The sequence below is a fragment of the Cryobacterium sp. TMT2-17-1 genome, from assembly GCF_004402765.1.
Taxonomy (GTDB): Bacteria; Actinomycetota; Actinomycetes; order Actinomycetales; family Microbacteriaceae; genus Cryobacterium; species Cryobacterium sandaracinum.
The window spans coordinates 1-57671 of the sequence record NZ_SOGC01000028.1; the positions used below are offsets into that span (position 1 = coordinate 1).

Consider the following 57671-nt stretch of genomic DNA (forward strand, 5'->3'; position numbering starts at 1 on the left):
CTCGTCGACGAACTAGAATCCAGCTAACCAACCAGTGTTGCGACGACCGCTGGAATTCGCCCTAGAACTCGCCTGGCAGAAGTGGCCCTGTTTTCAGTCGGCGTTAACATGCCTCCGTCTATAGGTGCCTACGCTACTGAACAAGGCCGCTGAGCTCGCCGCAGACACCGGCGCGGGTGTGTCAGCTCTCGCCGAAATCCTCAAGATAGGTCCTGCTCAGGTGCGTGATCTACTGGGTGAAGTCGACCAACGCCCAATGCTCCGGCTTGTCGGTGACGAGTCGGCGGGCGGCGCTCATACCTGAATCTCAGCCACTGTCGTGAGCGAGCGTGAGTTTGAACACGATGGTGTCCGATCCAAATCCTCTGGAGCAACCCGTTGCACCCTCGGGCGGTTGGGTATGGAACGGATAGCACCCTCATCGCCCTTCGGGGAGATGGGGGTACCCTTAGTTCACTCGAACGCGGACGCGGCGGCCACCGAGTGCCGCGCCCTGCTGGCGGATCTCGAGGCCAAGCGCTGGTGCACGCGTAGTGTGTCCGACATGGACGACGACCTGGGTGTGCCGAACTGCGAACGCTGCTTGGTTCCCATGGCGATTGAGGGCACAGATGAAGGCCCCTACTGGTGCTGCCCGGAGTGCCGCATCGTTCGACTCGCTTGACGACCCTCTCCCTGACGGCGCGCCCTCGGGCATGGGCTCGGACCGCTGCATCGAGGAATTCGCGGATAGCGACTTTGATCTGGGCCTTGTGCACGAGAGACGAATCCAGCGCTGTTCAGCAACCGGTATCAAGTGGATGAGAATGAGCGTGTGACCGCCCCTCTTAGAACCGACCTTTGGTCGGTGACTCTGCCCGCTGTGCACGCTGCGCGGGCACGAGCACACCAATATCTAAAGACTGGAAAGTATGTACCTCGCAGGGACGTAATCACGTCAGAGACAAATAGTCACGGCTGGTCGACTGCCACGCGCCGAGAGCACATCGGGATTTCGAAGTCGGCACCGGTCAACTGGGGCTACATGTTTGGTGTCAGCGTTGGGACGTTTGCCCAGATCGCTTTGGACGAGGTGCCCGAGTTGATCAGTGCCTGCAATGTCGTTAGCGAAATAGCGATGTCCGACGTGAAATTCGAGCAGAGCATCAGCTTGTTGGCGAGCGGTGAGCAAGACTCGGTCAAACGCATAGAGCAGGTCAAATTCGAATACGTGCGATTTGTGATGCACCTCATAGCCCGGGCCGAAGCAACGGGCGCTGAGTCGGACGAGGACCTACTATCGGTCTACCTCGCTCTAGAAAGGGCGCGATTCGCTGACGAACTAATTGGCGACCTGATCGTGCCTATTGCTCTAACCGCTCTGGAAACCAACGAAACATTTCAGATCACGGAGGACATCTGGATCGAGCCAATCGACGCTGATATGCAACGAGCACGTGCTGAGCCGATCCTTTCGGGAGACCGCGTATCTGCACTCGTCGTCGCGGCGGCGACGCACGCAGTAGTAGTCAGGAACGTCAAGTTCGATAATCGGGACTACTTCGACAGGCGTTTCAGACGCAACGAGATCGACCTAAACAGGGTAGACCGGGTGATTCAGTGTCTGCATATTGCGACAGCACGAGACACAGGGTACGCGCAGGCCTATGTGAGGCCCGTGGACTGGGCCGACGAGTGGGAGCACGATCTGCCGGCGATTTGGAAGATCGCGAAATACCACCGCTACCCAGACGAGTTTGACGCGGGTGGATGGAACGAAGACAAGGTCGCTGTCAGTCAGGCGCTCTTGGACGAAATTCCTGTGATGTTCACGGCTTTGGAGAGTTCTCCTGCAAACGTGCAGCTAGCTGCGCGAAGAGCCATGCGCGCTGTCCTGCGAGATGACGACGAGGACAAGACACTCGACGCCACGATTGGCATGGAGGCCTTACTGCTCAGCAATAATGATCGCGAGGAAATGACGCACCGGATGGCGCAACGCGCTGCCGCGGCATTAACGGCGGACTACCCGCCGCAGATCGTCTATGGACTGGTCAAGAAGGTCTATGAGCATCGGTCGAAGATCGTGCACGGGCGAGTCCGAAAGACCAGCATGATCAGGATCGAAGAGGTGCCGTACCCAGCTCAGGACATCGCCGCACTACTGCTTCGTCTGCTTCTGGGAAACTTGCTGCGTTCCGAGAATCCCTGGACACCGGAGCAGCTCGATTTGAAGCTCCTGCAAGCGCTGAACCATACCGCCCCCACTGCGCTCGACTCCGCAGTTACAGAATAGGAACGAATTGGGCAAAGCCAGCCGGAACAAGCGCGAACGCAGTCTGGAGCGCGCTGTGAGCGCCATCACCGAGTCTCGAGTCCCTATCGACCTTCTCCGCCGCGCGGTGGAGGAGATCGGGCAGTTGTATGGGACGATCCAGGACTGCGCTGGTGCTGCGGCCCTCCTTCAAGAGACCGGGAGGTTGCTCGGATACGAGCTCACGGCACGGCCTGTTTCACTGCTCGCGACTCACGCTGCATCAAGGACCCAAATCGTTATGGGTCGGCGAGCGACTGAGCGAGTAGTGGAGGCTGGCCCCATCGAGATCGAAGATCATCTACATGGAGGCAGGGACACCGGTCACATGGTCGTGACATGCGACGATCCACCGATGCTCATGGATGCCAATCTCTTCGGTCAACTGGCGCCCCACGGGATCAAGGTTCGGCCCTTATGCCTTGACGTCTCGAGCGCTCATCCGAAAGACGGAATGTGGCTCACTGAGCACGACGGCCTGAACATGGTTTACATCAGCGACGACACTGATCAAGGTTTGGTGCCTAGGTTCCAAGTGAATCTGCAGGAGTGCAAGCCGTACGCACGACGCCTGGCAGGCGCCCTGCGGGCGAGCGAAGGGGTCCGGTAAGCGAAGGTGACTCAGCGGCGGCGGCACACGAACCGGAGCACGGAATTGTGCCAGCCGCCCTGTCAGTGACGGACCCTCGGGCCGCGAGGTGAATGCTGTTGTCGGCCAGGTACGAAGGCTGCAGGTTGGACGGTACGGCCTTGGCGACGAGATCGGGCGTTTGACGGTATCCGGAACAGCTTCGCCACCGTTGCCGCGCGCGTTGTTTCAAGGCCCGTCAAGTTGCGCGGCTCCGAACGGCAAACCAGCGCGCACTGGTGGATGGCTGCACGCGTGGGTCGAGAAAGTGTCCATTCCCGGGGGCCTCGCCAGTGCCCGCCGTGCGATCCGGATTCTGAACTCCTGCCTGCCGCTCCCAACGATTCAAACGGCATGAGAAGGTAAATTGCGTTTAGATACGCGACGGCCCAACGCTCGTCGCCCGCACCCCGCTTCGCAGCGGTCGAGAAGAGGCTTCGTGGACTACGAGTTCGCCCCGTCCCATGTCCAAGTCGTCGCCGCGCTCATCGACAGAGTTGCGGACGCCGGGGATGACCTTATGAAAGTTTGGGAACGTCTCTGGCTCGACGAGGAATACAAACACTTGAATGAGGAGCTGCGGGTGGAGGTCGACTTCATCTTTGCGTACGAGCTCCAAGAGAAATTCGAAAGTGCTGGTGAGGTTGAACTCGTCGAATCTCGCCTTTCCTTCACTGCCACCCGGCCTATGTCGGGAACTCCGGCAAGCGCATGGACTCTGTGGTCCGAGGTGAGTTCAACCCTGGAGAACCCAGGCATCTGTGCTCACCTTGCCGATGTCCTCCTCACCGCCCGGGTGAAGACGACCCCTGAGCACGCGGCCTCGACGATCGGCCTGTACTTGAAGGCTGTCGAGTTTGGCGATTTTTCCGCTCACCAGGCCGCGCTTTCACTTGGGCGAGCTAACAATATTGCTCGCTCTCGTGGAATGGCGGATGAAGGTCCCGTGCGCGTGGCAATGCACCGTTGGAGCGAGACTTTCGGCAACGACATAGCGACGATCGGCCCAGCGCTGAGTCTCCTGGCCGCGCTTTCGGTTCCCCCACGGGATGGAGTGTTCGCAGCCGGCGAGCGTGAGTCGGTACGCAGTCAGCTCTTTGCACTCGGAGATTCGCCAATGAGCCTCGTTGACGAGCTTGCTAAGACAATCGCGCGGCTCGCAGAGAACGCCACGGAGCTGGAAATCAGCAGGCGCTGGCACGTGAAGCAATACTTGGCGTTCGCCGACTCTGCTGAGCGGGGGATGGTGAAGATGCAATACGCGCAAACAGCAGCCGACCTCGCAAAGTCTTACGGTCTGCCCGAGCTGAAGGATGCTGCAGTGTTGATCATGCAGACCGTGGACCATGACTCGATGGGATGGAAGACCGCGGGGTTCAATCTGCCGATGTCCAAGAATTTTTTTCGGGCACATCTTCGGAGATACTGTCGTGCACGAAACTGGGAACACGGGCTGATGGTATTCCTCGCCGGAAGTTCTCCGGCGGGAGATCATGAGGCGAACGTCAGGACGGCCGAGCGTGCCGCTTCGGGCTCTATAAGAGCACTTGTCACTCGGACGGTCTACGGTTCGCATGGTCTTCCGGAGCGCACTAACGCCGATTTCATGATGGAAGAGATTGTTAGGACTGAGACAATCGCGCTCAACATCTCTTCGATCCTTCTCGCGCTCGAACTGGCGCATATTCGCGACCGTTTTTCCCCACCGCGGGCTGATCGAATTGCGAACTGGATGGTGGACAGTTTCTCGGCTGATCCGCCGCTTGCCAAGCATTTCGAGGAGGCGGTTGCGCTTCATTGGGCTGGTAAGTTTTCCGATTCGGCCCGCCTGTCCATTCCACTTATTGAAAGAGCTGCGCGTGAACTACTCCTCAGGCTCGACGAACCCCTTTATCGAACTCAGCGTGGCGAATCCCCGGGCCGGTTTCCTGCGATGGATTTCTACGTCGACGCACTCGCAAAACGGGATCTGGACCCCGACTGGGATCGAGCACTCCGAGTGACACTCCTGTCGCCTGGTATGAACCTCCGTAACCTTTCTGCTCACGGATTCACGCTGAGTTTCTCTGAATACCAATCAGCTCTGTTGCTTCGCCTCGCGGGGCTCTTCTGCGCGATGCCCATCGGTATGGATCAGTCCGGCCTCAAGTCGCCACCCACCGTGGCCCGACGGCAACTCCGACGACGCCTTGGCTGGGTGTGGTCGTGAGAGGAACCCGAGGCGACGCTGGTCTCCCGTCTTTCTGATGCGACCAGCCTCACCAGCCAAAATAGCTCACCTGCCGCCGCTCAGCCGGCTGCACCTCCTTCGGTCGAACAACCACCTCAGGCGACCGCTCACCTGGGTACTGATCGGCGTTGGCGCGGATCGTCAAACACATCCATCGCCTGAGAAGTACGTGGGGGATTGTGAACGAGCAACTCACGCCCTCCGCCTCCACATCTGAATGACGTTGTCCGCGGCCTCCACCTCGACTACAACCCGTTCCTGTTCCCGCTCCACGGCCTGGCGTGCCCGGACTTTCCCTGCCACGTCCAGCAGGTCCCACATTTGCTCGCCGGTCACCGACACTCCGCGGGCGCCGGTGCGTCGGGTGCGGCCGCGGATCAGGACGTAGTGGGTGCGGAACACGGGCCCCGATCGCAGCCTGCGCGTCGTGGAAGAACACCACATTGGAGACCGGCCCGCTGCCATCGTCGAGGGAGAGGAAGACGACGCGTTTGCCGCTTCGCATCGGGGGAGTGTGGGTGGCGCGGCGGACCCCGGCGACGAGGACCTCGCTGCCGCCCGGCAGGTTGACGAGTTCCGAGGCGGGGGTGACTCCGAGTTCTTTGAAGGCCAAGTGGCGCGAGGTCGCCGCCATCCGCGACTGTGCAGGGGAGGTGGAGCAGAGAGCCCTTGCCGACGTAGACGACGACAAGCGCACATCAACGCTCAAGTGGTTGCAATGGGCTTGGGACTACGCGGACCGCATCGACCTGCTCCAGCGACCGGTTCGTGTGCCTTCACCGCCCAAGCCGTGCTGGACGTACCCATTCCGAGCCCGGGGTTGCCAGAGGCGGGCCGATCCTGACCGCCAGGCATTCGCACCGCTGATCACCTGGTCACGAATTCAGACGACGAAGTCCGTGCTCGAGCGCATCAGTCTTCCGGCGATCGAATTAGACGGTAGCGTGACCAACACGAGGACCTCTCCGATCAAGAGCGGTAAGTCGCGTCTGGCTGAGCATGCGCGGAAGGGTTTGATGGCCGTGACTTGGGGTGCTACGTGGACATAACCTTTGGAAATCAAGTGCTGCTTGCAGCAACGACACTGATGGCCTCCCTCGGGGGCTACTTCTTGGCAGGGCGCAACGAAAGTCGCCGTGATCGGAGACAAGCCGAGCAGGATAGGGCGAGAGCTGACCGCGAGCAGTCAGCGGCATCCAATGAGCGGAAGAACCGGTTTCAGCTGGATACGCTGCTGGAGCTCCAGGATGCAGTGCAGCTAGAGGCGCGACTGACGGGGCGGGCGATGCACTTCGATCACATGCAAGCGCGGGAGTCGAATTACACCCAACTGCCAAACGACTGGTCCGACGAGATGCACTCCAATGGAGTGAACGTCAATCGCTTGGTGAGTCGCGTTCTAAGCGACGACCTTCGCGATGGAGTTTCTAGGTTCACCGCCGCCTGCTCGGCACACACCTTTCTGCCCAAGGAATTTGAAGAGCTTCGCGGCGAGGAACTTGAAGACCATTCATTCCGGAAAATGGCGGCGTTCGGTCACCAAGTAAACGACGTGATGGACATGCTTGGATCTGCAATCAGACTGGAGCTCACCCGCTAATCCATGCGCAGACTGTGCTCGTGGTAGCACGCTGGTGGATCGCACTCATCCCGGCCGCGACCGCCGTTCTCGGTGGGCTCAGAGCCATGCCCGTACCGATGAGTAACGCCCAGTTCATTGAGCAGGGAACGCGACTACTCGCGTGGCTGAGCCGTCACCTCGATGCGTGACAGGCCGCCAACGACTCACCCAGTAAGGGGAAGCCCTAGGGGAGATGCCCACCGAACGAGATCGCGGCAGTGCGGACGCGCTGGATGGCAGTTGCCCAAAGAGCTTTGTAGAGGGGCTGCGTGTGGGATTGGGGTCGCGGTCCACCATGTGGGGTGTGGCGCCTGTGCTTCTGCGCTGGTGCGCTGGTGCGTTACTCGCCCACACCTGTGCGCAACTGCTCCAACTCAGCGCGCAGCAGGGCCATCTGCTGCTCGTAGGCAGCGAGCACGTCAGTGACGCGCTGCTCGGCGTAGGAACGCTCCCTCGCTGCCTCGGCCGTGGCACTGTCGCGTTCGCTGCTGACCGTGGCCAGGTGCCCGGTCAGCACGAGCGCTTCCGCCCGGGCGCTCTCGCGCTCCGTCCGGGCCTGATCGAGCAGGTCCCGGGTGCTCGCAGCATCCGTCTCGGCCCGCTCGGCGCGTCCGATCGCGGCGGCGGCCTGCGCGATCGCGTCGCGCGCGGCTGCCAGGGCCTCGTCCTTGGCCGTTGTGGCCGCAGTGGCGAGCTCCCGGGCTTCGGTGAGCTGTGCGGTCGCGGCCGCGTTCTCGATGGTCAGAGCGGCCACCGTGTCTGTGAGGGCGGTGATCTCGGCGGTCGCCCGTACGTTGTCCTCGACCGCAGTGACCAGGTCGCTCTCGAGGGTGGCGGCACGCTGCTCGAGCGCGGCCAGGGTCGTGCGGAGCTCGTCGACCAAGGCAGCTGATTCCTCGGCTGCCGCGTCGGCTTCGGAGCGCTCGGCCTCGGCCTTGCGGGTAGCGGTCTCGGCCCGGTTGGCACGGGCGGCCGCCGTGGCGACCTGCTCGGCCGCGTCAGAGGTGACGGCTTCGATCTGTGCTTCGGCGGCGTCGGGATCCGCGATCGTCTGCAGGTCATCGACGAGGAGTACGAGCTGCTGCTGCAGGTGCTCGACCATGTCAGTGACCTGGGCCGTCCGCAAGCTGGCGCGCTGACGGGCGGCATCGATGGGGAACTTCTCGTCCTCGACCGTGCGCTCGACCCGACCGGGTTCAGCGCGGCGTGCTCGCCATGCGGCGGCCCGGTTGTGGGCGCGGTCGGTGCAATAGGCGGGAGGCCGACCAACGCCAGGCGCGGCGTCCACGGGCTCGTCGCAGCCGGGGAAACTGCAGGTGCGCACGTCTGTGACTTCGGGAGTGCTCATGGCAATATCGTATCGCTTATAACGCAATACGTGAACGAAATACGGAAAACGAATCACGAAATGGCCCGTCACGATGGCCGCGGAAGCGGCTGCGGCCGGGTGCCGAGCACTGTTGGCGGATCTCGAGGCCAAGCTCGGGTACGCGCGTAGTGTGGCCGACATGGACGACGACCTGGGCGTGCCGAACTGCGAACGATGCCTGGTGCCCATGGTGATCGAGGGCGCCGATGAGGGCCCCTACTGGTGCTGCCCAGAGTGCCGCATAGTTCGCCTCGCTTGACGACCCTCTCCCTGATGGCGCTCAGAAGATGACGGGACGATCCCGTTGCTGACGAGGCCGGGGGAGAGCTAGTTTCAACTGCATGTGCGGCAGATACGTAGTCCCCAACACAACAGACGAGTTGCTGAGCCTCTTCGACGCTTCCAACTTCAATGCGGCGGATTGGAAGCCCTCGTACAGCGTCGCCCCCACGGACTCGGCACCCATCGTGCGCGAATGGATCCCCGTGCGGGATTCTCGCGGGAGAATTGGTCGGTAGTGATCGAACTATCTCGCAGAGCACCAGATCCGCGCGGAACAGTTCGACGGGAGGAGCGGAAATCGATCGATTCCGGCGTGTGCTGCCGCGAGACGACGAAAATAGGGGTTGCAGTTGAAATCGGCAGGTCAGCATAGCAAGGGGCTCAAGTGAACATTCCGGACATCGACTTCAACCGCATCCGGTCAGTCGGCGCCGGCGGCCAGCGCGACGGATACGAACAATTCATCTGCGAGCAGGTCGCGCAAGAATCCCCAGCTGCTGGAGCAAGATTTGTTTCCCTGCACGGAGCCGGAGGCGATGGAGGCGTTGAGTGCTACTGGACCCTTCCTGACGGCGCCGAGCACGGTTGGCAGGCGAAGTACTGGACCACCCACGCCGCGGTCGATAAGTCGCAGCTCGACAATTCCGTCAAAGCCGCCCTCGCTCAGCACTCGAATCTCACTGAATACACCATCGTGATTCCTACCGATCCCACCGGGCCCACCGGCGGCAACGGGAAGTCTCTGCTGGAAAAGATTAACGACCCCGGTGGGTGGCAACAAGGCTGGCAAACGATGGCGGCCGAGCGCGGCATGAACGTCACTTTTGAGCTTGAATGGGCAACGAATACGGCCACCCGTCTGACCCGGCTGGACGCTTCCGGCGCGCAAAGGCGGTACTGGTTCGACGCCGATGTGCTCTCCCCTCAGTGGTGGAACGACCGATTGCAGGAGGCGATAGAGGCTGCCAGACCTCGATACACCCCGGAGCTAAACGTTGACGTTCCTGCCGCTCGTAGCATCGCCGCGCTCTGCTCGGACGATGAGTGGTGGCAGGTCGTCCGAGGCCAGGCGGACGAGATCACTGAGGCGACACGGCGCCTGAACCATGCGAAAGCGCTGGCGGCCAATCTGGATGCCGCCCGTAACGCGACTGACGCCGTCATCGACGCCCTCAACGCTTGGGAAAGCGCCCGCGCCAGCGTTAAGTTCCACAACCTCGGCGAGGCGCTGGAGGCAGCCTCAGCTGTGGTCAGAGAGCAGGCGGCGCTCGAAGTCGACCAGATGAACGCAAAGCATGAGAACTGGGACAGCCAAGGCTGGAGGCAATTCCAAAGCGAATACATGGTCCAATTCCCGGCCGCGGCCGTCGACGCTCTCCGTGAACTGGACGAGAAGATTTCAGACGCCATCGAGCTCCTCATCAGCCCCGTCGGAATGCTCGCCAGCACTCAGGTCGCGCTGATGACCGGACCAGCAGGCATAGGCAAGACCTATCTCGCCATCGACGCCGCTGTCCAACGTCTTCGGAAAGGTCGGCCCAGCGTCGTGCTGCACGGCCGCTGGTTCAACGATCACGACCCGCTCGCCAACCTCCGCGACGTCCTTCAGATGCCGTCCGACCTGACCAGTGACGAGACCATCGCCCTTCTGAATCAGAGTGCCCTTGCCGCGGGCGCTCCTGCACTCATCGTCATCGACGCCCTCAACGACACCCGTCCCCGGTCGGTATGGCGTGACAATCTCGACCGCCTCGTCGCCGTCGTCACAAGATACCCGCACGTGCGGCTGCTATTGACCGCCCGAACGCACTACGTCAATCAGGTCCTCCCGCCCGGCGCGACCATTGCCAAGTTCGATCACACCGGGTTCGAGGGTGTCGAATTCGAAGCGGTCAGCGAGTACGCCGCGTTCTACGAACTCGAGCCTCCGACCTCGCCGCCTATCCACGGCGAGTTCGACAACCCGCTGTATCTCCGCTTGGTCTGCGAAGCCCTGCAGTCCGATGGCCGCCTATCGCTTGACCAGGCCAACATGGGCTTGGGCGAGCTCACCAAAATGGTCCTCGACACCGCGAACTCGGTCGTCAGCGACCGCATCGATGCGTCCCCGTCCGATCACGTTGTCCACCGCGCAATGCACGCCCTCGCTGGCGCTATCGCCGATCAGGGCGGGAAGGCGCTCACCCGCTCCGTCGCGCAGGCCATTCTGAACCCGATCTGGTCGGACATCAGCGCCGAGAAGTCGTTGCTCGATGGTCTCATCGCGCAAGGTCTCGTCGAAGAAGACGCATTGCCGGGCGGCAGCCCCTACGGCACCGACATCATCGCGATCAGCTTCGAACGCATCGGCCATCATCTCATCGTCTCCGACGCACTAGCCGCCGCGAATAATGCGGAAGACGTCCGCGCTCAGCTCGCCGGTCGCCTCGGTAAGCTCATCGGGCTGGGCGCGACCGTCGACCTCGGAATCCTCGAAGCCACCTCGGTCGTCGTCGCCGAACGCTTCGGCATCGAGCTGACCGCCTTCACTCCCGAGATCAACGACTCGGTCGCCCGCGACGCTGCCGTCATCGCCGGCGCTGGGTGGCGACCCGGATCTTCCATGACCTCGGATACGGGCTCGGTCATCATCGACGCTCTTCACCACCGGGACACTTTCGACGCGGCGCTCACGATGCTGTTCAGGCTCGCAGCTCGACCCGGCCACCCACTCAACGCCGACTTTCTTCACAGGTTCTTCAGCGGGCTCAGCATGGCGACCCGAGATCAATTCCTCGCAGGATGGCTGCACACCAGTCACGACACGAGCGGAGCGGTCGACCGGCTGATCCGGTGGGGAAGTGAGAAGCCGCTCGACCAAGTTAGCGAGGAAACAACCCGACTGTGGGTCACCGCACTGCTGTGGACGACGTCTGCCACGGATCGTCGCGTTCGCGAACCGGCCACGATCGCCGCCGCCCGCCTCCTCGCTCGTCAACCTGGCCTGGCGGCAACCATGATTGAACGGTTCTGCAGTGTCGACGACGAATGGGTCGTCGAACGCGCGCTAGAAGTCGCCTACTCGGCGCTCCTAGCAAGGGGAAGTGTGCCGGACTGGGCTGCTGCCGCCAGCATCGTCTGGACCACTTTCTTCGCTTCCCCGTCGGACCTCACCCCCAACGTCGCGATCCGCGACGCCGCCCGTTCCATCCTAGAAGCGGCACACGACCGCGGAGCGCTGTCCGCCGAAGCGGCGCCCGACCGCTTCCGGCCTCCCTACAACAGCGCGTGGCCGTTGAACTGGCCCGCTGAGAACAACATCACCTCATACGACAACAACGACTACCCGAAGCTCGTACACTCCACCACAGCCGACGATTTCTTCATCTACAAGCTCACGTACGAACTCAGCGGCCGGCCAGGTGTCGATGTCGCAGCTGGCGCTCGATGGGTGGTGGCGGAGGTCATTCGGCTCGGATACCAGCCCCACCTGCACGCCAATTTCGACCGCTACGTGCTAGGAAAGTACGGGCCCGGACGCGGGAAGCCGAAGTGGATCGAACGCATCGGCAAGAAGTATCAGTGGATCGCGCTCAACCGTCTTATCGGGCACCTGTCCGACCACGCGCCGAAAAATCGAAGATCATGGGAGGCCCCGCCACCCGCCATTTCCGGGCCTGCGACTACCATCGCTCGACAGCTCGACCCTACGGTGACTGAGTTCGAACTCCCAGGCGACGGCCCCCGGGCCTGGGTGCCCTTTTACGATTGGGAAGCGATGACCGGGCGCACTGACGCTCAGTGGGTGGCCGATGACTCGGACCTGCCCTCCATCGACGTCACTTCCGCCGAAAACGACGGACACAGCTTCACCGTCCTGTCCGGCTCCTACGGCTGGGACCTCACAGATGACACCAATAAGCGCACGCATCAGGTGTGGACCAACCTCTACACCCATCTGGTGGACACCCAAGACCTTCCCGTTGCCCTCGATGAGCTCGAGGGACTCGATCTGATAAACCGCCTCAACATGTCACGGCTCCCAGGAAGCCACGACGGTTACGTCGGCGAGTACCCCTTCGGTCATCATCACGGCGCGACACTGCACGTTACAGAGCATGAGTGGACAGATCCACTCAGCGTCCCGACGCGACCGGCGGTGTGGGAGCTCCTTGGCGAGAGCGAATACGCGCCTGGGAACCTCAAGACGATCTCTTTCGACGCCCCCGCGCCGGAGTTCTTCGGCCCCGCGCCGGGTAACCTCCACTGGAACGGGCGCAACGGGTGGACTAACGCGACCGGCCGGCTCATCGCCGTTCTCCGTCACTCCGTCAATGTCGGCCAGAACGAGTTGCTCATCGATACTGGCTGGCTGCAAGAGTGGCTTAGCGCCCAGCAGAAGTCGCTGATCTGGGTCGAGAATACCGGAAAGGACGTCTATAAGGAGATGGGGTGGAGCGCCTCGAATCCGGGAGCTCTCGTTCGCTCCCAGGTGCGCGCATGGACGCCAGGAAGCAACACGCGTACTATCCCACCTGGCTGGCAGCGCATACCCGCCCGCGAGGCGTGACATAACGCTGTCAGCTTCGCTCAGCCGCCTCAAGCAGGCCTTCCGTCAGCGCATGTCCGATGACCGATCCGAAGTGCGCCGCCTGTAGATGGCCAGCCCCTATGATGTATTTCTAACAGCGGCCTGGGGAGGGTGCACATATGGGGCTTACGGCATCCGAAATCGGTCACCGGATTGGCGCATCGGCCGAGGTGGTCAATCGCCTGCTGCTCGAGAATGGGCTTACCTTCGGCGAACCGGGTGCGTACGGCATCACGGACAAGGGCGCGGCGTTCGGCGCCGCGGTTGAAAAAGGGAACGGCTACGGCGGCTGGGCCCACCGCAACTGGGCATGGAGCAGCTGGGACGAAAGTGTCATTGGCGAGCTCGGTGCGACGCCGGAGAGGATCGCCGAGGAGTCCGCCGCCCTGAAAGCTGCGAAGGCAGCAAAGCGAGCGGCGGACAAACTCGAGGCCGAGCAGTATTGGGCGGGCGTCATGGCTGAGAAGGCCGGCAAGCTCGACGAGGATACATCCGAGCGTGGTGCTGAGGAGGGGCTCACTAACGGTCAAAAGGCGCTCATCGGCGTAGCTGTGACGGTGGTCGTCGTTGTCGGCGGCGTGCTGATCTATAAAGGCGTGAAGCGGCACAAGCGCAGGCAGGCGGACCGCGCCGAGCGCAACGCAGAAACCAGTGAATAACGGCGGCGCCGCGAGCCCGCGCGCGCGACACTGCAACGCTTTCGCGCAGCGGACACCGCTCGGCCCCGTTCAATGCCGCCGATCGAACGCTGGCACTTCACCGTTCCCGAAAGCTCAATCATGAGCTCTGCACTCAACCACCGATGGCGCACTTGGGCACCCCACGGGAGCCGTTTGAGAGAATGACACTGCGACAGTTCTTCACCTTCGCGCCTTTGAGATCCCGTGTCACACCTACTCACCTCGCAGGGATGTGGGCGCATGCCTGGCGAACGGATCGCCAACACGCGAGCACCTGGCGGCCAAATGTGTGTCCGTCAAGGTTCCCAATTCGGAAACTCGTTTGAGTCCGCAGAGCGAGTCGGGGCCGGTGTCGATGCGAGACTGGGCCCGTGCTGGAAAACAACGAACGTCGTCTCGTGGCTGCCGCCGAGGCGATAGTGCGATCACTGCCAGACAATGACACGCACACGGTCGCCTCGGCGGCCATGGATACCCAGGGCAATGTCCACACGGGAGTGAATGTCTTTCATTTCACGGGTGGGCCATGCGCCGAACTCGTCGTCATTGCAGCCGCCGCGCAGGCCCTCGCCGGCCCCCTGGTCACCATCGTCGCGGTCGGTGACCGTGACCGTGGTGTGCTCGCTCCGTGCGGTCGGTGCCGACAGGTCTTGCTCGACCTGCACCCCGATGTGGCAGTCATCCTGCCCCTCCCCGGTGGCGACGTGACAGCGGAACCCATACGCGATCTACTACCCCGCAGCTACTCGGCACCGGAGCCCGCATCGGGCTCCAGGATCGTCTACTTCAACCCTCGCTACTACGACAGCATCGCTTCGGGTCAGAAGACAGTCACGATCCGCCACCACGATCCCATCCAGGCAGGACCGGCAGTGCTTGTGTTCGACGACGGAGACACCATTCGGCGCCTCACCGCCCAGATCGAGAGCGTCGAATCACGCCGCTTTGATCACCTGACTAACGACGACGCCCGCCAAGAAGACCTCCCCGACGCGGACGCTCTGCGCCGAGCGTTGCGCACGCACTACCCGGACCTCGAAGGCCATGATGTCGTGGACGTAGCGACGTTTCACCTGATGGCTGCATGACGCGGTAACGGTTTGGTGACTCGGACTTGACCCGTGTATCAGCGCATCCCCTGCACGGCGTACTTGAACCCGACGTGCGACGCCGTGAAGCCAAGGCGTTCATAGATTCGATGTGCATCCACGCGTGCGGCGTCAGAGGTGAGCTGAACGATCTGGGCACCGAATGTCGGTGCATTGTCCACAGCCCAACGAATCATTGCCCCACCAATTCCGCGGCTCCTCTGATCAGACCGGACCCGGACAGCCTCGATCTGCAAACGGGAGGACCCGACTCGAGCGAGTCCCGGAATGACGGTGAGCTGCATCGTGGCAATCACCTCGCCCTGAATCGAAGTCGCGACGAGCAGTTGCTGTGCTGAATCTGCGTCGATAGCGGCGAACGCACGCTCGTAGGCGGGAAGGTCCTCCGATCGACCAGTGTCACCTCGGGAGGCGCTGATCGAGTCATCGGCGAGCAGTCCAATGACCGCCGACAAGTCTTCTCGCTTAGCGCGCCGGAGAATTGCCAAACCAGAGGACAGGGTGAGGGTGACGTCGACCATCCTTCGAGTATTCCAAACGCTGCGCTTCAATGCGGACAGGCTTCGGTACGTACCTGCCGAGTGAAGGGTTCCTGACATGACGCGTCCGGACAAGCAGCAATGACTGCACTTATGCTGGGCCGATGGTCAACGAGTCGAGCCTTGAAAGCCGAACTTTGAGTGTTGAAGGATTGGTCAACGCACGCGATCTCGGTGGTCTGCGTCGAAAGAATGGAACGCTGACTCCCCGGGGCGTCTTCTTCCGTTCCGAGAACGTCGACTGGGTCACCCCGACGGGGTGGGATCAGATGCACGAGGCCGGCACCCGCACCATCGTCGACCTCCGCCAGGCAGGAGAACGGGCGCAAGACACCCAGCCGCGACCCGACTGGCTGACCACTATCAACGTCGATCTGGACGGTCTCGACAATGCCGACTTCTGGAAGGACTTCTGGAGCAACGGGCTCGTCGGAACGGCATTCTACTTCCTGCCTCACCTCGACGCGATGCCCGAGCGCAGTGGCGTGGTTCTGTCTGCCCTCGCCAGCGCGCCAACGGGAGGGGTTCTCTTTCATTGCATGGGCGGAAGAGACCGAACGGGACTCATCGCAATGCTGCTCCTTGCTGCTATTGATGCGGAACCGGACGCGATCGTCGACGACTATCTCGAAACCGTCCGGCTGGCGGATCTGCGGGCGGCGACAACGAATCGGAACAACGCTGAACCCAAGATTGAAGAGCTCTGTCAGACACACGGCACGACGACAGAAGGTGCATTTCGCGCAGCTCTCGCCGGCCTCGAATTAGGAGCGCTCCTCGCATCGGCTGGGCTCAGCGACGCCGATAATGCTGCCATTATGAGCTGGCGAGGCAAAGTCCCGACCGCGTAAAGATACGACGTGCTGAGGCTATTCGCTCCCGATTTGAACGAAAGCGCGCAGGGGCGTCGGACCGAAGTCGTGCCCCTCGATGAATCCGATCGATTCGTAGAAAGCGCGCTGGCCTGGCTCGTCGTCAGTGAGGAGCACCTTCTGTCGCACGTGGACATACCGCTCCAAGACTCGTTCCACCAAGACCCTGCCGATCCCCGATCGTTGGTGATCGGAGCTCACAAGAATGTCCTGGAGATAACAAATGGAAACGTCGTCGGAGATGGCTCGGGCCAAGCCCACCAACCCTCCGCTCGAGTCCCTGTCGGACACGACGTAGGACGACTGCTCCACAGCGCGCACAAGGGAATCCGGGTCGTTCGCGTACGCCGACCACCCCACGTTTGCATAGAGATCAACGAGGTCAGTTCCGACGAATTGCTTGGACTCGGAAAACGCAAAGTTAGACATGGGCACATGCTGCCAGACGGCGGCACGCTCTCTCGGAGAGCGCTTCGTTTAGGGTTCCTTGTGACATTTAGGAGCCTCAGTTTCAGGTTCGGGGATTCCCGGCAGGCGTCACCCAATGCATATATGCGCCGCCGCCGTCATCCCAGCTGCGTTGTACCCCGGCGAGGCGTTCTGACGCGGCCAACAGCTCCATCAGTTGCCGTGTGACGGCAGTCAACCGGTCCAGGCCGGCCCGTTCATTCCCCGGGGGAAGCTGAGCCAGAACGGCAACCCATGCCTCCCAAAGCGGCGCGGCGTACAGCCGCCAGAGCGTATTCTCCGCCACTGATACAGGCAGGTCTCCGCCGCGGACTCTGGACTCAGCTGCGGCGAGTGCCATCGCCTTCCATAGATTGGTGCCTGCCGCGCCCTGGATCGCGGCCGCTGCCGGCACGTCGGACGGGACGAATCGTCTCGCCTCGTCAACTGCGCCTCCAAAATGATCGGCATCATCGCAGAGATTTTCAATGAAGGATCCTGGGTAGGGGAACGCGAGTTCCGCGCTGACCTGGGCTCGATATTCCTCCACGATTGTTCCCGCTTCGGTCGCGTAGTAGACCTCCGAAGCGGTCGTGATTTGCATCTCATTGAAGACCGCCTCGCTATCCTCGGCTTGATTGTGATTCAGTGCGTGCACGGCTTCATGCGCCGCCATTCCAAGAACGTAAGACACGCGCCAGGTGAGTTGTTCCTGCGACTCGTCGTCACTTCCGAAAACCAATCCGAGGGGAAGATAGATGGTCGCCCCGCCCTCTGCGTTTCGCATGGTCTTCGCGCTCACAAAGTTGGCTCCTCGTTTCGTCCCGTAGGTGACCTTGACGCCTCGAGCGTCGAAGTTGTCCTGTACCGACTGAATAAAGTCGCCGGTAATGACGATGAGCGCATCTGGCGCAGTCTGAATAATGGTTCCGACGATCGCCCTCAGTACGACGCTTGGCGTAGCGTCTCGATCGCCTAGAACGGAGATCGCGTCGTCGGGCAAATACTCGGTCTTGACGCTGACGGGCACTACGTCAGCGGGGCTCGTGGTGTCGGTCGTCATATGGACGACCATACATGCGAGGGAATAGTTGCACCGTGGTGAGATCGACGAGGTACTCGGAGCAGGCCCCTGGCGGAAGTGTCTCGCAGGGGTTCCCCGTACGAGACGATGGTGAGTGCCAATCTCGGTGCGCATGAGTTGTGTACGGGCGCGGAAAGCGAGATGGGCCGCGCTCGAGCCTCGCCCACTCGAACGCACGTCGGCTGGGAACGTCTCCGTGCCTGGCAGTTGCCGCCAGACTCCGGCAGAGGTGCTCGCCCTAGTCCGTGGGCAACACTGCTCTAGATTCTACGCCAGCGCAGCGTATTTTCCTGAGCCGGTCAGTGCGGCGTAGAGCGTCTGGCGCGACATTCCGAGGTCGCGGGCCACCAACGCTTTCGGTACTCCAGCGTCGATCCGCTCGCGTGCCTCTGCGATTTGGTCTAGTGCGAGCTTCGGAGCCTTCTCGTACTTTCCGTCCCGCTTAGCGATGGCGATGCCCTCTGCCTGCCGCTCGCGGATGGTCTTGCGCTCCAGCTGAGCGATGGCGGCAAGAACCGTGAGCATGAATTCGCCTTGAGGGGTGTCCGAATTCAAGGCGGGGTTGTCGACGAACTCCAGCGTGACGCCCTTCCCTTTGAGTTGTTCGACCAGCGCGAGAAGATCAGTCGTCGAACGGGCCAGACGGTCCGGTGACTTCACCCGTACCTTGTCGCCATCACGCACATAGGCGAGCATCTCCTGGAGCTGCCCTCGGTCGTGGGCGTTCTTGCCCGAGACTTTCTCGGCGAACATCTTGTCGACCGGGCCGAGCGCTTCGACCTGCCGTGCTTCGTTCTGGTCGACGGCGCTGACGCGCACGTAGCCAACCACCTGCCCTTTGTGTCCAGCCATGTTTAAGATCCCCCGTCGCTTCTGTCCAAAGATATCGGACGCCGACCCTGATTGACGCGATTTTCGGGGACTCTCGGCATGTCCATTTGGGTACACCATGATGGACGCCTGCCAGCAGCGGACAGGTAGGACTGCCGCAGCGTCTCGGTCGGCAACCGTCTTGCAGGCGCGATTCTCAACGGGAAAGCCTGACTGTGGCGCCAGCTGCCTGCCAACGCCTCATCGCAACGTCAATTCGAATGAGTGTGGCTACTTGAAGCAACCGGCTGCACCCGCTGGAGACTGCGATGACACGTACTGGACCTTGGACTTGCCAGCACAACGGCTGTCTTAAGCACTCCCACCCCGACCTCACGAGGGAGGTCGGTCATACATGCTGCGGCCGGTGTTCCGATGGCGAAGCCTACAAGGACGCAGCTTGGGGGCACGCGCCGTTGTTCCCGCATGCCCATGCTGAAGGTCTGGTCACTCCAGGCGTGTGTACGACATGCAAGGCGGGGCCACACGCCTCCCAGGCGTTCGTGCCCGCCGCGATCAACTGTCATGGGAACGAATCCTTCTTTCGGTGTCGGCTCGTTGGCAGGGTCTGCGACGCCGGCCGCGATCGCCCGCGAGTTGCCACCGGCTAGGGATCGCTCGATCTCGTTACTGAGTCACCACGGTCATTGCCCGGCAAGAGAGCTCGGTCACTCCTACGCCATCACGAGCTTGAGGCGGTCGGCAAAATCGTCCGCGGTTTTTGAGTTATGTGCCGTGCATTTCCCGCCCACGAGCCGATCGACGACCGACTGTAAGGCATCGGTTTCTGCATTGCGGCCAGGCTTCACGACTCCATACTCATCGACGATGACGTAGCCGAGTTCGAACAGCTCATCACAGCCGAGCGCGCACGCGAGCATTGCGATCGAAGCGAAGTCTTTGCGGTGTTCTTCATCTGACACTGCGCGGGGCTTGATGTGGGCGGCAACAAGGAGAGACGCAGGCAGCTGGTGACCGCAGATATCGCAATTCGCCGAATTGCGGCCGTCCAGAAGATACGCCCGGAGCCGACCTTGCTCACGTCGCCGTCGCCCTATGGTCGTCGCATCCGTCTCTCCGCGTTCCCACATCGCATCGACTGACGCTGGCGCTCGGGGATTTGTCGAGCCGAGTTCGACAGATATTCCGAGTCGCTCTAGAAGACGCTGCCCCTCCTCGCCCGTGATGACGCTGAGATACTTCTCCTGTGGGACACCATTCCGGTCCATCGGACCTGGAGCGCCGACGGCAAGAAGCTCGGGTAGCTCGTGCCAGTCAAGAGCGAGATCTGTCGCGATCGGTTCGACTCGCACCAACCACCCGGCGTCGAGGTCGAGTGATGTGCGCTTCGGATACCCCGTCGGCCTCGACGCCGGTACCCACTCCGCTATGACACGACTGACAGCGCGGCCAAATCCGTGGGCATAATGAAAAACGAGATCACCATTACGGATCGCCTTGATGCGGGTGCGATCCTGCCTCAAGGTGCCGTCAGGCCACGGCGAGGTCCACAGAGTACCTTGCACGATTGCCGTTTCGTAGTTCCTGCCCTGGCTCGCCCACCAATATGCCATTGGGTCCTTTCGTCACGGGTTCGTTCCACAATGTGCCCATACCCGCCCCTTTCTGCTTTGCAGAAGGGCACACGTGCAGGTGAGATGAGGTCGGGGCCCGATTGATAGCCTGTCATGTCCCTCCGATGCCGACACATCCCAGTTCAGGTGGGTTCCCCGCTACCGGCTGGGTACTTCCCCTCAGGAGGCCTAGTGGGTGTCGGGCGCAACACTGATGCCGAAGCGGCGGTGTCAGGAAGTGCTCGGTGGCAATGTTCGCTCAATGTGGCTGAAGCATGATAAGTTGCTCAGTTGCCCAGAAACGTGGAGGTGAGTCAGATGGAAATGCAAGTACAGCGAATGCTGGAGGATGCGGGATACGCGTTTGTCCAGGTGGAGCCGCGGCTCCCTGAGCTGCGCAACCACTGCCCCGACTTTCTGGGCTGGGCTGCGAACGCGGATGGTGAGCTCGTCCCTTGGGTCATTGTCGAGGTGAAGCAGGGTTCAAACAAGCCGCCCCAGCTCGCCCTCCCTCAACTGGCTCGATATCGCGACCTCCTCGGGACGGTCGATCACTACGTGGTCATCGACGATGAGTGGTTCCGTGCGGACGACGGGTTGCGTTCAGTAGTGCGCGCTGATGCGCCACAATCTCCGCGCTTCGGCGTTGCAGGCCTGTTGGCGGATGCCGGACTCGTGACGTCCTTACTCACGTCCGCGCTGTGGCACGGGGTGGACCCTCGCCGGGGTACCGACGCTTCCATCCTCGATAAGGCGGCCGACCTAGTCCGTTCGGCGACCGGGCACGGTGTCGAGCTCGCGCCGGGTGAGTACGCCCAAGTCGCGCCTCAGGCCATGTTCCACGCTGGGCGCCGCATCGTCGCCGCAGCGATTGAACGTAGCCGTTGGGAACCTATCTACACACCTAACCCTGTGCTCGTTAGTGCAATGGCCGCCTTCGCTCGACAGAAGCTTGCGGGTACCGTCGTGGATCCGTTTGCCGGCCTCGGCACGCTTCTCTGGGCGGTCGCCGAGGAGGCCGTGCAGCAAGGCTCTCACATCACGCTTCGCGGCCGAGAGTCTGTCCCGAGCGTGCTCAACGCGGCCGAGGCTATCGCCCTCTCGAGTCCCGTGCCCGTTAGATTCGAAATGGGCGGAGATCTGTTGGGACCGGTCGCGACGGCGGACGTTATCGTGAGCTTGCCGCCCTTGGGGATCCGACTCCAGTCCGAAGGAGCAGCCGAGCTCTTGAACGGAGAGAGCGCGAGGGATAGCGACGTCGCCATTGTCGACGCCATTCTTCGCAGCCTGAACCCGGGCGGCCGGGCGGTCGTGCTGGTACCGAGTAGCTTCACCTTCCGGGCCCGCGGAGAGGCCTACCGGCGCTTCCTCGCGGACAACTATCGGGTCGCTGCACTCATTGGACTAGAGGGCGCCCTGCTGCCATTCGCAAGCATCTCTACCGTAATCATGGTCATCGACGATGCTCCCGCGGGCGGGACGTTTGTCGCCCAACTGGCAGCAGACTGGGAAGCCCAGCTCGCTCCTGGCGGCGCCGCCTTGGAAGCAGCCCTCGCGCACATCGAAGCGCCGTCGGCAGGGATCTGACGGTGTTTAGCCCGACAATTGTTCATCTTCCAGGGGAGCCCGACTGGGCAATCTCCCGACTTACGGCCAAGGCATTCGTCTGGCCGGTTGACTATCCGTTGATAGCGCTTGGCGAGGTTGCATCGGTGATTTACCCGAAGACGACTGCGACTGAAGGTGCGCTCGTCATAATTCCCGGAGGGTTGGACCCACGAACGGGTGGCGTGCGGCGTCGCACGGACAAATACCTTGGCAATGTCTTTCAGGTTGGGCTTGCCGAGCACGGCCTCCGATCCGGGGACTTGCTTGTCCCTCCATCGCCTTCCCAGCCGGTCGTCTTCGTCACCGAGGTAATGCAGGGCTCGCTCGTTTCGGGCTCGTTCACCGCGCTACGGTTAGGCGCCGACACGGCTTGGGTCTGGGGTGTTCTCAACTCCCCAGAGGGTAAACGGCTACGGGCGATGGGAACCACCGCGCAGGCCGGGCTCCGTGGTAGGCGGGTGTCGCTTCTCGAGCTCCAGATCCCATGGGCCGCGCCAGAGAAGAAGCGAGTAATGCAAGTGCTCCACGACATCATCGCGCAGATCAGCGGCGATGAAGAAGAGTCGCCGACATCGTGGTGGCGGGTTACCGATCTTCGTAACGCTGAATGGCGTTTCGCCTTGGCAACCTCACGCCCAGCGCTTCTGGATAAGGGGTTCCCCCTCGCCGACCTAGTCGCGCAATACCGGCGCGGACGATCTGACACGACTCATGCCTTGAGTTCGGAGCCAAGCCCAGGCCTTCTTCCCGTCGCAGATGCTGGGTGGCTTCGGAGTGGCAAGATTCGCCGCTGGTGTTCGCCCGAGAGTAGCCGTGCTGCGCTCCTCACGGAGGAGTCGGACGTCGTGATGGCCGCCCACGGGAATTCGGCACACGCGGTTGTCGCGCCGTCAGGATTCGTTGTCGATTCCAGTGTCTACGCCTTGTCTCTCTTCGATAGTGGAATCGCTCCTGGTCTTGCTCGCTACCTGAACAGCCGGACGGGCAGAGGAATGCGTGCGCTTCGTCTGACGGGCACCACGCAGCGGCTCAATCTTGGCGACGTCCGTGAGCTGAGCGTCACCGAGCATGTCTACGACCCGGTCGACGTTGACGCCTTCGACGCCGTTGGACCACCGCTGGAGGATCGGCTGGAGCAAGTGCTGTGGACTTGACCTGCTCGCTGTCGCCGCTCGTCTATGCCGAGCTCTACGCCTTCCTACTGGAAAAGAAGTCATGGGCTGACACCTTAGAGGACCGTTTGGTCCGGGGCGGCTTGGACTTGCAGTGGCTTGATGAGGCGTCCGTTCTGTATCGGAGGCATTGGCTATCCGTCTCGGAGTATGAACCGATGACGTGTATCACAGCCGAGCACGCACACCTTGCGAGTTGGATTCTGGCGGCACTAATGCTGAAGGAGCCGAGCAGCGACTTCAGCAGTGAGTTACGGGAGCGCATTCGAGCCCGTTATGGGGCTGATCAGGGTGCGGAGATCGGGGTTGTTCCTGAGCCGTTCGCCGTTATCGTCGTTGCCTGGACGCTCGGGAAGGTCGTCGGGGAGTACGACATCGAGCTTCCAGTTGTTCCGGCGGTATTGCCAACCGATGTAGATATCGCAAAGGCATACCTTGGCCTCGTCGAGCATGTCGCGGCGCTACCGAGGCCGACCCCTTGGCCGGAGATGCTCGGATCTGCGACGCATTGGCGCGGCGCGGGCATTGCTGAGTCGTTACGACCTTTCGAGCCACCCAATCTGGCCACATCGATCGGCACGTTGGTGCGCCAGGCACGCCCCCACCTCACACAGCGGCGGTTCGATGATATTTCGCGCCACTGGATCAGGGAGGACTTTGTTGCTCGACGAAACGCACTGACGCACGTCCGTTCCACTGGGAGTGTCTCCTTCGCTGATGCTTCCCAGCAGGCATCCGACCATCAGGCGATCCGCCCGACGGTCGCGGGCGTGACGCAGTTCGTCTGCCAGCAGGTGGCCGCCGAGCTTGCCGACGCAGCCAACCGCCCGCCCTGGGGTACAAAGTGGACCTCTCTGCAAAACGAGATCACGGTTTGGTAGCACAGGGTGGCGAATACCGTGCACTTAGGTCCGAACTCGCTCGGCGAGTAGCCAAGCGACATTCTGCACCAGTTCCTCGGGTCGCATCGTTTGAGCGATTCCGTCTGGTGCCTTAAGGCCACCCGTAACCGTCGCAGAGATCGGCACCTCCCTGTCCCTTCTTTGCGTGGTTGGGACGGTGTCTAGGACTATTCGACGCCCGATACGGTTGGACAGTGCATCTGAATGGACGGCTCAACAGCGTGCACGCGATGAGGAGACCTGATGACGATAGCGCCTACCGACCTTGACCACCTCACCCAGCGTGAACTAGAACAAGCGCTGTGGGCCGCTGCGAACGCGTTGCGTGGGCCCGTCGACCCAGGTGATTTCAAGGCATACGTGTTCCCGGTGTTTTTCTACAAGTGGATTAGCGACGTCTACGACTACCACCACGAGCAGGCCATGGACGACCTCGGCGACGACTGGTCCCAGGAGCTCGAGGACGAGGACTACCAGACGTTCATGATCCCGGCCGACTCCCACTGGGATGACACCTACGAGATCACGAAGAACACTGGCGCGGCGCTCAACAAGGCGCTCGTCGCGATCCAGGAGGCCAACCCCGGCAAACTGGCAGGGGTCTTCGGTGACGTGAACTGGGCGAATACCGAACGCATACCCGAGAACGCCCTCCGGTCCCTACTGAAGGTGTTCCACAACCCGAAGATCACCCTCGACCCCGCCCACGTCTCTGGTGACATGCTCGGGTCTGCCTACGAGTACCTCCTGCGGGAGTTCGCTGAGGCGTCCGGCAAGAAGGCGGGTGAGTTCTTCACACCCCGTCACGTCGTTCGCCTGCTGGTCAAGATCCTTGACCCGCAGCCCGGAGACTCAGTCTGTGACCCCGCGTGTGGGTCGGCAGGAATGCTCGTTGAAACCGTCGAGGCAGTGAAGGAGGCTGGCGGCAACCCGCGGTCCCTTTTCCTGTATGGGCAAGAGCAGAACCTCACTACTGCGGGGATCGCACGCATGAACCTGTACTTGCATGGGCTGGAAGACTTCGAGATCAAGCGCGGCGACACCTTTCGTGAGCCAAAGCTCCTCGACGCGGCTGGAAAGCTGCGGAAGTTTGACGTTGTCATCGCCAACCCGCCCTTCAGTCTCGACAGCTGGCCGTCAGACAAGTGGGCGAAGGACCATTTCAAGCGTGCGCTCGGCGGTATCGTCCCTCCAGCGAAGAACGGCGACTGGGCCTGGATTCAGCACATGCTCTCCGTCATGAAGGACGGCACGGGACGCGTTGGGGTCATCATGCCCCACGGAGTCCTATTCCGCGGCGGCCGCGAAGCCGAGATGCGTCAGTGGGTCGTGGAGAAGAATAGGCTCGAAGCCGTCATCGGGCTCCCCAACAACCTTTTCTACTCCACCAGCATTCCCGTCTGTCTCCTCATCTTCCGGGCCAGCAAGCCTGAAGAGCGGGACGGCAAGGTGCTGTTCATCGACGCCCGCGCCAAGTTCATGCCGGGCAAGAATCAGAACACTCTCAGCGACGAGGACGTCAAAGCGATCGACGCCGCATACAAGCGCGGCGTCGACATCGACGGTGAGGGAGGACTCAACCTCCGCCTCGTCGACCACGCCGAGATCCAAGAGAACGGGTTCGACCTCAACATCGGCCGGTACATCCAGACCGAGACGAAGGCCGAGGCTGATGTCGACGCGGCACTCGCGGCACTCCGCGAAGCGCAAGAAGCGATGGACGTCGCGCGAGCCGCCCTCGACCTTCGTCTCAAGGCAGCAGGCTTCGATGCGTGACGGCTGGCGACAGGTGACGCTGGGGGAGTTGTTCGAACCAAGCAAGACCCGCCTCGGCGAGCATGATGCTGAGCCTCCAGTGTTCTCGATCTCCAAACACAACGGCGTGATGCCTGCAGAGGAATTCTTCGGCAAAAGGGTAGCGTCGGCCAACCTCGCCAACTACAAGACGCTCTCCGCTGATGCGTGGGTGTACTCCACCATCCACATCGACGAAGGCTCGATTGCCCGCAACAACACGGGCGTCGATGGCGTCGTGAGTCCGATGTACACGGTCATGAGCTGGTCATCTCGTCGCGATGATCCTCGATACCTTGAGTACCTTCTGCGTTCCAAGGAGATGCTCGCGGCATACGCGGACAGTTCCCAGGGCTCCATCAACCGTCGGCGAAGCCTTTCGTGGAAAGCTTTCAGTACTATCTCCATAGTTCTCCCTTCACTCAACGAGCAGCAGCGAATCGTGGACCTGATCGCGGCCGTGCACCATGCGATCGAAGCGGCTGAGATGGAAGCAGTAGCGTCGTTTGCAGCGCTTGAGCGGACTCGAGACCTCTTCATCTGGCACGGCACTGCCGACAGGATCCACCTCGGCGAGGTTGCGACCATTGCCGGACATCTGGTTGACCCCTCCTCGGCCTCTCACAGTTGTCTCCCGCATATCGGTACGGAGCGGATCGAGTCATGCACAGGGGACCTTCTGGGGGTGGTCAGTGCTGCAGAAGACGGGGTCACGAGCGGTAAGTTTCTGCATGAAGCTGGGACTATTGTGTACTCGAAGATCCGGCCAAATCTAAGGAAGGTGACGATCCCCTCCTGGAGGGGGCTTTGCAGCGCGGACGCATATCCCGTCCTTCCGAAATCCGAAGGCGACGTGAGTTTCCTGCGCCATTTGCTGGTATCGCGACCATTTACCAGGGAGGCAGTCGCACGGTCGGGGAGAACGAAAATGCCCAAAATCAACAAGACAGAGTTGATGTCAATCCAGGTGCCCGCAGTCCGAGTCGAAGACCAGACGCGGATCGCCAGTGTCCTCGATTCGATGGATCAGGCGCGGGTCTCGGCCCGCACTACGGCCGACGCCCTTGGCTCCCTGCGTTCGAACCTGCTGTCGGCACTGCTTTCGGGGGAACATGAGATCCCGGCATCGTATGACGAATTCTTGGAGACAGCATGAGCGGGTACACAGAGAAGGGCACAGTGCAGGCCGCGCTTGTGCAGCTACTTGTCGAGGGCGGCTGGACATACGTAGCAGGGAAGGACCTGCCGCGATCAACAAAGCAGGTTTTCATCGAAGCGGACCTGAGGGATGCGATCGAACGGCTGAATCCGGCCTTAGTTGGACGTACTGACGCAGTGCTCTCAAAGGTGCGTCAGGTTGCACTGTCGGGGGCATCCGAGGGGCTCATGGTAGCCAACGAGGAGTTCACGAAGCTGCTGCGCGGTGGGGGGACGGTCCTCATGCCGGACACCAACCACGACGAGCCGTTCCGTCTGCTCGACTTCGAGCATCCCGAGCAGAACACCCTTCTCGTTTCTGACGAAGTGTCGTACCAGGGCGGCCGGTTCGACGTCGTCCTCTGGATCAATGGCATGCCTGTCGTGGTGGGCGAGACGAAGACGCCCGTGTCTGTCGCGAAGTCGTGGAAGGACGGTGCGAAGGACATCTATACGGCGTACGAGGAGCACCAGCCCGCGTTCTTCACATCGAACCTGCTGTCGTTCGCCACCGAGGGCAAGGACTTCCGGTACGCCGGTGTTCGCACGCCTTTGGACCACTGGCAGCGTTGGGGAACACGTGCCGTGCCAGCAACCATAGAGGGCTGGGAACGGGTGAAGATGTCGGTCACCGGACTTCTGTCGCCGGCGGTCGTGCTGAACCTGATCGAGCACTACGCGATGTACGACCGGCAGTCTGACGACGGCGCCGTTCGAACAATCAAGCTGCTGCCGCGTTATTTCCAGTACGAGTCGGTGGAGAAGATCGTCGCCCGCGCGACCAGTGAGCCGCGAAGCCGTGGGCTGATCTACCATACGCAGGGGTCCGGGAAGACGCTCACGATGTCGTGGGTAGCGACGCGCCTGTACTTCGACCCGCGCATGCACAATCCGACGATTGTGGCGGTCGCTGACCGCACCCAGCTTGTCACGCAGACGTTCTCCCAATTCGCATCCGCAGGCGTTCCTGCCCCGGTGAAAGCGGCGAGCACTGCGGCGCTGCAGTCCGCACTGCGTGGCGATGAGCGGGGCATCATTGCCACCACCGTGCACAAGTTCAAGGGTGCAGGCCTCCTGTCGGAGCAGGAGAACATCGTCCTGCTCGTTGATGAGGCCCATCGCACTCAGGAAGGCGCGCTCGGCACCGACATGCGCGCGGCACTCCCGAACGCTCACCGGTACGGGTTCACCGGCACACCTGTCGCGGACCTCGACCGGAATACATACCAATTGTTCGGTGACGAACGGGATCCCGGTTGGGCGCTGGACACGTACGACTCGGACAGGTCTATCGCCGACGGCACCACCGTTCCCATGCGGGTGATTCCGCGGCCGGTGCGGTTCGACGTCGCCAAGGCCGAGTTGGACGTCGCGTTCGACATCCTCGCCGAGGAGGAGGAACTCACCGACGCACAAAAAGAGTCCTTCTCACGCCGCGTTGCAAACGCACGCGCGATTTTCCACAACCCTGAGCGAATCCGCGCCGTCGCCTCCGACATCATTGACCACTTCTATAAGGCGATCGATCCGCACGGCATGAAGGCCCAAGTGGTTGTTGCCGATCAGGAACTCTGCGTCCTGTACGACGAGGCCCTGCGGGGCGCGCTGACCGCAGCGGGACGAGACGATCAATCGGCGGTGGTGATCTCCGCGACCGGTAAGGCGGAGTTCGATGCGTTCAAGATGAGCGAGGGCGAGGAGGAGGTACTGCTGGACCGGTTCCGTGACGCGACCGACCCGCTGAAGTTCCTCATTGTCACCGCGAAGCTCGGCACCGGGTTTAACGCCCCAATCGAGGGGGTGCTCTACCTCGATAAGCCGATGAAGCTTCACACCCTCTTCCAGACGATCACCCGCACGAACCGCCCCTGGCGGAACCCGCAGACCGGCTTCACGAAGCGCTACGGCACTATCGTCGACTACGTCGGTCTCGGCGGAGCCTTCGCCCGAGCAATTGCCCCCAGCGACCCGGAACACGCGCAACGGCAGATCGACACGGACGGACTACTAGCCGGCTTGGACGCGGCGCTGAGAGAGATGCGGCGCCGATTTGTTGGCATCACCCGGGACGGCACGATGGGTTCACTGCAGGCTGCTCTTGAACGGCTGCCGGCGAACAGCGAGGACCGTGCCGAGTATCGGGCCGAGTTCCTGTATGCGCAGGGCCTGTGGGAGACGATAGCGCCCGATGAACGCCTTTCCGACTGGGAGGACGACTACCGCTGGTACGCGCAGGTATACGCGGCGATCCCCACAGAGGGGGACGAGGACGACATTCTGTGGGAGCGGCTGGGCCCGAAGACCCGTGAGTTGGTCCACCAACACATGCGGAACGTGCGCGTGGATGACCGGAACATCGCCGTGGTAATCGCAGACGCAGAGACCATCCGAAAGATGACGGAGGCCGGGCAGCTGCCACCGGTCCCGAAGGAGTACGTGGGAAAGTCGGCGCAAGAGATCGTCGACAGCCTCACTGCCCGCATCCGCAGGAAGCTGGATGGTGGTGGTCACAACGCAGTCGTCTACGCGTCGATAGCGGAGCGTCTCGACCAACTGCGCCAGCGGGTCATCGCAACCGCGGACGACTCGGTCGTGTGGCTGACGAGGCTGTTCGAAGTCGCCACCGACCTGAAGACCGCCGAGGAAACCGAGGGGGACGGAGTTCTCGCCGATCTGCCGGACCCGAACATCGGCATGCTTACCCGGATCTTCGAGGAGAACACGCCAGAGGGCATGACGGTCATGGTCGGCCAGATCGTCTCCGAGATCGACACCCTCGTGCGTCATGCGGTGCACGAGAAGTGGACGTCAAAGGCGTCGTCGATGAAGGCCGTGAAGCGTGAGCTCAACGCCTTGTTTAAGCGGTACTCACTTCCGCGCACGGGCGAGCCGATGGAGTCCGCCTGGCGGTACATCCTCAAGCATTACTGAAACGGGGATGGCTGAACGCAGCGCCGGAGTTCTGAACGACGTTTCATTCGTCGAAGACGGGCCGATCCCACACGTTTTTGGGGAGGGGCAGATTTCTCTCCAGTGGAGTGACCGTCTTGGAATGTTCGGAGCTGGCCATTCCGCCAATGGAGGAGGGCGGGTCAAATTGCTGATGTGCTCGAGGGCCCTGCCGGGTGCAGCTGAGCCTTCTCGAGCAAATGTTCCTTTCCTTGCTGCGACTCCACTCGCCAGACGACCCCCGCCAATGGCGCGATGGCTTCCGGATAGTTGATCAGCCCGATGCCGCCGTTGTGTATAGCGGAGGCAATGGTCGTGAGGAGCATTGCCGCCGAATTGACGGCGTACGAGAGCAGCCGAATAGCTTCAGCGGCGTCAGGGTCGTCAATCGCGCCAACCAGCAAGCCCGCCCTGTTGCTTAGGTCAAAGAGCCGCTGAAGTTCTGTCGCGTCGAAAACTGCAGGACTGGGCGCGTCGCCCGTCACTGCCGCGTATAGATCACTGGTTGGAACAATCTTGAGCCCACTCATGGCTTTACATTAGCGCTGCGAGCGGCCCGAACCGACCTACGTTCGATGCGCCCAGGCGCGATTCTGAGCGATCGAGCGGTCAGAGCCTGCGATCGTGAGAGAGCGGATCGCTGCGGCGCTCCGATCATTCTCCGCCTCGGCCCCGCAGCAGCAAGACGCAAGCAAGCCGCCGCTGCCATCGCAGTCTGGCTGGCCAACGCCTACGCCGACGGTCAGATCCTCGCGTTCTGGCAAGCCTTCGCTGACGCGTTCCGCTGGGATTTCCTCCCGGTCGATTTCCCGTACGTGCTCTACGCCGGATGGATGACGGAGGCGTTCCCGCCGGACGTGCCTTTCTTGAAAAAAGCCTTCATCCGGCGGATCAAGGTTGTCGCGACTGCCTCGGGCGAGTGGGGCTCTACACCCGCTCGCGCCCCGGGTCGATGATGGACGCGCCTGAGCCGCTCTACGCACGGGTGCGTGACTGGAGAACAGATCCAACGTCGCGCAGTATGGTTTGCGCCGCAGCGAGTCTGAGGCGACCACGTCCTGACCAGGCAGCTCCGCGCTCTGGGCGCGCCGGCACGCCGAGCAGCACGTGCACGACAACACCCTCCCACCCGAAGCGAACCGGAAGGACATCATGACCGAAGAGAACGCCGCCGCGGCTCCCTCAGCCCCTGCCGAGATGACGTCAACCATCGCCACCAGCGTGCTCGGAGTTTCCCGCCCGACGCTCATGAAGTTGGTCAATGACGGCCTGCTTCCCTCGCACAAGGTGGGCGCGCATCACCGTTTCAAGCACGCGGACGTCGCCAAGCTCGCAGAGGTTCGCCGCGCTGCCCGGCTGGAGGCCTTCGCCAAGCTGCGCGAGCTGGACGAGGCGCTCGAAGAGCACGAAGAGAACGCCATGACGGACTGAGCCGCTAGTTTGCGGTCATCGACTTCGGGGCAGCCGTGTTGCCCGCCGCGCCAGACCTAGCTGGCTTGGCGCGTGCGAGTAGCGACGCGACTGTTGCGAAGTAGCGTCGAGTGCGCGTCCTTGCGTGCTTCTGAGACGATCTGGTCACGAACGACCTTGCTGCTCAAGTCGCGCAGACGAGAGGAGAGCTGCGGTGAGCGCTCGATCTTCCCAGGCGTTGAAATGGTCATAGCGTTACTCTACGTCCTTGGACTGACAGTTTGATAGATCTGCGTCGCTCTGTCCGGCACCGCACCACCGGTACTCAACGGCGCCGATATTCAGCGAAGATCATCGCAAGGATTCCCGCGATGAGACGAAGGTCGTTTTCATCATCTTCGGTGAGATCGTCCTTTTCGGGAGCGTCGACCGTCAGGAGACCGTACGAGCCTGTCGGTGAGGCGATCACGCTGGTGATGAAGGTGTTGTATCCGACGCCGGAGCCAGCCCACTCGTCGGCTGAGGCGTTGGCAATGTCGTCGACGAATACAGTCTCGCCGCGCTTGAGCAACTCCAGAGCTTTGATTGCCCGTTCTGTCCCCGGCACGAACGGCTGGGGCCGTGATCGGTGTCGATTTGAGTTCCAACGGACTACTTTGAGGCCGTCCTCATTGTCATTCACCTCGTAGACCACCGCTCGCAGCCCAGGGACGTCGGCGTGGACGACCCAGACGATCGCGTTGACGGCCTGCTTGGCCAGATCACCAAAGAATGCTCTACGGTCGGCCTTACCCATGTCTGCCATATCGGCAGCTACCGCGGTGATCTCAGCAAATGTGTCGGCCAAAACGCTGTGGCGGAGCGCGAGATCGACGACGCGCTGATTCGCCGCCGCTTCGGCCTCGGCCAATCGTTGGGCCGCTGCCTCTTCATTGTCCCTGTCAAACGATCGTCGCCACCAGGATCGAACGATCTCCAGGAACACCACAGCGAGTGAGGCCAGACCCCCAGGGATGAGCCACCATGCCGCGGTGCCCACAAGGGCGAGCATGAACCCGGCCGCAACGGTAAGCGCCGGTATAAGCCAACCAGACCGTCGATCGACACGCTTACCGAACAAGAGCAGCCATTGGGCTATGCGCCTCTCAGTTGGCTGATGGTCGGTCACTCGGTCAGCCTACGGGCAAGGCTGCCAGCGCCGGCGCAGTCAGGAGCTGCATCCGCGTTTTTGAGCCGGTCCAAACGTTTGACGCTTTCCGACCCCTTTCAGCGCAGTCACTCGCTTCGAGGAGGTGGTCTGGTGCGGCGCGCCGAACTCGTTCGCAAGCGAGCCGGGACGATGCTGATAGTCGCACGTGCTGGCTGAAAAGGTCAGAGGACCGCGACTCAACTGATTTGCTGGACTGCCGATTAGCACCTTGCGCTGGTCAGCCGAATGGCCGGGTCAGCAAATCACGTGTCCGGAAGCCGATAGCCGGCGCCTGGACTACACGAACGCGGAGCGGTGTCTCACGACTGGAGGAAGCTCCCCAGGATCTCCACGAGCGCCTGTGGGTCGCCGTCGCGCAGTAACCAGTCCACCGGTTTCATCCCTATGCCGTCGACCCGCAGATCCTCTTGTGGCGTCGTCATGAACCCCTGAACGCTGGCAGGGTGCATGTCTGCCGGGAGACCCTGCACCAGCGCAGGGAGGCCAGGGAGGACCGGCTGCGCTGGATCGCCGGTGAACTGCCAGAGCGGGTACCGGCGCCGACCGCCGGCCACGAAAGCGTAGAGGTCGCCCTTTGCGTGGCGCCGTCGCACGCGTGCGGCATCGATACTCAACACCTGGGCAACCTCGGCCACACTGAGCGAATCAGTGATGGCGCCCAGGCGCGTCTTGCGCTCGAGCTCAGCCAGGTCGCCGCGTGCGAGGCGGGCCTCGGTGTCTGCGAACTCCTGCTCGGTGAACGCGTCCGACTCGATCAGGAACGCGACCTGCTCGTCGGAGAGCGCGCCGCCACGGGGCTGGCGCTTCGTGAGCATCTCGGCCACTCCTCGAAGAAGGATGACGACGAGCTCGTCGCCTTGGCCCTGGGCCTCGACGGTCTCGATCAGGTGCTGGATGCTCTGGTGGACTTCGGTGTGGGTCGTTGCGTCGGGCATTCGATACTCCTTCGCGCTGTTGCTTCGTAGGATACTGAAGTCCTATTTTCTGTGCAGCGACAGGGAGGAATGAACATGGCCAAGTCATTCATAGACGGGAACGACCGTCTCGACGCCCTCTTGGCGCAGCCTGGAATGGCCGAGCGAGTCGCCGAGATCCACGATCGAGCTGATGAGGAAGACCGTGCCTGTCGCTCGCTGTGATGGTGACCATCTTCGCTCCCTGGTTCAGGACTATTTCTATCAATCTCTATTAATCTGTTTTAACCCTATATATGTGACGCCGTGCGCGCCCAAGCAACGCCTCTATTGCGGTTGACTATAACGAAGAAAGTACGAGCGTCGGGCATGGACCGGCGTGACTACCTCAGATGCCCCTCGCTATTGAGGGGGGCTTCTTGTTTTCCCGACGCTGTCGGCCGACATCAATGAGCCTTCGACTTCTCGATGAATTCTTCGAGCGTCATGCGCCCGTCGAGGTATGAGTTGATGTCCTCGACGGTCTCGCGGTCAGGTTCCATGCCGTCCAGCGCCCAGCTCGCCATCGTGTCGATTGTCAGTTCACGCTTTTGGTCGTTTGTGAGCATGTCTGTCAGCCTCTCCTGCCGAGAAGCAATTCGCCAACGACGCGTTGGCGAATTTTGTCGCGTTGCTCAGCCTCAGCCGGTGAACGCATCGTCGATCAATGCCTGTGCAGCGCGGCCGACTTCCTCAGGCAGGCCCTCGCAGTGGTCAGCTCGCGTTCACGTACGAGCGCGCGGCCGCCATCACATCACGTACTCGACCCTCGGCGATCACCTCTGCCGGCGCTGCATCGTTCAACTGCGTGTTCATCCCAATGAACCATGCACGCACGACCTCATCCGGGTCAACCTCCGCCAGGAGCTTGACGACCCGAAAGGTGTCACACAATATTCGCTGCACATGTACAGGAGGTGTGGCCTCGCCTGTGAACCACCGAGACACCTGCCGAGGAGTCTTACCGTTGATGATTGCCACCACATCGCGCCCCAGAACCTCTTGCAGGCGTGCGACGATCGACGCTCGGGCCAACGTAACGCCCAGCTCCGCGGTGACCCCCGCCGTCGTGTACGTGCGCTCCTGGCCGGACTCGATCCGGGCGAGGATCTCGGCTGCTTCTTGGGCGTCCCCCGCGTTTTCGAGAGTTTCGAGTTCACTGACGCGTCCACCGTCGTCAGCCGATTTCACCGCCTGGTACCCAGCAATGTCCCGTGGTAACTCCGTTTGCTCGGGCAGCTTCGGTTGGTCCATGGCATCGGGAACTACCACATCGAGCGTGACCGTAATCGTTGTGGGGTCGACCTGCAACCAGGTCGCGATGATGTCACGAGCCTCAGACTCGACCTCACTGAGCCTGCTCGCCTGACCGCTCAGGTTGATCGCTGGAATCTCGAAGAACCACCACTCGCCGTCGCGGCGTACGGTCACCTGGTAACTCAACTGCGGGCTCGAGCTCGTAGCTGCACCGCACGGTCGCGGATGACAGCCTCGTCGAGGCCCAGTCGAGCGCACAGATTAGCCAACGAGACGGCGCCGCACTCGGTCACGGCCAGATTCGCGTAGGAGTCCAACACTTCGCGCGCAGCGGATCGGACCACGCGCGCCGTCTCGTCCAAGCCCTCAGCGGAGTCGACCACAGCCACGGCGTGACCCGCCCTGGTCAGGACGATGCGCTGCTCGGCGGCCTCAGCAACGACCGCTGAGAGTCCCTTACGGGCGGCGATTGATATGGGCATGCGTAGTGCCTTCATGGTCGGAACCCTAAGCGGAGCTGTGCATCGTCGCAAGATGCGGAGATAGCCGAGTTGAGCCACTCGGCCTCACTAATCAGCACAGCCACCGGCTCGCCGTGCCTGGTGATCGTTGCCCGCTCATACTTGAGGGTCACAGCGTCGACCAGTTTGCTGAGATGTGTCTTCGCCGCGGTGATCGGGATTTGCAAAGTCCTGAGCGTCTTCCGCGTTCTCGAACTCGCGCCCGATCCTGGCCCAGTGACGGATCTGCGCTGCCGCGCTGCGGTCGGCATCAGCGCCCGCTGATTTCGCGGCCTCGAAGAGGTCGGCGTCGACTCGCACCTGGATCATTGCGCTCATGCTGCGAAGGTAGCAAATTACCCGGGCAATGGCGGCTGATAACTTTATCAACCGGCTTGGACGGCAGGTGGAAAGTAGAAGCCCACGACGTGCAACGGCCGAGCTGAGCTGTCGTTGATAGGCGGGGTCTGCGACCCCAGGCCCGGAGGTCACAATGCGCGCCACAGGCGCGCCGGGGGCGAACGTGACAGCCGATCATCACAGTGAAAGAGGACGACCTTGGGTTCCAGATTCAGCAGCCAAGACGTCGACACGATCACGTTCGACGTCGCCACCATCATCCAGCGCGCCGGGATCGTTCTCACGGCCTCGCAGCTCGACGCCCTCGAACCCGAGCTTCTCCCCTACATCCACGATCTGACGCAGGCCGCCGCGCACAAAGCCTGGATCAAGGGTTACCGCACGGGCATGACGGACATCTGCGATCGCAGCACCAACCCCTATCCCCTCCCCACGACTAGGACCCTGAGCCGGCGTTGATAGCCGGCGCCTGCGGCCCCGGGCCCCGGAGGGCACGGCACGGCAAAGCCGCGCCGGGGGTGAGTGTGACAGCAGATCACCACGCGAAAGAGTTTGCCGCCCACCTACAGATCGGAACCACCTGACGCACACCTCCCGGAATCGCTGACCACGCCCACCCTCACCGACCAACCCAAGCCCCGCTTCCTCTCACGAGGTGGCGGGGCTTTTTCTTTTCCAGCACCTCGCAAGGGCCGGCAGCTATCGGCGCCGCTTCGCTCGGGCGGCGAACTCGTCGAGGACCCGGACGACGTCCTTCGCGAGCCAAATCCGGTTCCGTCGACCGTCCGTGATCTGAGTCAGAACGCCGGCGTCCACGAGACGGTCGATGGCGACCTGAGCGTTGACGGTCGAGACGCCCAGCTGGGCCGCGGCCGCCGCTGCGCCGATCACCGGTTGGCGCAGCAAAATACCCACGAGCCGGTGGGCCGATGAGTCCTGGCGCGCGCGGATGCGCCCGCGCCATTCCGCCTGCACGCGTTCCAGGTCCGCCGCGAGGATGCGACCGTTCTGCACCGCTGCGAACGATGCGTAGGCAATGGAGCGGATTATGGGGGCGACATCCCCGGCCCGGTACGCGCTCAGGGCATCGAAATATCGACCAGTGTCGTGGAGTAGCCCCGCGGAGACGGGAACAGCCACGTTTCGAGTGAGCTGGCCCCCGCGCAGCATCGCCTGGATGAGTGCGCGACCAGTCCGCCCGTTGCCGTCGGGGAACGGGTGGATTGTCTCGAATTGGGCGTGAGTGATCGCAGCCTGAGCGAGTACGGGAAGGTCGAGACGATTGGCGAAGGCCACGAGGTCGTCCATGAGCGCGGGGACCCGGTCCTGATGTGGCGGGACGAACTGTGCGGTGTGCGGCCCGAGGCTACTGACTCCGATCCAAACCTGCTGGTCACGCCAGTGACCGACGATGTCCGGATTGCTGTGCTCGAGGAGTGTGCGGTGCATCTCCAGGATGGAGGTGCCGTCGATCGACTCAGACAGGGCAAGTGCCACTTGCATGGCTCGGACGTTGCCGACGATGAGCTGCGCGTCCTCCGAGGCGTGCACGCCGAGTTCCGCCAGGGCAATCTCCCGTGCGTCGCTAGTCAGGTCTTCGATCTCTGAGCTGGCAGCGCTCTCGGCGCGAAGCAGGATGGATGCGAATGGTGCGGCGATTTGCCCCACCTCTGCATCGAATCGGGCCAGCTCGCTGGCCGCCTCTTCTGTCAGCGCGTGCAGCTCGCTGTCGAGCGGTATCTGGAGATCAGCGATGAACGCGGGCACCGACGCCATGTAGGGGCCTGATGCCAGACGCTGTGCGCCGGACTCGTGCTGGACGCTGTGCCAGGGTCGTTCTTCGTAACCGATCGACGCCCACGGTAACTTTTCCATAAACTAAGTATGCCAATGCTTAGATAAGGAAACATAGTTATGTGTGCCTCCTATTCCGACTCATGTCGCACGCTGGATCGAAAGGTTGTAGCGCAATCAACTTCCTAGTGAGCATCGCCCAGACACCCGCCACGCTGATGGCTCCCAAATAGGGCATGCCTCACGATTCAGACGATCAGACCTCGCTCAATTAGGTTTGCCAACGCCTGATCTTGAGCGAGGAAAATACCAGCGACGTTGTCCGCCAAGTTGCTTTGCTGCATGTTCGTGAGTTCTTCCCAGCTCGGCCGCTGCCCGCCAGTCGCAGCAGACTGCAGATCTGCCAGGCATCGAGCTGTCTCGTCGACGAGATTCACTCGATACACAGGCCACTCATTGCGCCAGATTGCATCACGCATTCTTACCCTCTTTTCTCCCCCGGCCATCTGTCCGCTGCCGCCGTGAGGTACCACCGCCAACCTGAGGGCTCGGCCACTTCAAGTACGTCCCTGAAGCCCGTAACGGAGCGAGTCAGCGGGTCTAGTTCCCGTCATCGTGTTCGCGGTGCCTGAATAAGGGGCGAACGGGATCGGGACCACTGCCGTTCCCCGCCATACAGCTCCCGGAGTCCCACTGGGTAACGAGCGACGTCTTGTGTTCGCGGGAGAGAACTCGGAACGCGCGCCCGACCCGTAAGCTCCGAGGCACGTTGGGATTCCAGCTCACCCATCCGCGCCTCTTCCAGTCGATCGCGACGTAAATTTGGAAGTCACTCATAAGTTTCCTGCGCTGCAGAGACTCGATGCCTTCCGGAAGCTCCGAGGGAACCCCATTGGTGTCGATCAGAATCTCTTTGAACAACTCAGAAAACGTGGGACCGGATCCGGTGCGTCGACGAGTCTGCGCGATATAGATCGCCGCACCAAGCCCCCATTAGTCTGCCGTATCTTGACCCGTGAAGTCTTCAAATGTGTCCACCCACGTGTCAGGCGGCGGAGCTTCGACAGCTCGCCACCAGATCGGTCGCGTGTCCGAGACCACCAAAACCTCAACAATCATGCCGACATGCGCGAATGCCGCGTCCCGACGGTCGACCGCTGGCATCGGGTTGCGGCAGCACACGTGCAAGACGATTGAAGCGGGGTGCCCAATTCGACTGAACAGATTGTTTCGTATGGCCTCTTAAATTATGCTACATGGATTAGGCCATATCGATTGAACATGACAGCGAACCTTGTGCAGTGGCGAAGCGGACCGAAGCAGAGGATGACGCTTGGCGGACCTACGTGACGGCATTGGCGACAAACCTTCGACGGCAGCGTTTGGCTGCGGAATTGAGCCAGGAGGATGTCGCGTATCGCTCAGGTCTCACCCGGTAGACGTATCAGAAGTACGAGAAGGGCGAGTCCGCCCCGGGACGGCCCGCGAACCCAACAATTCGGACCTTGCTCGCAATCACCCAGGTGCTTCAGGTGCCTCTCTCCGATCTCCTGCCGAGTGATACGCCGGACTTGAGACTGAGATAAAGCGATCAATTGTGGCTGTCCTCCATCAACGCGGGTGCGACGATCTACGCGATGAATCAGGATGCCATCCCCGCAACATTCAGGCCTGTTTAGGATTCCGGTCGATGAGCCCCCCACAAGTTGGTACGCGTCAGTGCGTGCCCGCACGCCCGAGGACACTGTTCGCGTCCATCCGGCCCCGTTGAGCACAGCCAACGGCCCAGGATTTGATAATCCTTGCGAGCCGGACCGATCTGCAGTCAAGATAAATCCGGCCTTCACCGCTGGAGGAGTGGACGCTTCCCAGTGCAGGCGCGGTTCGGTGGCACCTGTCATACTCGCCCAATGACGACGTTTTCGCCTTGGGTCAGGAGCCGTGGCTTCGGCAGGCTACTTGCCCAAGAGACAAATATCTCGGATTTGTTGCAGTTTCTTAGCGACCGTGACAGTGCTCCTTGGGCTGACTTGGTTGGCTTCGTTCCTAAAATAGTCGAACGGGAATCCCTTGAAGCAAATGCGGATCTTCTGTTGGTGGCCGATGATCGACGTGCTGCTGTTGAGGTGAAGGCGGGTCATGTTATGGACGCGGAACAGCAGGGACGTTATGAACTTCTCTCTGACAAGACCGGGCTATTTCTTGCGGCACTCAGTATCGACAGGCGTCGTTTGGAAGCGGACTCGACAAGCCGCTGGAGGTTCCTCAGCTTGGCGGAGGTCTTTGAGGCTTGGGTCGATGTAGACGACCAGGTCTCGCGGGTGCTCTCCCGTGAAGCCGTCCTCGTACTAAGGGAATGGGATACGCAGCTCTCCGCGGTGTTCGCGCCGCTGGAGGACGAAGGGGGCAAGCCTCTGAATGTTCTCACGAAGAAGTCGCTGGCGAAGGCGGTTAGCCGTCGCATCGAAATCGAACTTAGAGATCGGGGCCGGACTACTCGTTCCGGTGTTACAAGCGGGGGTGGATTGCCTCTAGTCCAGGCCTGGACTCCCATAAGAGGTGAGACTGAAGACCGATCTTTCATAGCCGAGGTGCGTTGGCGGGAAAAGAAACAGGGGGGCGAACTGAGGTTTGGAGTGGACTTCGGTCACCGTCCCGGTGAGGCTGAAAATGAGGAAGTTCGTCGGGCGGCTTACGACTTGTCGTGCAGCATGGATGACCGCATTGATGCGGCGGCGCTCAAGCTTCATCTAGAAGCCTCTGATCCCAGGCTCGCCAAACTGCTCAATCGGGAGAACAGTTCACGTCCCGTTGCAAGGGGCGACTGGGAGCAAGTCATGCGTCACGGCTTCGCCGGGGCTCATCTTCCAGATGGCAAGAGGAACAACAGGCAGCGGACAAGTCCCGCTTTCTTTGGCGATGGCGCCATGCGGTTCCAGGCAATTGCGGACATTGATTTTGCTTGTGCGGGCGGGCAGGACATTGCAGATCTTCTCGATGCAACGCTCTCGTACTTAGCTGACGTACAACCAGGCTAGATGCTGGGGTCGACCATTCGACTGAACTACCCGCAGGGCTGCCTTCTGCGGCGTCTCCCGCCGTCGCCGGCACTGCCCTTGGACGGACCGATGCCGACCATTCTCGTCGTGCGCTTAGAGCTGGCCCTGTCGGTGATCCGTGGTCCTTGAATTGCAGTCAATCTGGATTGGAGTGGCAGGAGTAGGAACGCGCTCGGGCGCTGGTCCTGGCTCACGAACACCGGTACGACTGGCATCACGCATACGCGAAGTGGGTGCCCGGCTTTGGGGCGCTAAAAGAACCGACACCAACCGTGTCCATGCCATGGATTTTCAGCCAAGTCCCCGATGTCCGTTTCAACTGACGATGCTTTGCCGCTAGCGCCAAGCCGAAATCAAAACTTGGGCGGGTGTTTGCCGTCCGCGTGTGGTTAGCGCGATCTGAGCTGAACGGCACACTTTCAGGACTGGCCAACCATGGTTTCGACCGCTGCCTGTTCTCGCGGTTTGTTGCGCTCACAACACTGTTATACGGGACAGAGTTCGTACGGCATTGACGGCATGGCGCACCGGGCGGCACTGGCCAGCTCGGGGCTGACCGTCGCGTTCCTCGCCGGGGGAGTGGACCGCTACTACCCGAGCGGCCACGACGCCCTGCTGAGCCGTATCGCCACGATGGGGGCGATCATTTCCGAACTGCCGTGCGGGGCCGCGCCCACCAAATGGAGGTTCCTGCAACGCAACCGGTTGATCGCCGCTGCCAGCGCGGCCACGGTCGTGCTCGAGGCCGGCTGGCGCTCGGGTTCGCTCAACACTGCCGGGCATGCCGCCGCTCTCGGCCGGCCGCTCGGGGCCGTTCCGGGCCCGGTGACCTCGCCGACGTCGGCCGGCTGCCATCGGCTGATCCGCGAGTATGACGCCGTTTGCGTCAGCACAGCCGCGGAAATGGCCGAACTGGTGGGCGAACGGATGCTGGGCCTCACCCTCGACCTGCCGCCCGCCGATGGAGACACGGCCGGGTTCGGCGGCCGCACGAGCGAGCAGGTGCGCGTGTTCGACGCTCTGAGCACGCGGGCGGCGCGCAGCGTGACCGACATCGCCCGTCGGGCCGGACTGTCGATGTCAACGGTGCAGGGGTCCCTCGGCGCCCTCGACCTGGAGGGGGTGGTTCGGGAGAAGGAGACCGGCTGGGTGCGCGGCCGGTAACGGTTCGCCGTTCACCCGACCACCCCCCTGGTCGTCCCCGTCCTTTCGGCGTACGAGCACGTCGACCGTGGCCCCGTCGTTGTCATCCATGATCACTGGAAGACTCCTGATCACTGGACTATCGTGACGATGACGGAGGCGCTCACAAGCCCCGAAGCTTCCGCCGTGAACGTGTACAGGCCCGCTTGATTGCCTTGGTAACTGACCTGGCAGCCACTGAACGTAGCAACACCGTTGAGAGAAGTCCTGGTTGTCGCCGCGCACGACGGCGTGCCGGATCTGTTGGACGGTGGACTCGCAGAGAGCGTGACGCTTACAGCGGCGTTCGCTGTGTTGCCGAAGGCATCCTGGATCGTGATTTCCGGCTGAGGCACGAAGAAGTCGTTCCTCTTATGGCTCTTCTGAGGGAATGTTCCGGTGAAAGCGAGTTTTGACGCGGCCCCGGCCGAGATCGTGGTGGTGTTGCTCGTGGCCGTGATGGGGCCTGCCACGACGGCCGTCAGTGTGTAGGCGCCGGCCTTGTCGATCCGACAACCGGTGAAGGTCGTGACGCCGGCGGTGCTGGCGGAAGCACACGCGGACAGGGTGGCCCCGACGGGTGTGTTGGTGAGGCTCATTGTCACGGCTGCGGTGCTGTTCGTGACGGTGTTGCCACCGGCATCCTGCACCGTGACAACCGGTTGGGTGGAGAAGGCACTCTGACTGATGGCGGTGCTGGTCGGGAAGGCGATGGCTAGTTTCGCTACGGAGCCGACCGATATGGTGAGGCTGCTGGACTCGGCCGTCCAGGTCCCTGAGGCCGCCGTGAGTGTGTAGCTGCCGGGTTTGTCGATCCGGCAACCGGTGAAGGCCGCGACACCGGACGCGGCCGCGAGCGGGTTGCCTGAGGTGCAGGACAGCGCGGCGCCTGCCTGGGTCGTGAGGCTGAGGCTGGTGGTGACGGTGTTTCCGAACGCATCCTGCACGGCAATGACAGGTTGGGTTGAGAACGGGGTTCCGCCGCTACTGCTATTGGCGGGCTGTGCGGTGAAGACGAGTCTCTTAGGGGGCCCGGCGGTGACGTTGATGCCGTTGCTCGTGGCGTCGGCGAGCCCGGCCGAGCTGGCGGTGAGCGTGTAGCTGCCGGCCTTGTCGATCTGGCAGCCGGCGAAGGCGGCGATGCCTGAGACGGCAGCCCGGGCGTTCGCGGCGCAGGTCAGGCTGGCCCCGGCGGGTGAGGTGAGGCCGAGGCTGATTGTTGCGGTGCTGCCGGTGATGGTGTTTCCGCCGGCGTCCTGAACGGTGACCACCGGTTGGACGGGCGCGGCGAACGTGGTCTGGCTGGTGATGGAGAAGTCAACGGCAGGTTGGGTGAAGGACAGTTTCTTCGCGGAGCCCACGGAAACGGTCAGGGCGGTGCTCGTGGCGGCGGTCAGGGCACCGGAGGCCGCGGTGAGCGTATAGGTGCCGGCCCTGTCGATGGCGCAGCCGGTGAAGACCGCGACACCGGATGCTGCCGCCAGCGGGTTGGTTGGGCACGTGAGCCTGGCGTCGGCGGGCGACCCGGTGATTGCCAGTGTGACCGGGCTGGTACTGGTGGGCACGGTGTCTCCGGCGGCATTCTGGATCGCGACGCTGGGCTGGGCAGTGAAGACGGCGCCGCTGGTCGCGTCGGACGGTTGGGCCTGGAACGCGACTTTCGTCGGATTCGAGATCGTCACGCTGCCACTGGGGGCGCTCGCCGCGGTCCAGCCGTTGTAGACGGCGGTGACCGTGTAGGTATAGTCGCCGGTCAGAACGAGCAGGTCGTCGCAAAACGCGGTGGCCACGATGATGGTCGGGCTGGTGCCGCAGGCCGGGGTCGGCGTGCCGGTGCCGGTCTTGGTGCGGGTGGCGCAGGAGCCGGTCGGCGCGGGCGTGCCGACGGATGCCGTCCAGCGCAGGCTCACGGTGCCGGCGCTCGTCGCGGGAACGAGCACGTCGGTGGGCGGAAGCAGCGTGCCGAGGGCTGCCGAGCCGGAGCCGAACCCGGGGGCGGTGTAATACGCGGAGGCGCCACCGGTTACGGACACGACCAACACGGCAAGGGTCACGGCGGCGGTGAGGCCGAAGAATGAGAGGCGGGTGTTTCCGGATGCGGAACGGTGGGCACGGAGGGAAGTCACGTCAACCTCTCACAGCTGTCGAACGAGCATGAATGTTCAGGGACTCAGATGTACCAAAATGAAAATCGCACAGGTGGGCAGGCTCGGAGAGAGCCTGCCCACCTGTGATCGAGCTAGTTGGACTTGAGCGTCAGCGTGACGGTGGCGCCCTTGCAGGCGTCCTGGTCGTCAGCGGTGTCAAGGAACATGAGCGTCGAGGCTCCCGTGATGGTCACATCGACGACGGTCTGGCTCCTGGGCATGCCCATCACGCGCGTGTCGGAGACGACGGACGGGGCGATCGTAAAGTTGTCGGCGAAGACACACCCTGGGGCGTCAGTGCTGCCGGTCTGGGAGATGGTTGCGACCTTGAGGCTGGACGTGCCCGCATTTTTTGCGGAGTACGTCACCGGCACGGAGGCGCCCGGGGTCAGACCGTCGGCCAGGTGGGCGCTCAGCACCAGCGAGCCGTTGGACTTGGCGTTGGCCGCCGCGCCGGTGCCGGAGCCGGTCGTCGACCAGTAGGCGTACGCTCCGCCTCCGCCGACCAGGAGCATCGCGGCCGCGACGAGCGCGATGCTCCTCACCCGCAGCTGCTTGGCGGTGCCGGCGGTTGCCTCGGGTGTGGTCTTCTTGGTCATGTGATGCCCTTCTATCGATTTCGGGTCTCGACAGTCCTCATCTGTGAGGACACGTGCTGAAAGCTAGGGCGGTCTCGTGTGCGCCGTTAGGCCGGATGAGCCCACAGAACGGGGCTGCGGGCCCCCCCCAATAGTGGGTTCGCGCGAATCCCACCGAAGGGTGAATTTGCGCGACGACAGGCCGACGTCGGGGGCAGGCCGTAGTCTGGGCGGCACCCACGAAAGGTGAGTCATGTCAGCCGTGCAACTGGGCCAGTACCCTCCAGCCACCCACCTCATCGCGCATATCAGCGACACCCACTTCCTCGGCGGAGGTCGAGCGCTCTACGGCGCGGTCGACACCGACACCACCGTGTACCAGGCGATGGCACAGTTGGAGCGGTCCGGTCTCCGGCCCGACGCGCTGCTCTTCACCGGTGACATCGCCGACCGCGGTGAAGCCGCTGCGTACCGCCGGGTGCGTGACATTGTCGAGGCCGCGGCCGAACGGATGGGCGCCCCCGTCATCTGGGTGATGGGGAACCACGACAAGCGCGAGGCCTTCCGCACCGAGCTGCTCCGGGAAAAGAGATCCTCGGCGCCGATCGACCGGGTATTCGACATCGGGGGAGTGCGCATCATCGCACTGGACACGAGTGTTCCGGGCTATCACCACGGCGACCTGTCCGGCGCGCAGTTGGCGTGGCTGGCCGAGGTGCTCAGCGAGCCTGCTCCGCACGGCTCCCTGCTGGCGCTTCATCATCCGCCCGTGCCCACGATGTTGCCGCTGATGTCCATCCTCGAGCTGCGGGGGCAGCCCCGACTGGCCGAGGTGGTGGCCGGCAGCGATATCCGGGCGATCCTGGGCGGACACCTGCACTACGCGACGACCGGACTCTTCGCGGGTATCCCGGTGTCGGTCGCCGCAGCGACCTGCTACACGATCGATCCGACCGCGCCGCAGGGGGCGCTCAGCGGTCTGCAGGGTGGGCAATCGATCAACCTCGTGCACGTCTACGACGACCAGATCGTGCACTCGCATGTGGCTCTCGGCGAGTTTCCGGCAGCGACCGGCTTCGACGCGGCCTTCCTCGACCGGATGGAGGCGCTCACGCCCGACGAGCGCACCGAGGCCTTCTCGCGGCAGGTCTGACCGAGGTGACTATGCCTGAGTCCGTTCGCATACCACCGCCGGTTCCCGCGCCGGTGCACCTCCTCAATGCGTCTGTCGACGACTTCGTGGTCTACCTGGCCGTTGAGCGCGGCTTCTCCGTGCACACCGTGCGCGCCTACCGCACCGACCTGGCGGGACTGATCGCCTTCGCCGAAACTCGCAGCGTCATCGACCCGGCGGCGCTGAGCCTCGATCTGCTCCGCGATTGGCTGTGGGTCGGAACCCAGTCGGGGCTGGCGCGGGCGACCATTGCCCGGCGGTCGGCCTCCGCCCGCAGCTTCACGGCCTGGCTGGCACGCACCGGCGGCAGCGCAACCGACCCCGCCGTGCGGCTGCGCTCGCCGAAACCCGGCAGACCACTGCCCCGAGTGATCAACCACACCCAAATGCAGGAGCTACTCACCCACCTGGAACTTCGTGCCGCCGGTCCCGACCCGGCGGCGCTGCGCGACCTCGCGATAGTGGAACTGCTCTATGCGTCGGGGTTGCGGGTCTCGGAGCTCGTTGGCCTCGACGTCACCGACGTCGATCTGCACCGACTCACCGTGCGGGTCACCGGCAAGGGTTCCAAGGAACGCGTCGTTCCCTTCGGCGTGCCGGCCCAGCACGCGATCCTCGCCTATCTCGAACGGGGCCGCCCCCGGCTCGTTGAGACCGCAGCGCCCGCCGAGACCGCAGCCCCCGCCGGGACCGTGGGGCCCGCTGCCGAGAACCGCGCGCACGCAGCGAAAACCGCAGCCGAGAACGCCGCGACGCCGGTGAGCGCGCTGTTCCTTGGTGCGCGCCGCCAGCGCCTCGGCGTGCGGGCGGTCTACCGGCTGGTCGCCACTCTGCTCGCCGATGTGCCCGGCAACGGGCCGGCCGGCCCGCACGCCCTCCGCCACACGGCGGCCACCCACCTGCTCGACGGCGGAGCCGACCTCCGGGCCGTGCAGGAGCTGCTTGGCCACTCCAGCCTCGGCACCACCCAGATCTACACTCATGTCTCGGCCGAACGCCTCAAACAGAGCTACCGCACCGCGCACCCGCGCGCCTGACTCCCCGGCGACGGGTTCCGGGACTGCTCCGCGACTACCTCGCGGCTGCCGGCCCCTCAGCTGTCTCCTCTCAGGAGCAGTGCCGGCAGCAGCACCGCGCGAGGAACTCCGACCAGATACAGCAGTGGTGACACATAGCCACCGTTCAACCGGGCGCCAAGATGCAGGCACTGCCCAGCGCAGTGCCCGCCGTCGGCAACCTGGCCGACGGGCTGCCCTGCCGCGACCCGGTCACCGACCGCGACACTGGCCGACACCGGCTCGATGCTGGATACCAGGCCGTCGTCATGTTCGATCGAGAGTACGGGGCGGTCGACCACGACCCCGGCGAACGAGACGATACCCTCGGCCGGTGCAACCACCTCCCGGCCGGCCTCGGCCGACAGGTCCAGACCTCGATGGCCCGGCGCATACTGGGTGGCCGGCGCCAGGAAACCCCGGAGCAACGGATGCGGCGGAGCCAGCGGCCAGTGCCAGGTGCCGGAGGTGGCCGTCTCCGTGACCGACGCCGCCCCGGGTAATGTCACACCCGCCGCGTCGCTCCGCACCATGGACAGGCGGGACAGCGGCAGCAGCGCGGCCGCGATGAGCAGACGGAAGGCATTCATGCCACCACCGTGCGGCCTCCGTCCCGCCCTAAACCGGCGAGGGCGGTATCCGTGACCGGATCCCGTACCACCCCGCCTGGGGAGGGACGCCCGCACGTGCCGGCGCGCGCACGGGGCACCCCCGTGGGTGCTAACCTTTGAGGAGCAGCGCTTGCGTGCTGACTACGCGTGCCCATTCGGCCTCCAGACCCACTCGGTCCTCGTTTCTTTCAGATGCGAGGCGGTTCTGTGCCGGGCACCAGGAGTGGTGATCATCCGATCACGACACAAACCGATTGGCGTTCGTCTGCATCGCAGCGCGCGCCGGACAAGGAGAACGGCTCATGGCCGTCGTAACCATCCGCCAGCTGCTCGACAGCGGCGTGCACTTCGGGCACCAGACCCGCCGTTGGAACCCGAAGATGAAGCGCTTCATCTTCACGGAGCGCTCCGGCATCTACATCATCGACCTGCAGCAGTCGCTCGGGTTTGTCGACAAGGCCTACGACTTCGTCAAGGAGACGGTTGCCCACGGCGGCACCATCCTCTTCGTCGGAACGAAGAAGCAGGCGCAGGAATCGATCGCCGAACAGGCCATCCGCGTGGGCCAGCCCTACGTCAACCAGCGCTGGCTCGGCGGCCTCCTCACCAACTTCCAGACCGTTTCCAAGCGTCTGGCCCGCATGAAAGAGCTTGAAGAGCTCGACTTCGAGGACACCGCCAAGAGCGGTTTCACGAAGAAGGAAATGCTCATCAAGAAGCGCGAGCTCGTCAAGCTGCACAAGAGCCTCGGCGGCATCCGCAACCTCACGAAGACGCCGTCGGCGCTGTGGGTTGTGGACACCAACAAGGAGCACCTCGCCATTGACGAAGCCCGCAAGCTCGGCATCCCCGTCATCGCGATCCTCGACACCAACTGCGACCCGGACGACGTCCAGTACCCGATCCCGGGCAACGACGACGCCATTCGTTCCGTCGGCCTGCTGACCCGCATCATCGCGGACGCTGCGGCCGAGGGCCTCATCCAGCGCCACGCCAAGCCGGAGGCTGAAATCGAGCCTCTCGCCGCGTGGGAAGCCGAACTCCTGGCCGCTCCTGCCGAGAACGCCCCGGCAGCTGACGAAGCCGTCGCCGTCTCCGACGAGACCGCAGAGGCCGTCGTGGCCGCGCCGGTTGCCGACGAGGAAGCCGCCGCAGCCCCAGCCGCAGAAGCCGAAGCCGCAGCCGTTGTTGCAGCCGACGCTCCCGCCGAAGAAACCAAGTAAGGACCAAGCATGGCAAGCATCAGCCTCGCAGACGTCAAAGCGCTGCGCGAGCGCCTCGGTACCGGCATGGTCGACACCAAGAACGCCCTCGTTGAAGCCGAAGGCGACATGGAAAAGGCCGTCGAAATCCTTCGAATGAAGGGTGCGAAGGGTAACGCCAAACGCGCCGATCGTTCCACCTCCGAGGGACTCGTCGCTGCCAAGGAAATCGGCAACACCGCCACCCTGATCGAACTCGCCTGCGAGACCGACTTCGTCGCCAAGGGCGATAAGTTCGTTGCACTAGCCGAGAAGGTCTTGGACGCGGTCGCCGCTGCCGCGGCCACCACGGTCGAGGAAGGCCTGGCCGCTCCGGTCGACGGTCAGACCGTCGGCCAGCTCATCGACGGCGAGGCCGCGATCATTGGCGAGAAGTTCGAACTTCGCCGCGTCGCATCCGTCGCGGGTGAGAAGTTCGCGATCTACCTGCACAAGACCAGCAAGGACCTGCCCCCGCAGGTCGGCGTTGTTCTGGGTTACTCCGGAGGTGACGCGGAGACCGCGCGCAGCGTGGCTCAGCACATCTCCTTCGCGAACCCCGAGTACCTCGCTCGCGAAGACGTTCCCTCCGACCTCGTTGAGGCCGAACGCCGGATCGTCACCGAGATCTCGAAGAACGAGGGCAAGCCGGAGGCTGCACTGCCCAAGATTGTCGAGGGTCGCGTCACCGCGTACTTCAAGCAGGTTGCACTCCTCGAACAGGATTATGCCAAGGACAACAAGCTGTCCGTCAGCAAGGTCCTGGCTGACGCCGGACTGACCGTCTCGGGCTTCGCCCGATTCAAGGTCGGCGCGTAACCGGTCGTTTGATCGTAGTGAAGGAGATCGGGTTGCAGTCGCAATCCGGTCTCCTTCTGTGTGTGGGCACCCACCAGCCCACCCAGTAGTTTTAGAACACCGCCGGAACACGGCACGGCGCAACACAACACAACACAACCCAACCCAACCCAAGGCAACACTGCACGGCACAGCACGGCACAGAGCATCACGAGGGAAGAAGCGCACAGAATGTCAGATACGGTCAAGAAGCGCAGGGTCCTCCTCAAACTTTCCGGCGAAGCCTTCGGGGCAGGCAGCCTGGGCGTCAATCCCGACGTCATCAGCGCCCTCGCCCGCGAGATCGCCGAGGCGGCCAAGACGGTGGAAATCGCCATCGTCGTCGGCGGCGGCAACTTCTTCCGCGGCGCCGAATTGTCGCAGCGTGGAATGGACCGCGGCCGTGCCGACTACATGGGCATGCTCGGCACCGTGATGAACGCCCTTGCCCTCCAGGACTTCCTCGAGCAGGCCGGATCCGAGACACGGGTGCAGTCCGCGATCGCGATGACCCAGGTTGCCGAGCCGTACATCCCTCGTCGCGCGGAACGCCACCTCGAAAAGGGCCGCGTGGTCATCTTCGGCGCGGGCGCCGGGCTGCCCTATTTCTCCACCGATACGGTTGCGGCCCAGCGTGCCCTGGAAATCGATGCGGACATCGTGCTCGTCGCCAAGAACGGCGTCGACGGGATTTACTCCGACGACCCGCGCACCAACCCGGACGCGCACAAGATCGACCACATCACCTACCAGGAGGCACTGCAGCGCGGCCTCAAGGTCGTCGACTCGACGGCCTTCAGCCTCTGCATGGACAACGGAATGCCCATGCAGGTGTTCGGCATGGCCCCGCACGGCAACGTGACGGCTGCCATTCTCGGCGCCGATCTGGGAACCCTTGTCTCCAACTAAGCTTGACAACGCCATCGAAGAAGGAGTCATCGTGATCACGGATGTTCTGTCCGACGCCACCGCCCGCATGCACAAGGCCGTGGAAGCTGCCAAAGACGACTTCGCGACCGTGAGAACCGGTCGTGCGAACCCGCAGATGTTCGCCAAGATCCTGGTGAACTACTACGGCACACCGACGCCACTGGAACAGCTCGCCTCGCTGCAGAACCAGGAGGCCCGCACGCTCCTGATCGGGCCGTACGACAAGGGCGCCCTGCGAGACATTGAGCAGGCCATTCGCGACACTCCGAACCTGGGCGCCAACCTCGGAAACGACGGCAACGTCATCCGGGCCACGCTGCCGGAGCTGACCGCGGACCGCCGCAAGGAATACGTCAAGATCGTGCGCACCAAGGCCGAAGATGCCAAGGTGTCGGTGCGCAACCTGCGCCGCAAGGCCAAGGACGACCTCGACGCCCTCAAGAGTGAAGTGGGAGACGACGACGTGGCCCGCGGCGAGAAAGAACTCGAACACATCACCAAGACCCACGTGGATGCCATCGACGACGCCCTCAAGCGCAAAGAAGCAGAACTCCTCGAGATCTAAGGACGATCCAGCCTCATGACGGACGAATCAGGCGATTCCGGAGAACGCGAAGGGCTGCGCGCCAAGCGCGAGCATGGTGTCAGTCGCGCCGAGTTCAGGGCCCAGATGCAGTCGAAGAAGGCCGATCTCGAACGTCAAATGCTGGCGACCCGGGCGCAGCTGGATGCGACTCAGGAACGTATCCAGGCGCGCACCGGGCGCAACCTGATCCTGGCAACCCTGATCGGGCTCGCGCTTGGCTTGTTCATGCTGTTCAGCCTCATCTTCATCAAAGACCTGTTCATGGTCTGCGCGATCGCGTTCGTGGGCTTCACGGCCTTCGAGCTCGCTCAGGCTCTCCGTCTCGCCGGACGTAACGTGCCGCGCGTACCGGTCGTCCTGGCATCCGTGGGCGTCGTGCCTGCCGCGTTCTACCTCGGCGCGGCGGGCCAGTGGCTGGGCACGCTCGCCGGCATTGGATTGATCGCCCTGTGGCGGCTGGCTTTTCTCGTCCGGCGCGCCTACCGCGCTCCCTCCCGGGAGGTGCTCGGCGACATCGGTGGTGGCTTCCTGATCCAGGCCTACGTCGTCTTCCTCGGCAGCTTTTCTGTGCTCCTGGTCGCCCAGCCCGACGGGCAGTGGTGGACCCTCGCCTTCCTGCTGCTGGTCATCTCAGCCGACACCGCGGCGTACGCCGCCGGCCTCAGCTTCGGCAAGCACCGCATGGTCCCCTCAATCAGCCCGAAGAAGACCTGGGAAGGGTTCGCTGGCGCCGGCGTCGCCTGTATCGGGATCGGCGTGCTGCTGGCAGTGTTCATGCTCGACCAGCCCTGGTGGTTCGGCCTCGTCTTCGGTGTGGTCATCTTGTTCACCGCGACCTTCGGCGACCTGGCCGAATCCCTGATCAAGCGTGACCTCGGCATCAAGGACATGAGCTCCTGGCTGCCTGGTCACGGCGGTCTCCTCGACCGGTTGGATTCGATCCTGCCGTCGGCCGCAGCCGCGTACGCCCTCTACCTGATTTTCGCTTAGCGGCCTCGGTTTAGTCAGGCGCGCGGCAGTGAGGCAGAATGTTCCGGTGACCTCCACCTTCCCTCGGACCGGCAAGAAGACGCTCGGCTACAGCGCTCCGCAGGTGGAGGAGTTCCTCGCTGTCGCCCGAAAAGCGTATGACGCCACCGACGACAGCGTCGGGTTGACCGCCGAGGACATCCGTCACACCGCGTTCAGCATGCACAAGGGCGGATATTCGCCTGCGCACGTGGATGCGGCCCTCGAGCGTCTCGAAGACGCCTTCGCGACGCGCGACCGGGACCGTGCGGCGCAGGCGCAGGGCACCGAGGCGTGGCTCGCTGAGGTGCATGACCTCGCTCAGGTGCTCGTGAACCGGCTCAGCCGGAAGGACGGACACCGCTTCCACCGGGTGAGCGTTCTCAGCGTCGGCTACAGCCGGGCGGATGTCGACCGGTTCTCCCACAAGCTCGTCCGGTACTTCGAAGACGGGCTCCCCATAACGGTGGAAGATGTGCGCTGCGCCGTGTTCCGGCCCCAGCGCGGCGGTTACCGGGAAGCCCAGGTCGACGTTGTGCTGGACAGTGTCGTCGATGTGATCCTGGCCGTCCGTTGAGTTGCGCCGCGCGCCGTGTCGAGGTCAATCGGCACCGTTATCTGGCTGTTATGTCGGATTTCCGATAGGATCGGCAAATCGTGGGTAGACATCTGAACATCATTGCATCCGAACACGCCGGTAGGCCCTTCAAGGTGAGAATGAGAAGGTCCCGCTCGCGCGGGCGCGTCCCCCTCTTCGCCTTCACCGCCGCAGCGGCGTTCGTGCTCGTCACTATCGTCGACCCGTATTCCGGCGCGACGGCGTCACCCTACTTCCAGGTTGCTGGCGACCGATTCAACGGTGAGGCAGCCCAGGAGATCCAGGTCGCTGCGGCAGCCTCGAACATCTTCACGCGTGACAGTTTCACCGTCACCGAGAAACCCAAGCCTGTTCCCGTTCCCGTCGCCGCTCCCGTCGCGTCCAAGTCCGCGTCGAGTTCGGCTCCGTCGGCGGCCGTTCCTGACCCCGGTTCGGCGCAGGCGATCGCCGCTGATGCGGTGGCCGCCCGCGGCTGGGGCGACGATCAGTTCAACTGTCTCGTGTCGCTCTGGAACAAGGAGTCCGGCTGGCGCGTCAATGCGGAGAACAGCTCCAGCGGTGCCTACGGAATCCCGCAGTCACTGCCGGGCTCCAAGATGGCCACCGCCGGCGACGACTGGGCGACCAACCCCGCGACCCAGATCCAGTGGGGCCTCGGCTACATCTCGGGCCGCTACGGCACCCCCTGCGGCGCCTGGGCGCACTCCGGCGACGTCGGCTGGTACTAGCGCTCCTTGTTCTTCCAGGCTCGCACGTAGACTGGCTCAATGGCCCGCAGCAACCGACCCCGTGGCCGCAAGCCCGGTCCGGGAGCCGCTGATGACGGCCTTGAGCGGATGCGCGCCGGCTGGCGACGCACGGAAACCCGCCGCGACGGCCTCTGGACGGTGCAACCCGTACCGGGGCCGCAAGCCGTGAAATCGTACGTGTGCCCCGGTTGCCACCGCGAGGTTGCGCCCGGCACCGCGCACGTGGTCGCCTGGCGCGGCGACGGCGTCATGGGTGAGGCATCCGACCTTGCCGCGAGGCGCCACTGGCACTCGCACTGCTGGAAGATCAAATAACCGCCCAAGCGGCACCAGGGGAGAAACCATGACTTCGAGTGTGGAAATTCGCGGCGGCGTCGAGCTACCGGCCGTGCGCGAGCAGATCGAGCTGCACACCGCGGACGGCCTGACCTTGGTCGGCGAACTGGCCACGCCCGTGAGCCGGGCACCGGTGGCGACGCTGGTGACGCTGCATCCGCTGCCCACCCACGGCGGCTTCATGGACTCGCACATCCTGCGCAAGGCGGCCGGGCGGCTGCCGGCCTTGGCCGACCTGGCGGTGCTGCGCTTCAACACTCGCGGCACGACCTCGCCGCGCGGCACGAGTGGCGGCAGCTTCGGCGGCGGCGTCGATGAGCGCCTCGACGTTGCCGCCGCGATGGCGTTCGTCGCCGAGCGCGGGCTGCCCGATCCCTGGCTGCTCGGCTGGTCGTTCGGCACGGAGCTTGCAATCAAGTACGGCCTGGAGCACCCGATCCGGGGTGCCATCCTCTTGTCTCCGCCACTGCACCGTGCCTCTGACGCCGAGCTGGCCGCCTGGACCGGCCGGGACGCGCGGCTGGTGGCCGTCATCCCCGAGTTCGACGACTATCTCCGCCCCGAGGAGGCCCGGGAACGCTTCGCGAGCGTGCCGGACACCCGGCTCATCGCCGTGGAGGGCGGGAAGCACCTGTGGGTGGGGGAGAGTGCCACCCGCCGCGTACTCGACGAGATCGTCGCCGTGGTCAACCCGGCCGCCGCGCCTCTGCCCACGGAGTGGACTGCGTCGGCCTAGTACCCGATCGGCCTAGAGTTTGTTCTGTCGGGGGATCACGACCTGCTTGATGATCATGATGGTTGCCGCGGCGACGGGGATGGCGATCAGCGCGCCGAGGATGCCGAGCAGACTGCCGCCCGCGAGAGCGGCGACCACAACGACGGCGCCAGGAACGGACACGGCCCGGTTCATGATGTTGGGGCTGAGCAGGTAGGCCTCTACCTGCATGTAGATCAGGTAGTAGATCGCGGCGACCAACGCTGTGAACGTCGAGCTGCCGATTCCGGGGATCAGGCAGGTCAGCACGATGATGATCGACCCGGAGATCGTGCCCACGAGGGGGATCAGCGAGAACAGGAACGCGATCAGCGCGAGCAGCGCCGGGAACGGCGCGCCGATGATCGACAGGAAGGTGAAGCTGAGCACGCCGTTGCAGAGCGCCAGGGCTCCCTGGCCGATCACGAATCGGCCGACGGATGTCGTGATCTGCTCGCTGAGATCGGCGAACCGAGCCCGCTTCGAGGCTGGTACCAGCTGGTATACGGCCTGCTTGATGCTGTTCAGCGATGCCGTGAAGTACAGCGTGAGGATCAGGATGATCAGGGCGCCGAAAAGTCCACTGACGATGGCGAGGCCGGACTGGATGATCGTGCTCGTGATGTTGGTGATGTTGCCGCCGACGAAATCGGTGACCGACTCTGTGATTTTCGACAGCGGGAGAGCCGGAAACTGCCTCTGTACATCGGCGAGAAAGGTGGAGGTGTTGATCGACGTGACCAGGTCCGGGATGGCCTTGGAGAGGTTGGAGACCTGGTTGACGATGATCGGCACGACGGCGAAGATCACTCCGGTCAGAACCCCGATCACGGCAACAAGCACCGTGAGCATGGCTGCCCAGCGGGGAAACCTCTTCTTCTCCAGCCAGGAGATGGCCGGGTCGAGCCCGAGCGCGAGGAACAGTGCCGCACCGATGTAGGTGATGATCGTTTGCAGAGTGATCACCGACGTGATGATGAGCAGGCCGACGCCGACGCCCAGGGTGCCGATCAGTCCGACGCGAAAAGCATTCTGGATCTTCACTGATATCCCCTCGGCTGGTGTCAGCGCTCGTCGTCGTCGCTGGCGGCGACCTTTTCCGCCTGTGTGAGCAGACCGCGCAGGCTCTCGAAGTAGCCGGCCACGGCGTCACGCTCAATCCTAATCTGGGACAGACGCTCCTCCGCGTCGGCCACAAGCACGCGCGTGCGCAGTTCGGCATCGGTCGCCAGCGCGGCGGCCCGCGTCTCGGCGTCCCGCACCAGACGTTCCGCCGACTCCTCGGCAACCTTCTTCGATGCCCTGACCTCGTCGCGGGCGGAGGCGTCCAGCTGGTCGTTCAATGCGCGCAGTTCGACCGTGCGCCGGTTGGTCTCGGCAAGCTGCTTGGTGGCATCCGCGACGAACTTCTGCGTCTGGGCCACCGCCTCCTGGTGGCGCTGCAGCTGGCCCTGCTCCGCTTCGTCCCGCCGGGCTTTCAGCTCGACGTCGAGGTCGGCCCTGGTCTGATCGATCTCGCGCTTGAGCTTGGCGGTTTCGTGCTCTCCCCGCTTGCGGGTGGCCGTTAGATGGTTCTCCAGGTCGATGCGCAGCTGCTCGCTTTCGGCGGTGAAGTCGGCGCGGGTCTGCTCATTGTCCCGACCGAGGTCGGCGTGTGACTGTTCGATCTCGGCCGCGAGGCCCACGCGCGCCTTGTCGACCTCGCGGCTGAGGTCGGCGCGCTGGCGTTCGAGGTCGCGGGCTAGGTCGGTCTGGGCCTGCTCGCTTTCAACGGACAAATCGGCGCGCTGCTGCAGCGTCTCCCGTTCGATGTCGGTTTTCGCCTGCTCGATCTCGATTGCGAGAAGGTTGCGGGCCTGCTCGGTCTCGTGGGCGAGTTCGATGCGAGCCTGTTCGGTTTCCCGGGCGAGGTCTATGCGGTGCTGTTCCGTCTCGGCGGCGAGGTCGATGCGAGCCTGTTCGGTTTCCCGGGCCAGGTCGGCGCGTTGCTGGTCGAGTTCGTGGGCGACTTCGGAGCGGGTCAACTCGGTCTCGCTCGTGAGCCCGGCCGCGACCTCGCGGGCCTCGGTCGCCTCCCGCTGGGCCACCACGCGAACCTCGGCGGCCTCGCGCTCCGCTTCCGAGCGGATCGCGGCGACTTCCCGCTTCACGGTTGCGCGCAGCTCGGCGGCCTCGGTGGCCACCGCTCCGCGGATGGCCGCCGCTTCGTGCACGGCGTCCTGGGTGAGCGTGGTGGAGTCCTCGTGGGCCCGGGCGAGTAAGTCGTCGGCTTCAGCGACGGCATCATTGAGGATGCGGCCGGCCTTGACCGCGGCATCCGACAGTGCCCGTTCGGCCTGCTCCTTGCCCTCGCGGAGCAGGGTCTGCACTTCGCTTGCTGCGGAGGCGCGCAGCCGTTCGGCGTCGATGTCCGCCTGGGCGATCACCCTCGTCGACTGCTCTTCCGCCACGCGCAGGGTGTTCTCGAGCTTGGTGCCGAGGCCGGAGAACGTGGGGCTGCCGACCTCTTCGATTTCCGCGTTCAGATCGTCGATCTGGGTGGTGAGACGTTTGATTTCCTTCTTCGCCTCGGTGCCCTGGGTATTCGCCTGAATCAGGTCGCGGCGCAGTCCCTGGATGGTCTTGTCGACTTCGTCGCGGTCGTAGCCGCGGAATACCTGGGTGAAGTCTGCTTCGTCGTTCGCCACGCTGTCTCCTCAAAATGGGCCTCTGACCCCCGTTTACGGACTGACGAAGGAAGCCTCCACAATTTTAGTCTGTTCAGTAGGCACTGGCGCGTCCCAACCCGAGGGATTATTAGGTGCCTCTCAGGGGCAACCAGTATCGTAAGACGTCCTGTCTGTTGCTGATCGGGCCCGCATCCGGGTCCAACGTGCCCGTGTGCGCGATGAGCGGCCGGCGACACAGGAGGGTTGACGTGCGTTTTGTTCTTGCCATAGTGGCATTCGTCCTTGCTGCGGCAATGATTGTGCTCGGCATCGCCCAGCGGACCATTTTTCTCGATCCGGCCTCGGTGAGCCTGAGCGCATCCGTGGAGGACGCCCGCTTCGCGGTGGTCGAGCCCAGTGCTCTCAACGCCGTGCCGGGAAGCCAGACGATCACCGTCAGCGGTTCCGACACGGTTTTCCTGGCCTACGGGCGCACCGACGACGTCAAGGCGTGGCTCGGAGACGAACCGTACGTCGACATCCGCAAGGACAAGGACACGGTCGCCCTCAGCAGCACACTCATCGATCCGGCTACGGAGGCCGAATCGGCCGCCGAGTCTGAGTCCGGCTCTGCGGCGCCGCCGGACTCCGCGGCTGAGTCGGAGACGGTCACCAACCCGGAGGGCTCCGACCTGTGGCTGCAGGAGTTCACGGCTGAGAACACGCTGACCACCACTCTCAAGGTTCCCGACGGCATCTCCCTGATCGTGGCCTCCGACGGCACGGCCTCCGCGCCCACAGATGTCAGCCTGTCCTGGCCCACCGACAACTCCACACCCTGGGCAGGCCCGCTGATCGTCGGCGGCGCGGCCGTCGGCCTAATCGGCTTGATCATCTACCTCCT

At 63.2% G+C, this 57671-nt stretch carries 51 protein-coding genes and 2 pseudogenes (1 of these 53 running past the window's edge); 31 read left to right on the forward strand and 22 right to left on the reverse strand.

The features are described 5' to 3' along the window. Positions 1–1024 precede the first annotated feature (1024 nt). Together E3O47_RS07470 and E3O47_RS07475 are read left to right on the forward strand one after the other, a co-directional pair. Positions 1025–2275, forward strand: coding sequence for a HEPN domain-containing protein (locus E3O47_RS07470; RefSeq protein WP_134420024.1), 1251 nt, complete (start codon positions 1025–1027; stop codon positions 2273–2275). A gap of 1085 nt (positions 2276–3360) precedes the next feature. Beyond that, a complete protein-coding gene (locus E3O47_RS07475; protein WP_134420026.1) occupies positions 3361–5130 on the forward strand; it encodes a hypothetical protein in 1770 nt (589 codons plus the stop codon). Between the two features lie 213 nt (positions 5131–5343). Here the strand turns inward: E3O47_RS07475 and E3O47_RS16520 are convergent. Beyond that, a pseudogene (locus tag E3O47_RS16520) lies at positions 5344–5752 on the reverse strand (hypothetical protein); the annotation flags it as partial. A gap of 438 nt (positions 5753–6190) precedes the next feature. Here E3O47_RS16520 and E3O47_RS07485 point away from each other — a divergent pair. Both E3O47_RS07485 and E3O47_RS15940 read left to right on the forward strand, forming a co-directional pair. Continuing rightward, positions 6191–6751 carry a hypothetical protein gene (locus E3O47_RS07485; protein ID WP_134420030.1) on the forward strand — a complete coding sequence of 187 codons (561 nt, stop codon included), beginning with the start codon at positions 6191–6193 and terminating at the stop codon, positions 6749–6751. Between the two features lie 20 nt (positions 6752–6771). Then, the gene (locus E3O47_RS15940) at positions 6772–6921 is read left to right on the forward strand and encodes a hypothetical protein (protein ID WP_166785005.1); all 150 of its coding nucleotides are present in this window, start codon (positions 6772–6774) and stop codon (positions 6919–6921) included. A gap of 191 nt (positions 6922–7112) precedes the next feature. On the opposite strand, the gene E3O47_RS07490 is transcribed toward E3O47_RS15940, so the two are convergent. Next, the gene (locus E3O47_RS07490) at positions 7113–8120 is read right to left on the reverse strand and encodes a hypothetical protein (RefSeq protein ID WP_134420032.1); all 1008 of its coding nucleotides are present in this window, start codon (positions 8118–8120) and stop codon (positions 7113–7115) included. Positions 8121–8808: 688 nt separating this feature from the next. Between E3O47_RS07490 and E3O47_RS07495 the strand changes: the two genes are divergently transcribed. From E3O47_RS07495 to E3O47_RS07505, 3 genes are all read left to right on the forward strand, one after another. Beyond that, the gene (locus E3O47_RS07495) at positions 8809–12972 is read left to right on the forward strand and encodes an ATP-binding protein (protein WP_134420034.1); all 4164 of its coding nucleotides are present in this window, start codon (positions 8809–8811) and stop codon (positions 12970–12972) included. Positions 12973–13112: 140 nt separating this feature from the next. Beyond that, positions 13113–13652, forward strand: coding sequence for a hypothetical protein (locus E3O47_RS07500; RefSeq protein WP_134420036.1), 540 nt, complete (start codon positions 13113–13115; stop codon positions 13650–13652). Positions 13653–14044: 392 nt separating this feature from the next. Continuing rightward, complete coding sequence (locus tag E3O47_RS07505; RefSeq protein WP_134420039.1) at positions 14045–14761, forward strand: ASCH domain-containing protein; 717 nt, start codon at positions 14045–14047, stop codon at positions 14759–14761. Positions 14762–14799: 38 nt separating this feature from the next. Here E3O47_RS07505 and E3O47_RS07510 read toward each other — a convergent pair whose 3' ends face one another. Beyond that, the gene (locus E3O47_RS07510; RefSeq protein WP_134420041.1) at positions 14800–15303 is read right to left on the reverse strand and encodes a GNAT family N-acetyltransferase; all 504 of its coding nucleotides are present in this window, start codon (positions 15301–15303) and stop codon (positions 14800–14802) included. Positions 15304–15425: 122 nt separating this feature from the next. Here E3O47_RS07510 and E3O47_RS07515 point away from each other — a divergent pair, with 122 nt between their 5' ends. Then, complete coding sequence (locus tag E3O47_RS07515) at positions 15426–16172, forward strand: tyrosine-protein phosphatase (protein WP_134420043.1); 747 nt, start codon at positions 15426–15428, stop codon at positions 16170–16172. An 18-nt stretch (positions 16173–16190) separates the two neighbouring features. Here the strand turns inward: E3O47_RS07515 and E3O47_RS07520 are convergent, their stop codons facing one another. From E3O47_RS07520 to E3O47_RS07535, 4 genes are all read right to left on the reverse strand, one after another. Then, a complete protein-coding gene (locus tag E3O47_RS07520; RefSeq protein WP_134420045.1) occupies positions 16191–16622 on the reverse strand; it encodes a GNAT family N-acetyltransferase in 432 nt (143 codons plus the stop codon). A gap of 82 nt (positions 16623–16704) precedes the next feature. Then, positions 16705–17703 (reverse strand): hypothetical protein, encoded by a 999-nt coding sequence (locus E3O47_RS07525; RefSeq protein WP_134420047.1) that lies wholly within the window; start codon positions 17701–17703, stop codon positions 16705–16707. Positions 17704–17991: 288 nt separating this feature from the next. Then, positions 17992–18576 carry a recombinase family protein gene (locus tag E3O47_RS07530; protein WP_134420049.1) on the reverse strand — a complete coding sequence of 195 codons (585 nt, stop codon included), beginning with the start codon at positions 18574–18576 and terminating at the stop codon, positions 17992–17994. A 692-nt stretch (positions 18577–19268) separates the two neighbouring features. Next, complete coding sequence (locus tag E3O47_RS07535; protein WP_134420051.1) at positions 19269–20168, reverse strand: hypothetical protein; 900 nt, start codon at positions 20166–20168, stop codon at positions 19269–19271. Positions 20169–20486: 318 nt separating this feature from the next. Here E3O47_RS07535 and E3O47_RS07540 point away from each other — a divergent pair, with 318 nt between their 5' ends. The 6 genes from E3O47_RS07540 (at position 20487) to E3O47_RS07565 (ending at position 29772) form a co-directional block, all read left to right on the forward strand. Then, the gene (locus E3O47_RS07540) at positions 20487–21755 is read left to right on the forward strand and encodes an N-6 DNA methylase (protein WP_134420053.1); all 1269 of its coding nucleotides are present in this window, start codon (positions 20487–20489) and stop codon (positions 21753–21755) included. A 533-nt stretch (positions 21756–22288) separates the two neighbouring features. Beyond that, positions 22289–22930: a hypothetical protein gene (locus E3O47_RS07545; protein WP_134420055.1), complete on the forward strand. Its 642-nt coding sequence runs from the start codon at positions 22289–22291 to the stop codon at positions 22928–22930. Beyond that, entirely contained in the window at positions 22921–23829 is a 909-nt protein-coding gene (locus tag E3O47_RS07550) for a hypothetical protein (RefSeq protein ID WP_134420057.1), read from the forward strand. The genes E3O47_RS07545 and E3O47_RS07550 overlap by 10 nt, the downstream gene beginning before the upstream one ends. A gap of 264 nt (positions 23830–24093) precedes the next feature. Next, positions 24094–25626 (forward strand): class I SAM-dependent DNA methyltransferase, encoded by a 1533-nt coding sequence (locus tag E3O47_RS07555; protein ID WP_134420059.1) that lies wholly within the window; start codon positions 24094–24096, stop codon positions 25624–25626. Beyond that, the gene (locus tag E3O47_RS07560) at positions 25619–26800 is read left to right on the forward strand and encodes a restriction endonuclease subunit S (RefSeq protein ID WP_134420061.1); all 1182 of its coding nucleotides are present in this window, start codon (positions 25619–25621) and stop codon (positions 26798–26800) included. Before E3O47_RS07555 ends, E3O47_RS07560 begins: the two co-directional genes overlap by 8 nt. After that, a complete protein-coding gene (locus tag E3O47_RS07565; protein WP_134420063.1) occupies positions 26797–29772 on the forward strand; it encodes an HsdR family type I site-specific deoxyribonuclease in 2976 nt (991 codons plus the stop codon). The genes E3O47_RS07560 and E3O47_RS07565 overlap by 4 nt, the downstream gene beginning before the upstream one ends. Positions 29773–29933: 161 nt before the next feature. Here E3O47_RS07565 and E3O47_RS07570 read toward each other — a convergent pair whose 3' ends face one another. Continuing rightward, complete coding sequence (locus E3O47_RS07570) at positions 29934–30320, reverse strand: hypothetical protein (RefSeq protein WP_134420065.1); 387 nt, start codon at positions 30318–30320, stop codon at positions 29934–29936. A 45-nt stretch (positions 30321–30365) separates the two neighbouring features. Here E3O47_RS07570 and E3O47_RS07575 point away from each other — a divergent pair, with 45 nt between their 5' ends. Continuing rightward, positions 30366–30746: a hypothetical protein gene (locus E3O47_RS07575; RefSeq protein WP_134420067.1), complete on the forward strand. Its 381-nt coding sequence runs from the start codon at positions 30366–30368 to the stop codon at positions 30744–30746. 196 nt (positions 30747–30942) lie between these two features. Then, complete coding sequence (locus E3O47_RS07580) at positions 30943–31221, forward strand: helix-turn-helix domain-containing protein (protein ID WP_134420069.1); 279 nt, start codon at positions 30943–30945, stop codon at positions 31219–31221. A gap of 56 nt (positions 31222–31277) precedes the next feature. Here the strand turns inward: E3O47_RS07580 and E3O47_RS15945 are convergent, their stop codons facing one another. The 7 genes from E3O47_RS15945 to E3O47_RS07610 form a co-directional block, all read right to left on the reverse strand. Next, entirely contained in the window at positions 31278–31451 is a 174-nt protein-coding gene (locus E3O47_RS15945; protein ID WP_166785348.1) for a hypothetical protein, read from the reverse strand. Positions 31452–31525: 74 nt separating this feature from the next. Continuing rightward, positions 31526–32368 (reverse strand): hypothetical protein, encoded by an 843-nt coding sequence (locus E3O47_RS07585; RefSeq protein ID WP_134420071.1) that lies wholly within the window; start codon positions 32366–32368, stop codon positions 31526–31528. A 341-nt stretch (positions 32369–32709) separates the two neighbouring features. Further along, positions 32710–33345: a hypothetical protein gene (locus tag E3O47_RS07590; protein ID WP_134420073.1), complete on the reverse strand. Its 636-nt coding sequence runs from the start codon at positions 33343–33345 to the stop codon at positions 32710–32712. 425 nt (positions 33346–33770) lie between these two features. Beyond that, positions 33771–33932 carry an antitoxin VbhA family protein gene (locus E3O47_RS15950; protein ID WP_166785349.1) on the reverse strand — a complete coding sequence of 54 codons (162 nt, stop codon included), beginning with the start codon at positions 33930–33932 and terminating at the stop codon, positions 33771–33773. A 145-nt stretch (positions 33933–34077) separates the two neighbouring features. Continuing rightward, the gene (locus E3O47_RS07595; protein WP_134420075.1) at positions 34078–34794 is read right to left on the reverse strand and encodes a hypothetical protein; all 717 of its coding nucleotides are present in this window, start codon (positions 34792–34794) and stop codon (positions 34078–34080) included. Between the two features lie 8 nt (positions 34795–34802). Beyond that, positions 34803–35117: a hypothetical protein gene (locus tag E3O47_RS07600; protein ID WP_134420077.1), complete on the reverse strand. Its 315-nt coding sequence runs from the start codon at positions 35115–35117 to the stop codon at positions 34803–34805. Between the two features lie 120 nt (positions 35118–35237). Next, positions 35238–35459, reverse strand: a complete 222-nt coding sequence (locus E3O47_RS07610) for a hypothetical protein (RefSeq protein WP_134404536.1) — start codon at positions 35457–35459, stop codon at positions 35238–35240. Between the two features lie 219 nt (positions 35460–35678). On the opposite strand from E3O47_RS07610, the gene E3O47_RS07615 reads away from it, so the two are divergent. After that, positions 35679–35939 carry a hypothetical protein gene (locus tag E3O47_RS07615; protein ID WP_134420081.1) on the forward strand — a complete coding sequence of 87 codons (261 nt, stop codon included), beginning with the start codon at positions 35679–35681 and terminating at the stop codon, positions 35937–35939. A gap of 240 nt (positions 35940–36179) precedes the next feature. Here the strand turns inward: E3O47_RS07615 and E3O47_RS07620 are convergent, their stop codons facing one another. After that, positions 36180–37355, reverse strand: coding sequence for a Fic family protein (locus E3O47_RS07620; RefSeq protein ID WP_134420083.1), 1176 nt, complete (start codon positions 37353–37355; stop codon positions 36180–36182). A gap of 167 nt (positions 37356–37522) precedes the next feature. After that, positions 37523–37753 carry a hypothetical protein gene (locus E3O47_RS07625; RefSeq protein ID WP_134420085.1) on the reverse strand — a complete coding sequence of 77 codons (231 nt, stop codon included), beginning with the start codon at positions 37751–37753 and terminating at the stop codon, positions 37523–37525. A gap of 1431 nt (positions 37754–39184) precedes the next feature. Between E3O47_RS07625 and E3O47_RS07635 the strand changes: the two genes are divergently transcribed. After that, positions 39185–40312 carry a hypothetical protein gene (locus E3O47_RS07635; protein WP_134420087.1) on the forward strand — a complete coding sequence of 376 codons (1128 nt, stop codon included), beginning with the start codon at positions 39185–39187 and terminating at the stop codon, positions 40310–40312. A 522-nt stretch (positions 40313–40834) separates the two neighbouring features. Then, positions 40835–41497, forward strand: a pseudogene (locus E3O47_RS07640) (DNA-processing protein DprA); the annotation flags it as partial. A 110-nt stretch (positions 41498–41607) separates the two neighbouring features. Here the strand turns inward: E3O47_RS07640 and E3O47_RS15955 are convergent. Next, positions 41608–43641: a hypothetical protein gene (locus E3O47_RS15955; protein WP_166785351.1), complete on the reverse strand. Its 2034-nt coding sequence runs from the start codon at positions 43639–43641 to the stop codon at positions 41608–41610. A gap of 113 nt (positions 43642–43754) precedes the next feature. Continuing rightward, entirely contained in the window at positions 43755–44261 is a 507-nt protein-coding gene (locus tag E3O47_RS07650) for a hypothetical protein (RefSeq protein WP_104103155.1), read from the reverse strand. 232 nt (positions 44262–44493) lie between these two features. Here E3O47_RS07650 and E3O47_RS07655 point away from each other — a divergent pair, with 232 nt between their 5' ends. Both E3O47_RS07655 and E3O47_RS07660 read left to right on the forward strand, forming a co-directional pair. Continuing rightward, a complete protein-coding gene (locus E3O47_RS07655) occupies positions 44494–45393 on the forward strand; it encodes a phosphodiesterase (RefSeq protein ID WP_134420091.1) in 900 nt (299 codons plus the stop codon). 11 nt (positions 45394–45404) lie between these two features. After that, positions 45405–46451: a tyrosine-type recombinase/integrase gene (locus E3O47_RS07660; RefSeq protein WP_134343037.1), complete on the forward strand. Its 1047-nt coding sequence runs from the start codon at positions 45405–45407 to the stop codon at positions 46449–46451. Positions 46452–46507: 56 nt separating this feature from the next. Here E3O47_RS07660 and E3O47_RS07665 read toward each other — a convergent pair whose 3' ends face one another. Continuing rightward, positions 46508–47059, reverse strand: coding sequence for a M23 family metallopeptidase (locus E3O47_RS07665; protein ID WP_134420093.1), 552 nt, complete (start codon positions 47057–47059; stop codon positions 46508–46510). 323 nt (positions 47060–47382) lie between these two features. Here E3O47_RS07665 and rpsB point away from each other — a divergent pair, with 323 nt between their 5' ends. The 9 genes from rpsB to E3O47_RS07710 all read left to right on the forward strand — a co-directional run bounded on the left by rpsB (position 47383) and on the right by E3O47_RS07710 (position 54101). Continuing rightward, positions 47383–48303: a 30S ribosomal protein S2 gene (gene rpsB, locus E3O47_RS07670; protein ID WP_104103167.1), complete on the forward strand. Its 921-nt coding sequence runs from the start codon at positions 47383–47385 to the stop codon at positions 48301–48303. A 9-nt stretch (positions 48304–48312) separates the two neighbouring features. After that, on the forward strand, positions 48313–49140 hold the full coding sequence (tsf, locus tag E3O47_RS07675; protein ID WP_134343040.1) for a translation elongation factor Ts: 828 nt from the start codon (positions 48313–48315) through the stop codon (positions 49138–49140). 210 nt (positions 49141–49350) lie between these two features. Further along, positions 49351–50067, forward strand: coding sequence for a UMP kinase (gene pyrH / locus E3O47_RS07680; RefSeq protein ID WP_104103173.1), 717 nt, complete (start codon positions 49351–49353; stop codon positions 50065–50067). Positions 50068–50098: 31 nt separating this feature from the next. Beyond that, a complete protein-coding gene (gene frr / locus E3O47_RS07685; protein WP_104103176.1) occupies positions 50099–50653 on the forward strand; it encodes a ribosome recycling factor in 555 nt (184 codons plus the stop codon). A gap of 15 nt (positions 50654–50668) precedes the next feature. Further along, positions 50669–51664 (forward strand): phosphatidate cytidylyltransferase, encoded by a 996-nt coding sequence (locus tag E3O47_RS07690; RefSeq protein WP_241973147.1) that lies wholly within the window; start codon positions 50669–50671, stop codon positions 51662–51664. Positions 51665–51710: 46 nt separating this feature from the next. Beyond that, complete coding sequence (locus E3O47_RS07695) at positions 51711–52259, forward strand: DivIVA domain-containing protein (protein ID WP_104103179.1); 549 nt, start codon at positions 51711–51713, stop codon at positions 52257–52259. A 140-nt stretch (positions 52260–52399) separates the two neighbouring features. Continuing rightward, complete coding sequence (locus E3O47_RS07700; RefSeq protein WP_104103181.1) at positions 52400–53008, forward strand: lytic transglycosylase domain-containing protein; 609 nt, start codon at positions 52400–52402, stop codon at positions 53006–53008. A 39-nt stretch (positions 53009–53047) separates the two neighbouring features. Then, entirely contained in the window at positions 53048–53344 is a 297-nt protein-coding gene (locus E3O47_RS07705) for a hypothetical protein (protein WP_104103184.1), read from the forward strand. Positions 53345–53372: 28 nt separating this feature from the next. Then, positions 53373–54101: an alpha/beta hydrolase gene (locus E3O47_RS07710; protein ID WP_104103189.1), complete on the forward strand. Its 729-nt coding sequence runs from the start codon at positions 53373–53375 to the stop codon at positions 54099–54101. Between the two features lie 12 nt (positions 54102–54113). Here E3O47_RS07710 and E3O47_RS07715 read toward each other — a convergent pair whose 3' ends face one another. Together E3O47_RS07715 and E3O47_RS07720 are read right to left on the reverse strand one after the other, a co-directional pair. After that, positions 54114–55163, reverse strand: coding sequence for an AI-2E family transporter (locus tag E3O47_RS07715; RefSeq protein ID WP_104103192.1), 1050 nt, complete (start codon positions 55161–55163; stop codon positions 54114–54116). Between the two features lie 20 nt (positions 55164–55183). Continuing rightward, positions 55184–56806 (reverse strand): hypothetical protein, encoded by a 1623-nt coding sequence (locus E3O47_RS07720; RefSeq protein ID WP_134420095.1) that lies wholly within the window; start codon positions 56804–56806, stop codon positions 55184–55186. Between the two features lie 251 nt (positions 56807–57057). Here E3O47_RS07720 and E3O47_RS15960 point away from each other — a divergent pair, with 251 nt between their 5' ends. Then, positions 57058–57671: the start of a hypothetical protein gene (locus E3O47_RS15960; RefSeq protein WP_174722139.1), read on the forward strand. The gene runs 1189 nt beyond the window's last position; the window shows 614 of its 1803 coding nt (coding positions 1–614); its start codon is at positions 57058–57060; the stop codon falls past the right edge of the window.

Bases quoted from the DNA above. Each gene is read 5' to 3' on its own strand.
- E3O47_RS07555 (WP_134420059.1), top strand. From the start codon at position 24,094: ATGACGATAGCGCCTACCGACCTTGACCACCTCACCCAGCGTGAACTA.
- tsf (WP_134343040.1), top strand. From the start codon at position 48,313: ATGGCAAGCATCAGCCTCGCAGACGTCAAAGCGCTGCGCGAGCGCCTC.
- E3O47_RS07700 (WP_104103181.1), top strand. From the start codon at position 52,400: ATGAGAAGGTCCCGCTCGCGCGGGCGCGTCCCCCTCTTCGCCTTCACC.
- E3O47_RS07515 (WP_134420043.1), top strand. From the start codon at position 15,426: ATGGTCAACGAGTCGAGCCTTGAAAGCCGAACTTTGAGTGTTGAAGGA.
- E3O47_RS07530 (WP_134420049.1), bottom strand. From the start codon at position 18,576: ATGGCTGGACACAAAGGGCAGGTGGTTGGCTACGTGCGCGTCAGCGCC.
- E3O47_RS07710 (WP_104103189.1), top strand. From the start codon at position 53,373: ATGACTTCGAGTGTGGAAATTCGCGGCGGCGTCGAGCTACCGGCCGTG.
- E3O47_RS07490 (WP_134420032.1), bottom strand. From the start codon at position 8,120: ATGAGCACTCCCGAAGTCACAGACGTGCGCACCTGCAGTTTCCCCGGC.
- E3O47_RS07500 (WP_134420036.1), top strand. From the start codon at position 13,113: ATGGGGCTTACGGCATCCGAAATCGGTCACCGGATTGGCGCATCGGCC.
- E3O47_RS07470 (WP_134420024.1), top strand. From the start codon at position 1,025: ATGTTTGGTGTCAGCGTTGGGACGTTTGCCCAGATCGCTTTGGACGAG.
- E3O47_RS07705 (WP_104103184.1), top strand. From the start codon at position 53,048: ATGGCCCGCAGCAACCGACCCCGTGGCCGCAAGCCCGGTCCGGGAGCC.
- E3O47_RS15945 (WP_166785348.1), bottom strand. From the start codon at position 31,451: ATGACCATTTCAACGCCTGGGAAGATCGAGCGCTCACCGCAGCTCTCC.
- E3O47_RS07690 (WP_241973147.1), top strand. From the start codon at position 50,669: ATGACGGACGAATCAGGCGATTCCGGAGAACGCGAAGGGCTGCGCGCC.
- E3O47_RS15950 (WP_166785349.1), bottom strand. From the start codon at position 33,932: ATGCTCACAAACGACCAAAAGCGTGAACTGACAATCGACACGATGGCG.
- E3O47_RS07525 (WP_134420047.1), bottom strand. From the start codon at position 17,703: ATGACGACCGACACCACGAGCCCCGCTGACGTAGTGCCCGTCAGCGTC.
- E3O47_RS07565 (WP_134420063.1), top strand. From the start codon at position 26,797: ATGAGCGGGTACACAGAGAAGGGCACAGTGCAGGCCGCGCTTGTGCAG.
- E3O47_RS07620 (WP_134420083.1), bottom strand. From the start codon at position 37,355: ATGGAAAAGTTACCGTGGGCGTCGATCGGTTACGAAGAACGACCCTGG.
- pyrH (WP_104103173.1), top strand. From the start codon at position 49,351: ATGTCAGATACGGTCAAGAAGCGCAGGGTCCTCCTCAAACTTTCCGGC.
- E3O47_RS07575 (WP_134420067.1), top strand. From the start codon at position 30,366: ATGCGCCCAGGCGCGATTCTGAGCGATCGAGCGGTCAGAGCCTGCGAT.
- E3O47_RS07560 (WP_134420061.1), top strand. From the start codon at position 25,619: ATGCGTGACGGCTGGCGACAGGTGACGCTGGGGGAGTTGTTCGAACCA.
- E3O47_RS07510 (WP_134420041.1), bottom strand. From the start codon at position 15,303: ATGGTCGACGTCACCCTCACCCTGTCCTCTGGTTTGGCAATTCTCCGG.
- E3O47_RS07545 (WP_134420055.1), top strand. From the start codon at position 22,289: ATGCAAGTGCTCCACGACATCATCGCGCAGATCAGCGGCGATGAAGAA.
- E3O47_RS07570 (WP_134420065.1), bottom strand. From the start codon at position 30,320: ATGAGTGGGCTCAAGATTGTTCCAACCAGTGATCTATACGCGGCAGTG.
- E3O47_RS07625 (WP_134420085.1), bottom strand. From the start codon at position 37,753: ATGCGTGATGCAATCTGGCGCAATGAGTGGCCTGTGTATCGAGTGAAT.
- E3O47_RS07580 (WP_134420069.1), top strand. From the start codon at position 30,943: ATGACCGAAGAGAACGCCGCCGCGGCTCCCTCAGCCCCTGCCGAGATG.
- rpsB (WP_104103167.1), top strand. From the start codon at position 47,383: ATGGCCGTCGTAACCATCCGCCAGCTGCTCGACAGCGGCGTGCACTTC.
- E3O47_RS07610 (WP_134404536.1), bottom strand. From the start codon at position 35,459: ATGAGCGCAATGATCCAGGTGCGAGTCGACGCCGACCTCTTCGAGGCC.
- E3O47_RS07590 (WP_134420073.1), bottom strand. From the start codon at position 33,345: ATGCCCGACGCAACGACCCACACCGAAGTCCACCAGAGCATCCAGCAC.
- E3O47_RS07600 (WP_134420077.1), bottom strand. From the start codon at position 35,117: ATGAAGGCACTACGCATGCCCATATCAATCGCCGCCCGTAAGGGACTC.
- E3O47_RS07660 (WP_134343037.1), top strand. From the start codon at position 45,405: ATGCCTGAGTCCGTTCGCATACCACCGCCGGTTCCCGCGCCGGTGCAC.
- E3O47_RS07635 (WP_134420087.1), top strand. From the start codon at position 39,185: ATGACGACGTTTTCGCCTTGGGTCAGGAGCCGTGGCTTCGGCAGGCTA.
- E3O47_RS07655 (WP_134420091.1), top strand. From the start codon at position 44,494: ATGTCAGCCGTGCAACTGGGCCAGTACCCTCCAGCCACCCACCTCATC.
- E3O47_RS07535 (WP_134420051.1), bottom strand. From the start codon at position 20,168: ATGGCATATTGGTGGGCGAGCCAGGGCAGGAACTACGAAACGGCAATC.
- E3O47_RS07665 (WP_134420093.1), bottom strand. From the start codon at position 47,059: ATGAATGCCTTCCGTCTGCTCATCGCGGCCGCGCTGCTGCCGCTGTCC.
- E3O47_RS07650 (WP_104103155.1), bottom strand. From the start codon at position 44,261: ATGACCAAGAAGACCACACCCGAGGCAACCGCCGGCACCGCCAAGCAG.
- E3O47_RS07520 (WP_134420045.1), bottom strand. From the start codon at position 16,622: ATGTCTAACTTTGCGTTTTCCGAGTCCAAGCAATTCGTCGGAACTGAC.
- E3O47_RS07540 (WP_134420053.1), top strand. From the start codon at position 20,487: ATGGAAATGCAAGTACAGCGAATGCTGGAGGATGCGGGATACGCGTTT.